47 protein-coding genes and 3 pseudogenes are annotated in these 50,938 nt (G+C 61.8%); 13 read left to right on the top strand and 37 right to left on the bottom strand.

The features are described from left to right. Positions 1–119: 119 nt before the first annotated feature. From AC07ZH_RS18675 to lepA, 12 genes are all read right to left on the bottom strand, one after another. Positions 120–581 (bottom strand): hypothetical protein, encoded by a 462-nt coding sequence (locus AC07ZH_RS18675; protein WP_495200846.1) that lies wholly within the window; start codon positions 579–581, stop codon positions 120–122. Between the two features lie 109 nt (positions 582–690). Continuing rightward, positions 691–1,548 carry a PhzF family phenazine biosynthesis protein gene (locus AC07ZH_RS18670; RefSeq protein ID WP_495200845.1) on the bottom strand — a complete coding sequence of 286 codons (858 nt, stop codon included), beginning with the start codon at positions 1,546–1,548 and terminating at the stop codon, positions 691–693. Positions 1,549–1,879: 331 nt separating this feature from the next. Next, positions 1,880–2,929: a 6-phosphofructokinase gene (locus AC07ZH_RS18665; RefSeq protein WP_495200844.1), complete on the bottom strand. Its 1,050-nt coding sequence runs from the start codon at positions 2,927–2,929 to the stop codon at positions 1,880–1,882. A 179-nt stretch (positions 2,930–3,108) separates the two neighbouring features. Beyond that, a complete protein-coding gene (gene nagZ, locus AC07ZH_RS18660; RefSeq protein ID WP_495200843.1) occupies positions 3,109–4,209 on the bottom strand; it encodes a beta-N-acetylhexosaminidase in 1,101 nt (366 codons plus the stop codon). Between the two features lie 77 nt (positions 4,210–4,286). Beyond that, the gene (gene acpS, locus AC07ZH_RS18655; protein WP_495200842.1) at positions 4,287–4,679 is read right to left on the bottom strand and encodes a holo-ACP synthase; all 393 of its coding nucleotides are present in this window, start codon (positions 4,677–4,679) and stop codon (positions 4,287–4,289) included. A 57-nt stretch (positions 4,680–4,736) separates the two neighbouring features. Next, the gene (locus tag AC07ZH_RS18650) at positions 4,737–5,516 is read right to left on the bottom strand and encodes a pyridoxine 5'-phosphate synthase (protein WP_495200841.1); all 780 of its coding nucleotides are present in this window, start codon (positions 5,514–5,516) and stop codon (positions 4,737–4,739) included. 33 nt (positions 5,517–5,549) lie between these two features. Continuing rightward, entirely contained in the window at positions 5,550–6,311 is a 762-nt protein-coding gene (recO, locus tag AC07ZH_RS18645) for a DNA repair protein RecO (RefSeq protein WP_495200840.1), read from the bottom strand. A 308-nt stretch (positions 6,312–6,619) separates the two neighbouring features. Further along, positions 6,620–7,666, bottom strand: a complete 1,047-nt coding sequence (gene era, locus AC07ZH_RS18640) for a GTPase Era (protein ID WP_495200839.1) — start codon at positions 7,664–7,666, stop codon at positions 6,620–6,622. Further along, positions 7,663–8,346: a ribonuclease III gene (gene rnc, locus AC07ZH_RS18635; protein ID WP_119108339.1), complete on the bottom strand. Its 684-nt coding sequence runs from the start codon at positions 8,344–8,346 to the stop codon at positions 7,663–7,665. Before rnc ends, era begins: the two co-directional genes overlap by 4 nt. After that, positions 8,347–8,712 carry a DUF4845 domain-containing protein gene (locus tag AC07ZH_RS18630; RefSeq protein ID WP_495200838.1) on the bottom strand — a complete coding sequence of 122 codons (366 nt, stop codon included), beginning with the start codon at positions 8,710–8,712 and terminating at the stop codon, positions 8,347–8,349. Positions 8,713–8,758: 46 nt separating this feature from the next. Beyond that, positions 8,759–9,733, bottom strand: a complete 975-nt coding sequence (lepB, locus tag AC07ZH_RS18625) for a signal peptidase I (RefSeq protein WP_119108341.1) — start codon at positions 9,731–9,733, stop codon at positions 8,759–8,761. Next, positions 9,733–11,541, bottom strand: coding sequence for a translation elongation factor 4 (gene lepA / locus AC07ZH_RS18620; RefSeq protein ID WP_119108342.1), 1,809 nt, complete (start codon positions 11,539–11,541; stop codon positions 9,733–9,735). The genes lepB and lepA overlap by 1 nt, the downstream gene beginning before the upstream one ends. Positions 11,542–11,937: 396 nt before the next feature. On the opposite strand from lepA, the gene tnpA (AC07ZH_RS18615) reads away from it, so the two are divergent. The 3 genes from tnpA (AC07ZH_RS18615) to tnpC (AC07ZH_RS18605) are packed head-to-tail and all read left to right on the top strand — an operon-like array spanning position 11,938 to position 14,373. Further along, positions 11,938–12,402, top strand: coding sequence for an IS66-like element accessory protein TnpA (gene tnpA / locus AC07ZH_RS18615; RefSeq protein ID WP_017514071.1), 465 nt, complete (start codon positions 11,938–11,940; stop codon positions 12,400–12,402). Further along, positions 12,402–12,752: an IS66 family insertion sequence element accessory protein TnpB gene (gene tnpB, locus AC07ZH_RS18610; RefSeq protein ID WP_017514072.1), complete on the top strand. Its 351-nt coding sequence runs from the start codon at positions 12,402–12,404 to the stop codon at positions 12,750–12,752. The genes tnpA (AC07ZH_RS18615) and tnpB (AC07ZH_RS18610) overlap by 1 nt, the downstream gene beginning before the upstream one ends. A gap of 31 nt (positions 12,753–12,783) precedes the next feature. Continuing rightward, a complete protein-coding gene (tnpC, locus tag AC07ZH_RS18605) occupies positions 12,784–14,373 on the top strand; it encodes an IS66 family transposase (protein ID WP_261542110.1) in 1,590 nt (529 codons plus the stop codon). A 280-nt stretch (positions 14,374–14,653) separates the two neighbouring features. Here tnpC (AC07ZH_RS18605) and AC07ZH_RS18600 read toward each other — a convergent pair whose 3' ends face one another. From AC07ZH_RS18600 to phnC, 7 genes and pseudogenes are all read right to left on the bottom strand, one after another. After that, positions 14,654–15,112, bottom strand: a complete 459-nt coding sequence (locus tag AC07ZH_RS18600; protein WP_261542109.1) for a methylenetetrahydrofolate reductase — start codon at positions 15,110–15,112, stop codon at positions 14,654–14,656. Positions 15,113–15,197: 85 nt separating this feature from the next. Continuing rightward, a pseudogene (locus AC07ZH_RS18595) lies at positions 15,198–16,126 on the bottom strand (IS3 family transposase); the annotation flags it as partial. A gap of 43 nt (positions 16,127–16,169) precedes the next feature. After that, positions 16,170–16,586 (bottom strand): annotated as a pseudogene (locus tag AC07ZH_RS18590) (IS3 family transposase); the annotation flags it as partial. Positions 16,587–17,163: 577 nt separating this feature from the next. Continuing rightward, complete coding sequence (locus tag AC07ZH_RS18585) at positions 17,164–18,147, bottom strand: NAD(P)-dependent oxidoreductase (protein ID WP_011517523.1); 984 nt, start codon at positions 18,145–18,147, stop codon at positions 17,164–17,166. An 8-nt stretch (positions 18,148–18,155) separates the two neighbouring features. Continuing rightward, complete coding sequence (gene phnE, locus AC07ZH_RS18580) at positions 18,156–18,956, bottom strand: phosphonate ABC transporter, permease protein PhnE (RefSeq protein WP_003056093.1); 801 nt, start codon at positions 18,954–18,956, stop codon at positions 18,156–18,158. Next, a complete protein-coding gene (phnD, locus tag AC07ZH_RS18575) occupies positions 18,953–19,831 on the bottom strand; it encodes a phosphate/phosphite/phosphonate ABC transporter substrate-binding protein (RefSeq protein ID WP_003056094.1) in 879 nt (292 codons plus the stop codon). Before phnD ends, phnE begins: the two co-directional genes overlap by 4 nt. Further along, positions 19,825–20,664 (bottom strand): phosphonate ABC transporter ATP-binding protein, encoded by an 840-nt coding sequence (gene phnC, locus AC07ZH_RS18570; RefSeq protein ID WP_003056095.1) that lies wholly within the window; start codon positions 20,662–20,664, stop codon positions 19,825–19,827. Before phnC ends, phnD begins: the two co-directional genes overlap by 7 nt. A gap of 171 nt (positions 20,665–20,835) precedes the next feature. On the opposite strand from phnC, the gene AC07ZH_RS18565 reads away from it, so the two are divergent. The 5 genes from AC07ZH_RS18565 to AC07ZH_RS18545 all read left to right on the top strand — a co-directional run bounded on the left by AC07ZH_RS18565 (position 20,836) and on the right by AC07ZH_RS18545 (position 25,512). Beyond that, entirely contained in the window at positions 20,836–21,576 is a 741-nt protein-coding gene (locus AC07ZH_RS18565; protein ID WP_261542106.1) for a LysR substrate-binding domain-containing protein, read from the top strand. 992 nt (positions 21,577–22,568) lie between these two features. Then, the gene (gene tnpA, locus AC07ZH_RS18560) at positions 22,569–22,961 is read left to right on the top strand and encodes an IS66-like element accessory protein TnpA (RefSeq protein WP_020228948.1); all 393 of its coding nucleotides are present in this window, start codon (positions 22,569–22,571) and stop codon (positions 22,959–22,961) included. Next, a complete protein-coding gene (gene tnpB, locus AC07ZH_RS18555) occupies positions 22,958–23,290 on the top strand; it encodes an IS66 family insertion sequence element accessory protein TnpB (protein WP_020228947.1) in 333 nt (110 codons plus the stop codon). The genes tnpA (AC07ZH_RS18560) and tnpB (AC07ZH_RS18555) overlap by 4 nt, the downstream gene beginning before the upstream one ends. Before the next feature lie 83 nt (positions 23,291–23,373). Then, on the top strand, positions 23,374–24,897 hold the full coding sequence (gene tnpC / locus AC07ZH_RS18550) for an IS66 family transposase (RefSeq protein WP_413773168.1): 1,524 nt from the start codon (positions 23,374–23,376) through the stop codon (positions 24,895–24,897). Positions 24,898–24,921: 24 nt separating this feature from the next. Beyond that, positions 24,922–25,512 (top strand): plasmid pRiA4b ORF-3 family protein, encoded by a 591-nt coding sequence (locus AC07ZH_RS18545; RefSeq protein WP_020228945.1) that lies wholly within the window; start codon positions 24,922–24,924, stop codon positions 25,510–25,512. 35 nt (positions 25,513–25,547) lie between these two features. On the opposite strand, the pseudogene AC07ZH_RS18540 reads toward AC07ZH_RS18545, so the two are convergent. Then, positions 25,548–28,424 (bottom strand): annotated as a pseudogene (locus tag AC07ZH_RS18540) (Tn3 family transposase); the annotation flags it as partial. Positions 28,425–28,426: 2 nt separating this feature from the next. Further along, entirely contained in the window at positions 28,427–28,984 is a 558-nt protein-coding gene (locus AC07ZH_RS18535; RefSeq protein ID WP_001162010.1) for a recombinase family protein, read from the bottom strand. Between the two features lie 574 nt (positions 28,985–29,558). Between AC07ZH_RS18535 and AC07ZH_RS18530 the strand changes: the two genes are divergently transcribed. The 3 genes from AC07ZH_RS18530 (at position 29,559) to AC07ZH_RS18520 (ending at position 33,892) form a co-directional block, all read left to right on the top strand. Further along, entirely contained in the window at positions 29,559–30,287 is a 729-nt protein-coding gene (locus AC07ZH_RS18530; RefSeq protein WP_261542123.1) for a PA4824 family protein, read from the top strand. Positions 30,288–30,399: 112 nt separating this feature from the next. Beyond that, positions 30,400–33,165 carry a magnesium-translocating P-type ATPase gene (mgtA, locus tag AC07ZH_RS18525; RefSeq protein ID WP_261542124.1) on the top strand — a complete coding sequence of 922 codons (2,766 nt, stop codon included), beginning with the start codon at positions 30,400–30,402 and terminating at the stop codon, positions 33,163–33,165. A 10-nt stretch (positions 33,166–33,175) separates the two neighbouring features. Continuing rightward, positions 33,176–33,892 (top strand): MgtC/SapB family protein, encoded by a 717-nt coding sequence (locus tag AC07ZH_RS18520; protein WP_261542125.1) that lies wholly within the window; start codon positions 33,176–33,178, stop codon positions 33,890–33,892. A 7-nt stretch (positions 33,893–33,899) separates the two neighbouring features. Here the strand turns inward: AC07ZH_RS18520 and AC07ZH_RS18515 are convergent, their stop codons facing one another. From AC07ZH_RS18515 to AC07ZH_RS18470, 10 genes are all read right to left on the bottom strand, one after another. After that, the gene (locus AC07ZH_RS18515) at positions 33,900–34,517 is read right to left on the bottom strand and encodes a recombinase family protein (RefSeq protein ID WP_261542126.1); all 618 of its coding nucleotides are present in this window, start codon (positions 34,515–34,517) and stop codon (positions 33,900–33,902) included. 60 nt (positions 34,518–34,577) lie between these two features. After that, positions 34,578–35,795, bottom strand: coding sequence for a TniQ family protein (locus AC07ZH_RS18510; protein WP_000801210.1), 1,218 nt, complete (start codon positions 35,793–35,795; stop codon positions 34,578–34,580). Then, positions 35,792–36,700, bottom strand: coding sequence for a TniB family NTP-binding protein (locus AC07ZH_RS18505; RefSeq protein ID WP_261542127.1), 909 nt, complete (start codon positions 36,698–36,700; stop codon positions 35,792–35,794). The genes AC07ZH_RS18510 and AC07ZH_RS18505 overlap by 4 nt, the downstream gene beginning before the upstream one ends. 2 nt (positions 36,701–36,702) lie before the next feature. Continuing rightward, complete coding sequence (locus tag AC07ZH_RS18500) at positions 36,703–38,382, bottom strand: transposase family protein (RefSeq protein WP_261542128.1); 1,680 nt, start codon at positions 38,380–38,382, stop codon at positions 36,703–36,705. A 144-nt stretch (positions 38,383–38,526) separates the two neighbouring features. Beyond that, entirely contained in the window at positions 38,527–40,014 is a 1,488-nt protein-coding gene (locus AC07ZH_RS18495) for an efflux transporter outer membrane subunit (RefSeq protein ID WP_003056103.1), read from the bottom strand. After that, entirely contained in the window at positions 40,001–40,474 is a 474-nt protein-coding gene (locus tag AC07ZH_RS18490) for a cytochrome c (RefSeq protein ID WP_003056106.1), read from the bottom strand. Before AC07ZH_RS18490 ends, AC07ZH_RS18495 begins: the two co-directional genes overlap by 14 nt. A gap of 28 nt (positions 40,475–40,502) precedes the next feature. Further along, entirely contained in the window at positions 40,503–41,213 is a 711-nt protein-coding gene (locus AC07ZH_RS18485; RefSeq protein ID WP_003056107.1) for an ABC transporter ATP-binding protein, read from the bottom strand. Between the two features lies 1 nt (position 41,214). Next, the gene (locus AC07ZH_RS18480) at positions 41,215–42,420 is read right to left on the bottom strand and encodes an ABC transporter permease (RefSeq protein ID WP_003056108.1); all 1,206 of its coding nucleotides are present in this window, start codon (positions 42,418–42,420) and stop codon (positions 41,215–41,217) included. Then, positions 42,417–43,568 carry an efflux RND transporter periplasmic adaptor subunit gene (locus tag AC07ZH_RS18475; RefSeq protein ID WP_261542129.1) on the bottom strand — a complete coding sequence of 384 codons (1,152 nt, stop codon included), beginning with the start codon at positions 43,566–43,568 and terminating at the stop codon, positions 42,417–42,419. The genes AC07ZH_RS18480 and AC07ZH_RS18475 overlap by 4 nt, the downstream gene beginning before the upstream one ends. Then, positions 43,565–44,173, bottom strand: a complete 609-nt coding sequence (locus AC07ZH_RS18470) for a TetR/AcrR family transcriptional regulator (protein WP_003056110.1) — start codon at positions 44,171–44,173, stop codon at positions 43,565–43,567. The genes AC07ZH_RS18475 and AC07ZH_RS18470 overlap by 4 nt, the downstream gene beginning before the upstream one ends. A gap of 160 nt (positions 44,174–44,333) precedes the next feature. On the opposite strand from AC07ZH_RS18470, the gene AC07ZH_RS18465 reads away from it, so the two are divergent. After that, a complete protein-coding gene (locus tag AC07ZH_RS18465; protein WP_076841736.1) occupies positions 44,334–44,825 on the top strand; it encodes an SCO family protein in 492 nt (163 codons plus the stop codon). 26 nt (positions 44,826–44,851) lie between these two features. Beyond that, positions 44,852–45,331, top strand: a complete 480-nt coding sequence (locus AC07ZH_RS18460; protein ID WP_003056114.1) for a copper chaperone PCu(A)C — start codon at positions 44,852–44,854, stop codon at positions 45,329–45,331. Positions 45,332–45,447: 116 nt separating this feature from the next. On the opposite strand, the gene AC07ZH_RS18455 is transcribed toward AC07ZH_RS18460, so the two are convergent. Genes AC07ZH_RS18455 through trbJ form a run of 6 tightly spaced genes read right to left on the bottom strand, consistent with a single transcriptional unit; the run spans position 45,448 to position 50,832 of the window. Continuing rightward, the gene (locus AC07ZH_RS18455; protein WP_003056116.1) at positions 45,448–45,723 is read right to left on the bottom strand and encodes a DUF2274 domain-containing protein; all 276 of its coding nucleotides are present in this window, start codon (positions 45,721–45,723) and stop codon (positions 45,448–45,450) included. Beyond that, entirely contained in the window at positions 45,720–46,988 is a 1,269-nt protein-coding gene (locus AC07ZH_RS18450; protein WP_003056119.1) for a TraB/TrbI/VirB10 family type IV secretion system protein, read from the bottom strand. Before AC07ZH_RS18450 ends, AC07ZH_RS18455 begins: the two co-directional genes overlap by 4 nt. Before the next feature lie 2 nt (positions 46,989–46,990). Beyond that, positions 46,991–47,992 (bottom strand): P-type conjugative transfer protein TrbG, encoded by a 1,002-nt coding sequence (gene trbG / locus AC07ZH_RS18445; protein WP_003056120.1) that lies wholly within the window; start codon positions 47,990–47,992, stop codon positions 46,991–46,993. Next, positions 47,989–48,693 carry a conjugal transfer protein TrbF gene (trbF, locus tag AC07ZH_RS18440; protein WP_003056121.1) on the bottom strand — a complete coding sequence of 235 codons (705 nt, stop codon included), beginning with the start codon at positions 48,691–48,693 and terminating at the stop codon, positions 47,989–47,991. Before trbF ends, trbG begins: the two co-directional genes overlap by 4 nt. An 18-nt stretch (positions 48,694–48,711) precedes the next feature. Further along, positions 48,712–50,064, bottom strand: a complete 1,353-nt coding sequence (gene trbL / locus AC07ZH_RS18435) for a P-type conjugative transfer protein TrbL (RefSeq protein WP_261542130.1) — start codon at positions 50,062–50,064, stop codon at positions 48,712–48,714. 12 nt (positions 50,065–50,076) lie between these two features. Beyond that, entirely contained in the window at positions 50,077–50,832 is a 756-nt protein-coding gene (gene trbJ / locus AC07ZH_RS18430) for a P-type conjugative transfer protein TrbJ (protein WP_012436237.1), read from the bottom strand. Between the last annotated feature and the right edge of the window lie 106 nt (positions 50,833–50,938).

Here is a 50,938-nt window from a genome sequence, read left to right as displayed (position 1 = left end):
ACGCTTGCGCGTGCGCTTGGTTGTCAGGTTCAGGCCAAGGTCCGCTTGCTTCATGCCTCAGATTTTCTCAGCTCATCTGCTCGCCGAGCACATCGGAAGCCGATTTATGCAGACTTTCCTTAGCGATTATTTTTCCCGAACCAGCTGTTGTACTTGTGAACGAGTTCAATGAAGTACTCGCGAGAGTCTCGGCCATCTATTAAGAAATGTGTTTGGCCTACTTTGTCGCCTGCACGGGCTAGGCCAACCTTGATGCCTTGATCTTTTGAGGTTTTGAATTTCCCTTGGGTAACGTGGTGCTTGCCGCGATTGCACAGCTCTTGCACGACCTTGAATGACGGAAGGTCGTAGATTTCTTCGAAAAACTTCTCGGCGTTCGAAAGAGGAGTTCCTGCGTTTTTCTTTTTGACGATCTCGGCGTAACCTGATTCTGAAATCCACTCTCTCAAATGAGTGAAGTCAAACACTAGAAAGAAGAAGTCTTTCTCGGTTGGCTCTTGAACGTACTTATCGTATGTATCAAGAACGATTTCGTAAAGATCAACCGGATTGTTTAAGTCGAAGAGATCAAGCGCTGACATGATTGCGAACACCTGAGTTAAGCCGTGAGGCGCAGTGGGCGACACGGCGTGGTAGCGTGAGCGTACCACGTCGGGGCGACCACGAAGCCGAATCGGCTTGAACGAATTGTTAGACCTCTATCAGAACTTGTTTGGTGCTCTTCCCTTTTCCGCCAGCCATCAATGAGACAATTGTCTCTTTCTCTAGCTTGAGATCCACACGAATTACGCTCGGCGAGGAGGGCGTCATTAGATTGCCTTGCTCGATATAGATCGGGTTATCTCTTACACCGAGTTTTTCGCGCAGATAGCAGGCAAGTGGTCCCGCAGCCATTCCAGTCGCAGACTCTTCTTCGATTCCATAGCGCGGCGCAAACATCCGGGTTGTTGCGTGGCGTTTCGCCGCTTCGGGCTTGGTTGTATAAATATAGTAACCAATTAGATCGTACTGTTCGCTAATAGTCGTGATGCTTTCGAGATTCGGCTCTAGACTTCTTAAAGTTTTATTATCTTTCACACGAGCTAATAAAAAAGAGTTGCCGGTATTTACGATGCAGATATCACTCAATTCCTCCACTGAGGAGTTGAGCGACTCGGCTATTTTTTCTTCGTTGTCTACAGAATTATATGAGGGGGCCTTCTGCTCCATGTAAGACATATCGCCATCGACAATTATTTCTCTTAGCCCATCGATGGTTTCTTTAGACATTTTCCCATCACTTATAAGCCCAAGCTCTCGCAACCTACTGAAAGTTGCAATCGTTGCGTGACCGCAGTGTGCAATCTGCCTTTCAGGAGTGAAGAATTCAAGTTTGATAGTTGCAATATCGGAGTTGGAAACAAATGCGGTTTCAGATAACCCGATTTTCTGCGCTACTGCTAATTTTTGCTCTGTTGTAAGAGAGTTTGCATCAAGGACCACTCCAGCCGCGTTTCCACCTACGTCACCATCTATAAATGCGTTTACAACTTCTACGGGAATTTTCACTGAGACTTCTATTAATTTGGAAAGAGGTCTAACTAGAATTAGACGACAGTGATGCTACGTGGAACGATCCGATAACGCAACGCATCTCCCAGTCCTCCCAGGTAAACCCCAATGGGTTGCCATTTAGGCAAACCTAAGATTTTGCGGATGTCGACCAATCCCGCAAATCTGCCAACTGCCGCCGACGATGCCCCGGCGCCGCGCCGGCCCATGCTGTTGGAGCGTTTGCGCATTCACCTGCGCACCCAGCACTACAGCATTCGCACCGAGCAGGCCTATGCCGATTCGGCGCGGAGCCGGGCTGGTGCAGCCCCATCCCGCCCTGCCACCCTCACCCCAAACACACCCCAATATCCCGCGCAATAGCGATCAGCTCGTGGTCCAGCGGCACCTTGCGCTGGGTGTTCGCCACCTCGGCGATCGGCACGCTGCCGATCTGGCCGCCCTGCAGCGTGGCCATGCGGCCGAACTGGCCTTCGGTCACCAGCCGCGCCGCATGGTGGCCAAAGCGGGTGGCGAGCACGCGGTCGAACGGGGTCGGGTCGCCGCCGCGCTGGACGTGGCCGAGCACGGTGGCGCGCACCTCACTCGCCAGGTGCGGCTGGAGCTGCTCGCGCAGCACATGGCCCACGCCGCCGAGCCGCACTGGGTCGGGGCTGTGGGCGATGCGCTCGCGCACGGTGAGCGCGCCGCCGCGCTCCTTGGAGCCTTCGCCGATGCAGATGATGGTGTAGCGCTGGCGCTGCTCGCGCTCGCGGCAGCGCTCGATGATGGCCTGCAGGTCGTAGTCGATCTCGGGCAGCAGGATGACGTCGGCCGCGCCGGCGATGCCGCTCTCGAGCGCCAGCCAGCCGGCGTGGCGGCCCATGGTTTCGACGATCATCACGCGGTGGTGGCTGTAGGCGGTGCTCTCGATGCGGCGCAGCGCCTCCGTCACCGTGGCCACGGCGGTGTCAAAGCCGAAGCTGCGCTCGCACAGGGCGATGTCGTTGTCAATGGTCTTGGGCACGCCCACGCAGGCCAGGCCCACTTGCGCCAGGCCGTACGCCTGGCTCATGGTGCCGTCGCCGCCAATGGCCACCACCACGTCCAGCCCCAGCGCGCGCACGTTGCGGCCCACCTGCTCCAGGGTGGCGGCGTCCTTCAAGGGGTTAGCGCTGTTGCTGGTGCCCAGCAGGGTGCCGCCGACGTGCAGGATGCCCGACACCTGATCCCAGCCGAGCGCTCGCGTGCGCGGCGCCGCGCCCATCAGGCCCTCGAAGCCGTCCGCGATGCCCAGCACCTCGCACTGCCCGTGGTGGATGAGCGACTTGGTGACGGCGCGGATCACCGCGTTCAGGCCGGGGCAGTCGCCCCCGCCGGTGAGCACACCTACGCGCATGTTCATTCTCCCTTCAGTTGCCCCTGGCGCCGCGTGCCACCCCCAACCCATGAAACAGGCGCGGCCCATGCGAGGGCAGCCGCGCAAGGGCCGCCCCGCCGCGCTGGCTGCGTCCCCCCTCCCACGCGAAGCGTGAGAGAGGGGGGAAGGCGCGAAGCGACTCAGGGGGGTGTTCCATTTCAGGGCAGCAGGTCCAGCGCCCGCATGTAGGCGGGCTGCAGCATCAGTTCGTCCCACGGCTGGGGCAGGGTTTCGGGCAGCAGCGCCAGGCGGCGCGCCTCGCTGTCCACACTGGGCTGCCAGCGGCTCTGGGCCTGGGCTTTCTCCAGGCCATCCAGCAGTTCGTCCACCGCCCGGCCCTCGCCCAGGCTCTGGTTGCACAGCAGCACCAGGTCGCAGCCAGCCTGCAGCGCGGCCACCGCGGCGTCGGTGTAGCTGACCACCTGGCCGTCCAGGCGGCGCGCGCCTTCCATGCTGAGGTCGTCGCTGAAGATGGCGCCGTCAAAACGCAGTTGGCGGCGCAGGATGTCCTGCAGCCAGCGCTGCGAGAAGCCCGCCGGCCGGCTGTCCACCTTGGGGTAGACGATGTGCGCCGGCATCACGCCGGTGAGCGTGCTGCTGAGCCAGGCGTACGGCGCCGCGTCGTCCTGCAGGATCGCCTTGAGGCTGCGCTTGTCCACCGGCACGTCGGTGTGCGAATCGGCCCGCGCGAAGCCGTGCCCCGGAAAATGCTTGCCACAGTTGGCCATGCCCGCCTGCAGCAGGCCGTGCATCAGGCTCTTGGCCAACAGCGCCACCACGCGCGGGTCGCGGTGGAAGGCGCGGTCGCCAATGACACCGCTGCGCGAAGCGCCGGGCTCATCCGCATGGTCGAGGTCGAGCACGGGCGTGAAGGAAAAGTCCACGCCGCAGGCGCGCAGCTCGCTGGCGAGCACATAGCCCGCCGCCGTGGCCGCGTTGGTGGCGGCGAGCGCGCCGCTGCCCGGCCCCGCCTTGCCGTCTTGTATCCACAGCTCGCCAAAGGCGCGCATGGGCGGCAGCTGGGTGAAGCCGTCGCTGCGAAAGCGCTGCACCCGCCCGCCTTCGTGGTCCACGCTGATCAGCAGGTCGCCGCGCACCGCCTTGACGGCGGCGGTGAGGTCGAGCAGTTGGGCACGGCTTTCCCAGTTGCGGGCGAACAGGATGATCCCGCCGACCAGCGGATGCGCCAGGCGGCGGCGGTCGCGGGCGGTGAGCGCCGTGCCAGCCACGTCGATGAGGAGGGGAGCGTGTTCGGTCATGGGAGTGGAAATAAGAAAGTGCTATGGGTGTGATAGCTTCAAACGCTTGCCAGATAAGCGCTGGAGCACAATATTTCTCAGTTTTTCTCGACCACGCAGAAGCTGGCCGCGTAGTCGCTCTCGTCGGTGACGCTGATGTGCGCCGTAAGGCCGCGCGCCTCGAACCAATCTTTCAGCGCGCCGTGCAGCACGATCACCGGCTGGCCGCTGGCGAGCTTGGCGACTTCGCAGGCGCGCCAGGTCATGGGCATGCGCATCCCCAGGCCGATGGCTTTGCTGAACGCCTCTTTGGCGGAAAAGCGCGTCGCCAGGTAGCGCAGGCCGCGCTCGGGCCAGCGGCCCGTGCGCATGCGCCAGGTGGCCAGCTCGCCTTCCGCCAACAGCTTTTCAGCAAAGCGCTCGCCATGGCGTTCCACGCTGGCGGCAATGCGGCGCACGTCGCAGATGTCGGTGCCTATGCCGTAGATCATTTTTTCTGGTCTTTTTGGCCTCTAGCGCTTATCTGGCAAGCGTTAGCAGCTATCAAATCAGGAATTTTCAGGCCCGGCCTGGCCCGCTTCGATGCAGGCCAGGTAGGCCTGCACCGTGGCGCGGTAGCCCAGCTCCAGCGCGTCGGCAATGAGGGCGTGGCCAATGGAAACCTCTTGCACGCCCGGCACGCCGCGCACGAAGGCGGCCAGGTTGTCCCGGTTCAGGTCGTGCCCGGCGTTGACCGCGAGCCCCGCATCCAGCGCGGCCTGCGCAGCGGCGCGGTAGCGCTCCAGTTCGGCGCCCTGCTGCGGCGTGCCCCAGGCGGCCGCATAGGGTTCGGTGTAGAGCTCGACGCGGTCGGCGCCCACGGCCCGGGCCTGCGCCATCTGCTCGGGCACCGGGTCCATGAACAGGCTCACGCGCACACCCAGCGCCCGGCATTCGGCAATCAGCGGCGCGAGCTTCTGCGCATCCTGCGGAAAACTCCAGCCGTGGTCGCTGGTGAACTGGTCTTCACTGTCGGGCACGAAGGTGGCTTGCTGCGGGCGCACCTGGCGGATGAATTCCATCAGGTTGTGCGAGGGGTTGCCTTCAATGTTGTATTCGCGCCCCGGCCACTGCCGGAGCAAAGCCGCCAGGGCATGCACGTCGTGCGCGCGGATGTGGCGCTCGTCGGGCCGGGGGTGCACCGTAATGCCCTGGGCGCCGGCCTCCAGGCAGATCTGCGCGGCGCGCAGCACGTCGGGAATGCCCAGGTGGCGGGTGTTGCGCAGCAGCGCCACCTTGTTGACGTTGACCGAGAGCGCGGTGCGGTGGGGGGAAGCAGAAGAGGTCATAGAGCGGGTGGACCAAAAGAACGCGGCACAGGATCAGAGCGCCTGCACGTCCATCATGAACTGGCGGGTGCGCAGGCGCGGGCTGCCGCAATGGTATTGCAGCAGCGCACGCAATTGGGGCTTGAGCTCAAAGGCCACCGGCGCGCAGGCACGGAGCAGGGCCGTCAGCGCCGCGCCTTCCTGCAGCGCCTGCGCCAGCAGCAGCCACTGCGCGCCGGGCAGGCTGGCGCGCTCGTCGGACCCCGCCGTGCGCAGCCCCCCTTCGGCCACCAGCGTGTAGCGCGCCGCGGGGTCAAGCGCATGCTGCGTCAGCGTCTGCAGGTCCAGCGCCGGCAGCAGGCCCACTTCGCGCAGCAGCACCAGCTCGAACAGGCGCAGCACAGGCTCCAGCGCCTCGCCGTGCTCGCTGGCCAGCACCTGCACCACGGCAGCGTAGTGGTCAAACAGCAGCGCATGCGGGTCGCCCCGCGCCAAAAGGCGCAGCAGCAGCTCGTTCATGTACAGGCCCGAGAGCAGCGCGTCGCCCGTGGGCATGATGTGGCCACCGACCCATTCCGCTCCCTTGAGGGTGTGGATCTCGGCATCGCCGCCGGCGCTTTGCGTCCAGCCGAGGTGCAGGGGCTGGAGCGGCAGCAGCACGGGGCGAAAGTTGGAACTGGGCTTCTTGGCCCCCTTGGCCACCAGCGCGGTGCGCCCATGGTTGCGGGTGAACACTTCCAGGATCAGGCTGGACTCGCTCCAGTCGTAGCGGTGCAGGACGAAAGCGGGCTCGTTGGAAAAGCGGCGCGGAGGCATTGCGCTATTGTTTCAGTAGCTAACAGCGCTTGCTACATAAGCGCTATAGGCCAATTTCATTCAAACCCGGAACAGGCCTGCGGCGCCTGCACCAGCGCGACGCAGTGCCAGCGGCCACCGTGGAACCGGCTTTGCCGGGCCACCGGTGGCGTCCCCCTCCCGCAGGAGAGGGCGACAAGCGAAGGCACGGTATCCCACATCGCCTCCCACCAGCGGCCACCGTGGAACTGGCTTTGCCAGGCCACGGGTGGCGTCCCCCCTCCCGAAGGAGAGGGGGGAAGGCGCAAAGCGCCGCAGGGGGGTGATCGCTATTCATACCCGAAGGAGCGCACGCGCGCTTCGTCGTCCGCCCAGCCACTGCGCACTTTGACCCAGATCTCAATGAACACCTTGGCGTCCATGAGTTTCTCCAGCTCCTGCCGCGTCTCGGTGCCGATGCGCTTCAAACGCTCGCCCTTGTCGCCGATCACCATGGCCTTGTGGCTGTCGCGCTCGACGACGATGGTGGCGGCAATGCGCACCAGGCGCTTGTGCTGCTTGCTTTTCTCTTCGCTGAACTGGTCAATGACGACGGTGGAGGTGTAGGGCAGCTCGTCACCGGTGAAGCGGAACAGCTTTTCGCGCACCGTTTCGCTGGCGAGGAATCTTTCGCTGCGGTCGGTCAGCTCGTCCTCACCGTACCACCAGGCCTGCTCGGGCAAATACTTTGCGCAAATACCGTACAGCCGCTCGACATCGCTCTTGTTCTTGGCCGACATGGGCACGAATTCGGCGAACGGGTGGCGTTCTTGCATGCTCTTGAGCCAGGGCGCAATCTCGGCGCGGCGGTGGATGTTGTCGAGCTTGTTGGCAATCAGCAAGGTCGGAATGCCGGGTTTGAACAGCGAGAGCACCTTGGCATCCGCCAGGGTAAAACTGCCGGCCTCGACGACGAACAGGATCAGGTCCACGTCGCCAATGGCGCCCATCACGGTTTTGTTGAGCGATTTGTTCAACGCCGTGGCGTGGCGCGTCTGAAAGCCCGGGGTGTCGACGAAGATGAACTGCGTCTGCTCCCGCGTGTGAATGCCGGTGATGCGGTGGCGCGTGGTCTGCGCCTTGCGCGACGTGATGCTGATCTTCTGCCCCACCAGGGCGTTGAGCAGCGTGGATTTGCCGACGTTGGGCTTGCCGACAATGGCAATCACGCCGCAGCGCTGGCCTGTTGCACTCGCTTCACCCGGTTTATCCGGTTCGCCCACATCGCCCACCGCTGCCGCGGGCCGGCTCGCCGCCAGCATGGATTCAAGGCTTTTTTGGCCTTCAGCGCTTATCCCACCAGCGGGAGCAGCTTCTTTATTTGTAGCATCGGTCATGATTTTTTCGCCTGGAGTTGGGCCAACACGGCAGCGGCCGCAGATTGTTCGGCCGCGCGGCGGGAAGCCCCACTGCCGCGCGCAGCCAGCGCGAGTTCGCCAATGCTGCATTCGACTTCAAAAGACTGCCGGTGCGCCGCGCCGGTGGTGTCCACCACCCGGTAGCTGGGCAGTTTCATGCGCCGGCCCTGCAGCCATTCCTGCAAGGCCGTTTTGGCATCCCGGGCGACGGCCTGCATGCGCGGGCTGATGTCGACGCCTTCGAACAAACGGTGCACCAGGCGGGCGGCAACCTCAAAGCCAGCATCAAGGTACACCGCACCGATCACGGCCTCCAGCGCATCGGCGAGCATGGAGGGGCGGGTTTTGCCACCCGAACGGGCCTCGCCCTCCCCCACGCGCAGCACGGCCGGCAGGTCCAGCGCCAGCGCTATGGCGTGCAGGGTGTCCTGCTTGACCAGGTTGGCACGCACGCGCGAGAGATCGCCCTCGGCAAGATCGGCCAGGCGTTCGTACAAGAGACTGGAAACAGCCAGGCTGAGCACCGAGTCGCCAAGAAATTCGAGCCGCTCGTTGTGGTCGGCGCTGGCACTGCGGTGCGTCAGGGCGCGCGTCAGCAGCGCCGGCTTGGAGAACTGGTGTTGCAGGCGCTGCTGCAGCGAGAGAAGAGCTGGGTCCACCTATTCGGACTGCATATCAAAGCGGAAAACCAGGTAGGCCGGCCCTGCCAGCGCAATCTCGCGCGAATACTTGGCACGCACCACCACCTTGTCGCCGCGCTTGCTGACGTCGAGGTCCTTGCCGCTGATGGTAGAAATATCGTCAATCGCGGCAGAACGGTCAAAGCCCCCGCGGATCTCCGGCACGGTACTGCCTTCTCTTGCGGCCTTGGTAATCGCCTTCTGGATGGCGTGCGCCTCCAGAATAACCGGTATGGATTGGCCCCCGATGGCAAAGGCCGCTACCGCCAAGATGCCAATGAGAATGACGCCGATGAAGGACAGGCCGCGCTGACGCGAAGGACTGGCTGTGCGATGCGATTTCATAGAGTCACTCTCCCTGTCTTGTTTGCAATTCTGTACGATGGCTTGCCTATTGGAACCCACCGATGCGCTTCCAGTTGCCAAAATTCATCCACACGAAAAACGCCTTGCCGACAATATTGGCATCCGGGACAAAGCCCCAGTAGCGCGAATCGAGCGAATTGTCGCGGTTGTCGCCCATCATGAAATAGTGGCCCTGGGGCACCTTGCAGACCACACCTTCCACACTGTAGCGGCAGTTGTCCCGGTAGGCAAAATTGCTTGCGCCCTGGACGAAAGCCGGCACGTCGTCGTTGTTCAGCAGCTTGTGGGTGTGGCTTCCCAATTGCTCTTGAAATTGCTTGGAGTAGCGCGTGGCTTCTTCGTCAAAGAAATCGGGCACGGCCTCGGTCGGCACCACCTTGCCGTTGATGGTCAGGCGCTTGTTGAGGTAAGCCACCTCATCGCCCGGCAGCCCCACCACGCGCTTGATGTAGTCCAGGTTGGGCTGCGGCGGGTAGCGAAACACCATCACGTCGCCGCGCTGGGGCGCATGGCCTTCGGTCACCTTGGTGTTGAGCACCGGAAGGCGAATGCCATAGGCGAATTTGTTCACCAGAATGAGGTCGCCTACCAGCAAGGTCGGGATCATGGAGCCAGACGGAATTTTGAAGGGCTCAAACAGGAAAGAGCGCAGCAGGAACACAGCGGCGATCACCGGAAACAGCCCCGCCGTCCAGTCCAGCCACCAGGGCTGGGCCAGCACTTTCGTCCGCGCCTCCCCGACGTCGATGTCGTTGCGGGCGATGCCCTGGCGATCGAGCTCGGCCCGCCGTGCCTCGGCCGCCTGCTCGATGGCAAGCGCCGCCTTGCGCCGGCGCGGCAGAAAATACAGGCGCTCGGCCAGCCAGTAGGCACCCGTCACCACCGTGGCCAGGAACAACAGCAGAGCGAAATTGCCCTCGATGGCGCCAAAGTACCAGGCACCGATATACCCCGCGAACGCAGCGAGCAACAGCGACGTGAAAATCTGAACCAACTGCATCAATCTTCCACCTGCAAAATGGCAAGAAAAGCTTCTTGCGGCACTTCCACCGAACCAATCTGTTTCATGCGCTTCTTGCCCGCCTTCTGCTTTTCCAGCAGCTTGCGTTTGCGCGAAATGTCACCGCCGTAGCATTTGGCCAGCACGTTCTTGCGCAGCGCCTTGATGGTCTCGCGGGCAATGATGTTGGCGCCGATGGCCGCCTGGATGGCCACGTCGAACATCTGGCGGCTGATGATCTCGCGCATTTTGGCCACCACGGCGCGGCCCCGGTACTGGCTCTGGCTGCGGTGCACGATGATGGAGAGCGCATCGACCTTCTCGCCGTTGAGCAGGATGTCCACCTTCACCACATCAGCCGCGCGGTATTCCTTGAACTCGTAGTCCATGGAGGCATAGCCCCGGCTCACCGACTTGAGCTTGTCGAAGAAGTCGAGCACGATCTCGCCCAGCGGCATCTCGTAGGTCAGCATCACCTGGCGGCCGTGGTAGGCCATATTGATCTGCACGCCGCGCTTCTGGTTGGCCAGCGTCATCACCGGGCCGACATAGTCCTGGGGCATGTACAGGTGCACGGTGACGATGGGCTCGCGGATTTCCTGCAGCTTGCCCTGGTCGGGCATCTTGGCAGGGTTCTCCACCATCACCACTTCGCCGCCCGGCATGACCACCTCGTAGACCACGCTGGGCGCGGTGGTGATCAGATCCTGGTCAAATTCGCGCTCCAGGCGCTCCTGCACGATCTCCATGTGCAGCAGCCCCAGGAAGCCACAGCGAAAGCCAAACCCGAGCGCCTGCGACACCTCGGGTTCATAGTGCAGCGAGGCGTCATTGAGCTTGAGCTTCTCCAGCGCATCGCGCAACTGGTCGTATTCGCTCGCTTCGGTGGGGTAGAGCCCGGCAAACACCTGCGGCTGGATTTCCTTGAAACCTGGCAGCGCCTTCGTTGCCGGCCCGGCATTGTTGGGCAGTTTTTTCTCAAGCGTGATGGTGTCGCCCACCTTGGCCGCCTGCAACTCCTTGATGCCGGCAATGATGTAGCCCACCTGCCCAGCCTCAAGGCGGTCGCGCGGCTCGTTGGCTGGCGTGAAAACCCCCAGATTGTCGGCGTTGTAGACCGTGCCGGTGGCCATCATCTTGAAACGCTCGCCCTTGATGAGGCGGCCATCGACCACGCGCACCAGCATGACCACACCCACGTAGCTGTCAAACCAGCTGTCAATGATCATGGCGCGCAGCGGCCCCTCGGGCTCACCCCGTGGGGCCGGAATCTTGGCCACGATGGCCTCCAGGATTTCATCGATGCCCATGCCGGTCTTGGCCGAACAGGGAATGGCATGCTCGGCGTCGATGCCGATCACGTCCTCGATCTCCGCCTTGGCGTTCTCGGGGTCGGACTGCGGCAAGTCCATCTTGTTGAGGACTGGCAGCACTTCCACGCCCAGATCCAGCGCGGTATAGCAGTTGGCCACCGTCTGTGCCTCCACGCCCTGCGAGGCATCGACCACCAGCAGCGCACCTTCGCAGGCCGAGAGCGAACGGCTCACCTCATAGGAAAAATCGACGTGGCCGGGCGTGTCGATCAAATTCAGGTTGTAAATCTGGCCATCCTGCGCCTTGTATTGCAGCGCGGCCGTCTGCGCCTTGATGGTGATGCCACGCTCTTTTTCGATATCCATCGAATCGAGCACTTGGGCCTCCATCTGACGGTCAGCCAAGCCACCACAGCGCTGGATCAAGCGGTCTGCCAGGGTGGATTTACCGTGGTCAATGTGCGCAATGATGGAAAAATTACGAATGTGCTTCATCAACGGGAGGTTCGGAAAGGCGCGAGTGGCGCGGCACGCATGAAAAATGTCCGCTGTCAAGTCTTTGATGTAGACGGACAGTTCCGTAAAAGGTCTTATGGAATAACAGGTTAGTCCATATTTTGGTCGCTACGCATCCTTGCTGATTTGCGAGCTAGGTGCCACATAGGCGCTTTGCAGTGGCAAACGTAAGGATGTCTCAGCGAGCAAAGTCGCATCATCAAAGTTTCGGTCTATCACCATCTTCCTACAGAAGGCAGTTCGAGAAGGGCGTTTATCGTGTTTGCCCCCCCCAATCTGCCAATCGATAGCTCGTAAGCGCTCAATTGACGACGTCTGGTATTGAAGGCTGAACGTTGGCAGGCTTGCGTCCGCAAAGACTTTGCGGACGCAAACATGATCCAAGACGAGATTGACCTATTTCCGCTGCAGGCGGTGCGAGTCCGCTCCAATGGGAAGCGCGACTACGAGCCAGCGGCCAAGCGGCGTCTGATTGAGTTCTGCCTTCAATCGGGAGCATCGGTTTCGGGCACGGCTCTCAAGGCTGGCATCAACGCTAATCAGTTGCGCAAATGGATTCGGGAGTACCGAGATTCAGCGCAGGCGCGAGGTGCATTGCCGGCATTCGTGCCGGTTGTCCAGGAGGTTCTGGATTCGCGGCCGATCGAGACACCTGCAAAGGTCGTGGTGCCTCGCCGCGAAGCGGCCTCAGCGACTGCCGATTCGCCACCGCAGCGAGCGCTACCGCTGGCACTCTTGAGCGCGAAGCTACCCAACGGGGTATCACTCGAGCTCGAATGCGACGAGCGACACGTGGCGCTCGTAAGGGCAATGATCGAAGCCCTGAATGGAGGCCATTGATGTTCCGCCTCGACGCTGGGCTGCGGGTGTACCTGCATCGCGACGCTGTGGACTTCCGTAAGAACATCAACGGCCTGGCACTGCTGGTCGAGCAGGCGCTCGGGCTGGATCCGTTTGCATCTGCTGTATTTGTGTTCCGCAACCAGCGGGCCGATCGCATCAAGATTCTCGGCTGGGATCGCAACGGCTTCTGGCTACTGTTGAAGCGATTGGAGGCGGACCGGTTTGCTTGGCCACGCGAGGCGTCGGTGGCCACGCTGACGGTCGAACAGTTGCACTGGCTGCTCGAGGGAATCGACATCGAGGCGATGCGCCGGCACCCGCACCGAGAATACCATCGCGCTGCGTGAACGCTGCTTGGCGGCAGCGGTCTAACCCGCCATGCCATCCACGCCCGTCACCGTTACCGCCGCCGAGCTGCAACTGTTGCGAGACGCCGAGCGCGAGCTCAAGGCAATACTCGCGGAACGCGAGGCAATCAAGGGCGAGCTGCGTGTGATGACGGTCCAGCGAGACCTGCTCTTGGAACAGCTCAAGGCGTTCCAGCGTAAGCTGTTCGCCGCCAAGAGCGAGGCGCGAGGCTCGGAGCAGAAGGACTTGTTCCTCAATGAGGCCGAAGCCATGGCGGCAGCGGCCGCGCAGCCGGCGCAGGAAGAAGAAGGTACGCCCGAGACCGAAGTGGCCGGGCACACACGCAAGAAGCGTGGCCGTAAGCCGCTCGACCCGGCGCTGCCCCGTGTCGAGGTTCGTCACGAACTACCCGAATCGGAACGCGTCTGCCCCCTCGATGGCCAGACTCTGGTCGAGATTGCCGTTGAGGTCAGCGAACAGCTCGACATCGTGCCGCAACAGGTCCGCGTGATCCAGCACCAGCGGGTCAAGTACGCCTGCCCATGCTGCGACTGCGGCATCAAGACGACGCCGGCACCGGCACGCATTATTCCCAAGGGACTCCTTACCGAATCGGCGCTGGCCTGGTGCATCACCTCGAAGTATCAGGATGGCCTGCCGCTGTACCGCCAGGCAGCGCTGCTGCATCGCTTCGGCGGGGACCTCTCTCGCGGCACCCTGGCCGCAAGCATAGTGCGAGTAGGCCAAGCGGTGCAGCCAATCATCAACCTGCTGCGTGACCATCTGCTGGAAGCAGACGTCGTGTACGGTGATGAGACAACGGTACAGGTGCTCAAGGAGTCCGGCAGGCCTGCCCAGAGAAAGAGCTTCCTATGGGCGCAGATGAATGGCACGGGCCCGCCGGTACGGTTGTTTGCCTATAGCCCCACACGCGAGACAAAGCAGGCTACGGCTCTCTATGCCGGCATCAAGCCTGGGTCGGTGTTGATGACCGACGGCTATGCACCATACGACGACGTCGCAAACACCTATCAGTTGGTGCACCTCGGATGCTGGGCGCACGCGCGGCGCTACCTGGTCGAGGCGGAGCAAGCCTTGCCCAAGGACAAGCGCGCCGACCACACGGTCACCGGATTCCTGCAGCGCATCGGCAAGCTGTTTGCCATCGAACGCCACACGCTCGAGATGAGGCCGGAACAACGGCAGCAAGTTCGCGCCGAACAAAGCCAGCCGCTGCTGGCCGAGATCGAAACGATGCTGCTGCAACACCTGCATACCGTACTGCCGCAAAGCCTGTTCGGCAAGGCGCTGCACTACCTGCATGGGCAGTGGCCAAAGCTCGTGCGCTACATCGAGAACGGAACTTGGCCGATCTCGAACAATCCCTGCGAGAACGCGATTAGGCCATTCGTGATCGGACGGAGAAACTTCCTCTTCTGCGACACCGTGGCCGGTGCCAACGCCAGCGCAAGTCTTTACTCACTGGTGGAAACCTGCAAGGCCAACGACGTCGATCCGTATCAGTATCTCGTTGCCTTGTTCAAGGCGTTGCCACACGCACAGACCGCCGACGACTACGAGGCTCTGCTGCCCTGGACGCTCAAGTCCTCAGACGCCTAGCGGATACCGCCGGCGGCCGCAAGGGACGCCCTCAAAAGACCGCTTACGATAGCTCGCACCGTCGAAGCCGATGATGCGGGCGATCCATTTCGATGTGGCACTTGCGCCTGCGTCCGGTGATGTTGGCCGCGTGTGTCCTGTGCCAATGGGATCGCGCCCATGGGGCGCTTGCGCAACGCGAAGGCTGAGGCGGGCGGTAGGATGCTCTCGAAGCGTTCGCCCCAACGAGGTCTGCTTCTATGGGGCATGCCAGTGCAAGCGACTGCTGGAGGCGCAGTAATCACATGGGAGCCGTGTCGATGGGTTGTTCAGGCTCGGCACGCGAGCAGTACTGCTCTACCCACTTCACGGACTGAGCGATGCCTCCGAATGGAAAGAAATGCAGGCTCACCTTTCCATGTGCTTCGGTCAGGCGGGTGGTCAGACTATCCACAAAGAGATCCGGGCCTGCTATGCCGAACAGCTTGCTGATCGAGATGCCGTACTTGGACAACATCGACGCGCATGCGCTAACGCCACACAAGGCGGCATAGCGCGCCAGCACCGCCACGCCTGCAGGGCCCGGCACGCCCACGCGTCGTACGGGATGTTCGACGCCACGCCCGCGCAGGGCTTCCAGCCAGGCCAGCACGATGTCGGCATCGAAGGCAAATTGCGTGACGATCAAGGGCGCCATGCCGCGCCCTTCGATGCAGCGACACTTGTGTTCGAGCACTTTCCAACGATCAGATGTGCTCATGACCGGATGGCCCTCGGGATGGCCACCCACGCCGACCATCTGAATGCCCGAGCGCTCGAACACGCCTGATTCGATCAGTGACCTTGCCCCTGTCGCTGTGGAATATCAAACCAAGTGGCGGGCGTCGGCGCCACTTCGCCATGGCCAGTGCGTCCTTGACCAGGCCCGTCTGCATATGCGGCTGCAGGCTCCAGCCCACCACCTGACGGCTGAACAGGTCAATGACCGCAGCCAGGTACAGCCAGCCCTCGCCGGTCTGGATGTAGGTGATGTCACCACACCAGAGTTGATTGGGCTCCTGCGGATTGAATCGCCGCTGCACCAGGTCGGGCGCCACCGGCAGGCTGTGCTTGCTGTCGGTCGTCACCACAAACTTGCGTTTGGTCTTGGCACGAATTCCGTGCTGCTGCATGAGCTTTCGCACCCGGTCTTTGCCCACCCGGATTCCACGGGCCAACAATTCTTTGTGCATCCGCGGCCAGCCATATTCCCCCTTGACCTCGGCATGGATGGCACGGATGTGTGCCAGCAGGGCTTCGTCGCTGAGACGGTGTGCCGGCCCACCTTGACCAGACTCACGCCGGTGCAGCCAGTTGAAGTAACCGCTGGCACCGACCTCCAGCACCTCGCATGACACGCTCACCGGGTACTGCCGTCTCATTTGGTGTATCCAGGCGTACCTCGCAGCGTGTCCTGCGCGAAGTACGCCGCGGCTTTTTTTGCGATGTCACGCTCCATACGAAGACGTGCCACCTCGGCGCGCAGACGAGCTATCTCCATCTGCTCGGGGGTGACCTTCACAGCCTTGCCAGTGACGTCCCCACCGTCGAGCTTGCCCTTGGCGGCCAGCCTCACCCAGTTGCTCAGGCTGGCCTTGGGGATACCCAGAACCTTGGCCACAACCGCAATGGCCTGTCCTGCCTTCACTTGGCGAACCGCCTCCAGTTTGAATTCCTGCGTGTACTGCGCACGCACCTGCTTTGCTGCTGTCATTCCTTGACTCCTTGTCGACATTTTCAACAAGGGCTAAGAACTCCACTTTTCAGGGGCAACCTCACTGCTGTGCACTTGATCGACGGGCACACAGCTGCACCACGCCCTCACACATCAAGGCATCAGGCTTTGTAGCCGGCCAAGATCTGCCTACTCTCGATTTGCAGGTGTCAGGGCAGTCTTGCCGAACCCACGCAGTCAACGTTCCTCGACCCGGATAACCCAAAGCCCTCATCGTTGCAGCAATACAGCGATCATGGGCGAGGTAATGAGCAATAGCCACCTGCCTTTGCTGCAGCGAATATTTTGGTGCTCTTGGAGCTTGGCTTGCTGGCAAATCCTGATGCTTCAGGTAGTGCTGATACCAGCCTTTCAATGCGTTCTTGGTTGGGTACCCCAACTGGCGAATCGTGGCTCTGACACGCAAGCCAAGCTTGATGTAAAGCGCAACTGCACGAATCCTGTCTGCGTATGAGTACATGAACTACCTCCCCTGGTAGTCCAAGTTTTTGTCCGCATCCCCGGCGGGTCAGTTCTGCGTGGAAATCAACAGCCTAGATTCATTGAGATGCATCAAAGCAGTCTATCGGCGACAACGCACCTCGTCGTCTGCGTGAACTCTAAGGCAGACCCTAAAGGGGCGAGGGAGACACTTTCGGCGGTGCATCTCAACACTCTGCGCAGTGCGGTTGTATTAGACCTAGGGTTCAGCCGTGCAGTCCAAGAACTCGCAAAGCAGCGTCACCTCTACTACGAGCCGAATGTAATGACCTCAGCTGAAACGTCCTGGGTTGAAACCACTATCAGAGGCCAAGAACGATCAGTGTTGTAGCCTGACCCCTCGAAGTATCTGGTGTTTGCCATGCGCCCATTTGGGCTTACCCCATGAGCTGCGCCGTGCAGAGAACATCATCGCTAAACCACTTCGATGATGACTCAAGTCATTTCCCCTTGGCGAGCAGGATGGCATCACACGGGCAGGTTGCACCCAGCCATAGGACATAGGCTCTGAAGCCGCGCCCATTTCAGCTGGCGTGCAAACCGCCGAGCAACCATACCTATGCTGCCGCGCTGGCCTCGACAGCAACATCACTCAAACTCTCGCCCCTGAGTGAGCGGACTAGGTTCTCAGCAGCCCGCATTTCAATTTCGAACCGTACGCGTCTCACAGCCGAGCCGATGTGGGGAGTGAGTACTGTTCTGGCGTTGTTGGTCAATCCCGGATGAATTTCGCGAGGTCTGTCTGGAAGTAGCCAATCTTCCATCTCATAGACGTCAGCGGCGTACGCGCCAAGTTGCTCATTCGCCAAGGCATCGACAACCGCCCTTTCGTCGACCACAGACCCCCTACCCACGTTTACAAGGATCTGGCCCTTTTTCGATAGTTGAAGCATCCTGGAGTCAACCAGGTGGCGCGTATCGCTAACAAGAGGCACTGCCAGGAACACATAGTCCGATGTGCTGACAGCCTCATCAAGCGTGACCAGTTCGACCTGATCTAGACGCACACTTGGGTCTACACCAAGCAGCCGCGCGCAGCCAAAGCCCGCGAGTCGCGCCAATATGGCCTGCCCAACTTTTCCGAGACCGATCACGCTGGCCACCGACCCATGAAGCCCGGTTCCGTATAGAGCTGGCCTCCACCCAGAGTAGCCTGCTCTTGTAGCGGCGTCACCCTGAAGCACGTTCCTGCCAGCAGCAATAGCCAATCCGATGGCCAGCTCGGCTGTGGGCTCTGTGAGGAGGTCAGGAACAAAGGTGACGCTCACCCCGGCTTGTGCGCAAGCCCTCAGGTCGAAGTTGTCGTACCCCTTGAGTGCACAGGAGATGGTCTTGAGCCTGGGAGCGTTCAGCAGCGACTCTTTGGTCACACTGTCTGTCATGAAGGCCATCATGGCATCAGCATCCACGAGGTACTCCCTGAGCTGGCTGGGGCTCCAGGGGTCAGGCCCTGGATTCATGATGACCTCACCCTCAGCCTGGAGCTTCCTTAGAACCTCTTCATGAACTGGCTGCGTTACGACGATTTTCCGATGATTCATTTTTCGATTTACTTGAGACGCTTTCGCAGCATCGATCCAATGCTGTCAACCACGAGGACACAGGCAAGAATCGACAGAAGGATGGCTGAGACCTCGTCATACTTGACAAGGCGAAGTGCTGCCATCAGCTCGAAGCCGATGCCACCTGCACCGACAATGCCAAGTACTGCGGAGGCCCTGAAGTGGTACTCCCAGCGATAGATGGTTATGTCTGCCAACTGTGGAAGGACTTGGGGGATAACGGCATGCGAGATGACCTGAAAGCGGCTTGCGCCTACCGCAGCAGCTGCTTCAAGTGGCTTCGGATCCACGTGCTCAATGGCTTCCGCGTAAAACTTTGCGACCATTCCCGTGGAATGCAACGCTAGTGCGAGCACCCCAGGTAGAGCACCAAACCCTACGGCTGCCACGAACAGAATGCCAAGAATGATTTCTGGCACGGACCGGAATGCCGCCAGGATGACTCTGGCCACTCTTCCCACCAAAGGATTGGGGGTGGTGTTTGGAGCCGCCAGGAGCGCCAGCGGAAGTGAAAGCACGATAGTCAGTGCTGTGCCGGCAATCGACATCGCCAAGGTGTCCCTCAGCGGGATGACCCAGTGCTCCCAGCGGTCGAAGTTGGGAGGGACCATCTCAGATGAGAGCTGCTTGACAGCCGGGGCGCCTTCGATGAACCGCTGTGCATCGAAGAACCCCGTGACGTACAGGGCTACAAGGCAAACCAGAAGGACGAACGCTGTATTGCGCAGTCCAATGAACTGCTCCCGCTTGTCGCGACTGATGATGTTCTCGAATGCAGCCGAGGTCATTGCATACGGCCCAAATCAAGCTTCAGGATGGTTGCGGTATCCCTAAGGACGTCATATGCAGCGTCATCAGTGGCGGCAAACGCCTGGACACGAAACGCCTTGAGCACCTCAGCATCCTTCATGTCCAGAAAGGCAGAGCGGATGGCAGCTTTGAGCTCAGGCTTGAGGTCCCCCTGCATGACGACCGGATAGTTTGGAATGGGAGCAGAAAGGTCAAGCTGAACAATCTTCGTGGCATCAATGCTTCCTCGAGCGATGAGGTTGTCCAGAATCGGCTTGGACAGAGCCCCGGCTGGAATCTGACCCGACTGCACCGCACGTGCGACCGCGTCATGTGCCCCAAGGTGAACTGGCCGATAGTCCTTCTCACCATCAAGCTTGTACTTCTTGAGCAGGTGTGCACGTGGTGCAAGGTGGCTTGATGTGGACGCCTGGTCGCCAAATCCGAAGGGCTTGCCGCGCACGTCTTCAAGCGTTTTCACCGGCCCTCCGGCCGTTGCGATGAGGACCGACTGGTATGTGGGCGACCCACGTTCAACGCCCACCGCAAAGGGCTCAATCCCGGACGCCTTAGATTTGGCCAAAACGTACGAAAACGGTCCAAAGTACGCTACCTCAATCCGACCGAACCGCATTGCCTCGATCATCGAGGAGTAATCGGTAGTCACCACAATCTCAACATCCTTCTTGAGCTGCTGTTCAAGATAGCGCTTAAGAGGCTGCGCGTTCTGGATGATGCTGGCAGCGTTCTCATCTGGAAGAAGGGCGACACGAAGCTTTGATGGATCCTTTCCCTGCGCATGAGCCCACAGAGGAAGGAGTGCAGCAAAAGAAGCTGCGCTGACAACAAGAGAGAAGTTACGGCGATTCAGCATGGCAAGAGCTCCTTGGTTTGACTGGATTGAAGAGTTCGGGGGCTATCAGTGGACGCACTCGTGTTGGAAGCGTTGGACTGCTTTGCATAGAGGTTCCGCGCAACATCAGGACTCAGCTGCTCTGCCCTACCCTCGAATACAACAGCTCCCTGGCGGAGCCCAATGATTCGGTCTGCAAACGAGCGCGCGAGCTCCACCTGGTGAAGACTCACGATTGCGGTGAGGTGGTCCTTTTTGCAGATCTCATGCAACAAGGTGAGCACGCTATGTGCGGTTGCCGGGTCCAGGCTGGCAACAGGCTCATCGGCCAGCAGGATTCGTGGCTTCTGTATTAGCGCCCTAGCTATGCCTACGCGCTGCTGCTGCCCCCCAGACAAGGCATCAGCCCGGGAGAGCGCCTTTTCGAGCAGCCCGACACGCTCAATCACTGTGAGCGCCTCCAGCTTGTCCTTCTTGCTCCACGGCCATAGCGAAGCGAATGCACCCCTGTCACCGAGCTTTCCCATCAGAACATTCCTGAGGACCGACTGACGTCCAATCAGATGATGCTGCTGGAAAACCATCCCACAGCGCTTGCGGTGCTCTCTCAGCGTCTTTGCGTTGACTACCCCACCTGCCAGGCCAGGTATCGATACCTCGCCTTTTGTGGGCAGCACCAGTCCATTGATGCTTCGTAACAAGGTGGACTTCCCTGCGCCCGAGGCGCCCAGAAGCACCAAAAACTCTCCCTGCTTCACATCCAGACTCGTCGGGTGCAAGGCCACGGTCGAGTCAACGTAGCGGACGGAAACTCCCTTGAGACTCAGAACGTCTCGGTCCTTCTCCAACTTCATGTTGTTACCTTTGCAAGTTTCTGCCTGCGAGCAGCGCGAGAGCGCTTATGACGCACATTTGCCGCAGAAAGAAGTTCGATACGGCTAGGCATGCGTGCAGTTTGTTCGTGGAACGTGTCATCAATATGAAACTTGCACCCCGAAAAATAGGGGTATCTATAGATAACACCTATGTCTGGACTCACGCTACTTGCGGCTTTGAAAGCCTTTGATGCGACGGCAAGGGCCGGAAGCATGACTGCTGCTGCGAAGCTGCTTGATCTACAGCAGCCCACCATCTCAGCGCATATTCAGCGCCTGGAGAATGAGTACGGCGTGGAGCTTTTTCTTCGTCAAGGCCGCCGGCTTGAGCTGACTACCTTTGGCAGGACTCTGCTGGACTACACGCGGCGGGCATTCAGCGGCGAGGAAGATGCGCACGCCCTTTTGGCAGCAGCCAAAAACCGATTCGTCGGGCGTCTTGTGATTCACGCGATCGGCCCGTACAACGTAGTCCCTGTTCTGAAGGCCTTCGGGAGCCGCCATCCCCAGGTCGAGGTCTCTGTCCGTGTAGGCGACTCCCGCTCAATCACGGAAAAGCTCCTCGACTACCAGGGTGATGTCGGCGTGGTCCTCAATCACGCCGAGCACCCCGAACTCCATTGCATGCCATACAGGTCACAGCGCCTGGTGGTCTTTGCGAACCGAGAGCACGCCCTAGCCCGGTGCGGTGAGATAGTGCTCAAGGACCTTCAGAGCCAGCGCTTCGTCATACGTGAGGAAGGTTCAACGACAAGAAGAGTCTTCGAGAGCGAGCTAATTGCCCGCAATATCAACATCCAGGTTGCGCTGGAGATGGGAAGCCGGGAGGCTGTCCGCGAGGCAGTCGCACAAGGAATAGGACTAGGCGTCGTTGCCGAGACAGCCTATTGATCCGGCACGGTTTATTGCAGAGTCCCGATGCCGTTCAACTTGAGCCCGTCGAGGGGCTTCGACACCTCAGCCCGAGCAAGGTTTACGAATAAAGCCTGCCGGATCAATATGTTCCAGATCCGCGTCTTGTGAAGCTGAAGATTCTGGATACAGCAATGGCCACCCACGTCGACTTCATCTGTCGTCGCGAACGACAGAACGCTCCGCTGATAGCAACGATTTTCGACTTGGCAAAAGAGGTGAGAAGAGGCCTGGCCTAAAGATTCACGAACTTGGCGACAGGGCCCGAGTGGATCATTCATGCCAAGCCTATCGTTAGCAGCCATGCTGTCAGTCAAACAGGCCTAGATGGCTGCGCCTGTGGGAAGTGACTCCGTTGGATCCACTCTTACTCTTCGTCGTAGCCAATACCGTTGGACCATCGACAAGCTCCCTGTACAGCTTGTATCTTGGAGCGACGTACGGAGTTAGGGGAGCGCTTGGCTACACGCTCGGCACCAGTCTTGGCTTCTCCATCGTCGTCACTACCAGCTCCGTGCTAGTCGCGGTTGCCTATGAGATTCCTGCTGGCGGGCAATTTGGCCTAAAGCTGTTCGCGTCTGGCTATACCGCGTGGATTGCAAGCAAGTGCTTGCGTACTGCCTGGACGTCCAGCCGTGATTCCACCAAGGCTCTTGCCTTCACCAAGCTTGGGGCCTATGACGGTGCCATTCAGCAACTCGCAAACCCACGAGGGTGGGCCCTCGCCACTGTCTCAGTGGTCGGGTTCTCCGACGCCCAAGTCCCACCGTTGATGGAGGGGTCGTCTCAGAAAACGGAAAATAAAGCACGCTAAGCCGGTGGCAGCGGTCGCAATGGCCTGAACTTCCCCGCACCGACCTTGGCACTGCTGCGCCATAGGTAATCGCCGGTCAGGTTGATATGCTCCCACCCCGTATGCGTCCGGCAAACCCATCTTGAGATAGCCTGTTCGAGCAGGCATCGTGTGCACGATGGAGATCATGCACACCATGGCGAACGAGGCGATCGCCCCAAACCCCAAGCGGCGCTTCTACAGTCCAGAACTCAAGGTCCAGGTCGTGGCGCAATGCCGGGCGGATGGCGCGTCGATTGCGGCTGTGGCCCTGGCCCACGGCATCAACGCCAACATCGTTCATCGCTGGCTACGCGAGCACCCGGCGGCGGCGCCCAAACCCATCAATCCGTTCATCCCGCTGAACCTTCCCTCGCCTGAGGTTGCGGACGCCGCACCTGTTCGCGTGGCGGGGAGTCCCTCGGCGGACATTCGCGTCGAGATCCGGCGCGGCACAGGCGTTATCACGGTGAGCTGGCCTGTCGAGGCGTCGTCGTCCTGCGCGGACTGGCTGCGGGATTGGCTTCGGTGATCCGGATCGACGCAGCCTGGCTGGCCACCACCCCGCTGGACATGCGCGCCGGCACGGATACGGCACTCGCCCGAGTCATCGCCGTCTTCGGCGCCGCCCATCCCCACCATGCCTACCTGTTCGCCAACAAACGCGCCAACCGCATCAAGATCCTGGTGCACGACGGCATCGGTATCTGGCTGGCCGCACGCCGACTGCACCAGGGCAAGTTCATCTGGCCCCTGGCCGGTGGCTCCAACCATGCGCTGCAGCGCCAGCAGCTCGATGCGCTGGTCATGGGCCTGCCCTGGCAGCGCCTGGCCGACGGCGGCGTCATCACCGTGGTCTGACTCTCCGGCAGCGATGGGTACTTGCCAATTGGTGCATGCGCCAATGGTGCACGCGTTTCGGTGCGGGCATCATGACGGCCATGGTGGTGGAGCCGCAATCTCTGGAAGGGCTGAGCGCCGATCAACTGCGCGAGATGGCTGCCCGCCTGATCACGCAGCTGCGCCATCAGGGCGCCTTGCTGGAGAAGCTCACCCACGAGAATGCGCTGCTCAAGCGCATGAAGTTCGCCGCACAGTCTGAGCGCTTCAACCCCGAGCAGAAGAGCCTGTTCGAAGACGAGATCGAGGCCGACCTGGCGGCCGTGGCCACCGAGATCGACGCCCTGCAGCAGGAGCCAGCGGCGGCGAACCTGCAGGAGAAGAAGCAGCCCAAGCGGCTTGCGCTCCCGGCGCACCTGCCGCGCCGCGACATTCACCACGAACCCGAGTCCACCACCTGCCGTACCCCGGGTTGCGGCTGCCAGCTCAAACGCATAGGTGAGGACGTGGCCGAGAAGCTGGACTACGTGCCGGGCGTGTTCAGCGTGGAGCGTCACATCCGCGGCAAGTGGGCCTGCTCCCAGTGCGAAACTATCACCCAGGCGCCGGTGGATGCTCACGTCATCGACAAAGGCATCCCCACCGCCGGCCTGCTGGCCCAGGTGCTGGTGGGCAAGTACGCCGATCACCTGCCGCTGTACCGCCAGGAAGCGATCTTCGGGCGTGCCGGGCTGGCCATCCCGCGCTCGACCCTGGCGCAGTGGGTGGGCACATGCGGGGTGCGGCTACAGCCGCTGGTGGATGCGCTCAAGGCTGAGATCCTGCAACGCTGCGTGCTTCACGCGGATGAGACGCCGGTGGCGATGCTCAAACCGGGGGAGGGTAAAACGCACCGCGCCTACCTGTGGGCCTACGCTCCAGGGGCGTTCGAGAACATGAAAGCCGTGGTCTACGACTTCTGTGAGTCGCGTGCCGGCGAGCACGCCCGGGCATTCCTGGGGGAATGGAGAGGCAGCCTGACCTGTGACGACTTCAGCGGCTACAAGGCGTTGATCGCCAGCGGGGTGACGGAGGTAGGTTGCCTGGCGCATGCGCGCCGCAAATTCTTCGACCTGCACGCGGCCAACAAGAGTCAGATCGCCGAGTTCGCGCTGCAGCAGTTCGCCCGGGTTTACGACATCGAGCGCGAGGTCAGGGAGCTCGATGCCACGCTGCGCCGGGACATTCGGCGCAGGCAGACCCAGCCGGTGCTCGACGCCTTGCACGAATGGATGCAGCTGCAGCGCCAGAAGGTGCCGGATGGATCGGCCACCGCCAAGGCACTGGACTACAGCCTGCGGCGCTGGGAGGCGTTGACCCGGTTCGTCGATGATGGCCAACTGCCCGTGGACAACAACTGGATGGAGAACCAGATCCGACCGATCGCCATTGGCAGGAACAACTGGCTGTTTGCCGGCAGCCTGCGTGCGGGCCAGCGGGCGGCGGCGGTGATGAGCCTGATCCAGTCGGCGCGCATGAACGGGCACGATCCGTATGCCTATCTCAGGGACGTCCTCACACGGCTGCCCACGCATAGGGCCAGCCGTATCGAGGAGCTCTTGCCGCATTGCTGGCAACCCGCGACCTGACGCCAGGGCTGGTAGCCTTGGGGAATGAGCACGCTCAAGAAACCTCGGCGCTCCTCCACCCCGCAGCGCGTCTATCAACTGCACGTTGAACTGGAATACCTGGAGCCGGCCATCTGGCGGCGGCTGTGGGTGCCCGACACATTGACGCTGGACAAGCTCGACCGTGTCATCCAGACGGCCATGGGCTGGAAGAACGCGCACCTGCACGCCTTCACCGTGGGCCAGGTGCGCTACGCCGCTTCTGATCCGGACTGGTCCTCCCGCATCGAGACCCGAGATGAGCGTCTGTGTGACCTGGCGGCGGTGCTGGCGGACGGCACCGGCGAGTTCATCTACACCTACGACTTCGGTGACGACTGGCGCCACCGCATCCGGGTGGAGGCCACCTTGGAGCCTGGCGAGAAGAATCGCAGGCCGTTGTGTGTGGCGGGCGCCAATGCCTGCCCACCCGAGGACGTGGGTGGCCCACCTGGCTACAGCGACTTCCTGCAGGCCATCACGGACCCAGTGCATCCGCAGCACCTGGACATGTGGAAATGGAATGGTGGCCCCTTCGATCCAGCGGGCTTCGACCTCAATGGCGTCAATGCCGCCATGCGCAAGCTGCGCCTGTAGTCATCCGGTCAAGATGGGTTGGCCGGACGCTTACCCCACCCCAGCGGGGACAGATATTGCAGCAACGTGTCGTCCAGCGCCTTGCCGTGGGCACGCAAAGCACTGGTGGCACGCTCCAGATAGACCGTGTTCCACAACACGATGGCCGCCGTCACCAGATTGAGGCCGCTGGCCCGGTAGCGCTGCTGCTCAAAACTGCGGTCGCGGATTTCACCCAATCGGTAGAAGAAGACCGCCCTGGCCAGCGCGTTGCGCGCCTCGCCCTTATTCAGCCCCGCATGGACGCGGCGGCGCAGCTCCACGCTTTGCAGCCAATCCAGAATGAACAGCGTGCGCTCGATGCGCCCCAGCTCGCGCAGGGCGACGGCCAAGCCGTTTTGGCGCGGATAGCTGCCGAGCTTGCGCAGCATCAGCGAGGCCGTCACCGTGCCCTGCTTGATCGAAGTGGCCAGCCGTAGGATTTCATCCCAATGAGCGCGAATAGCCTTGATGTTCAGCCTGTCGCTGCTAATCATCGGCTTGAGTGCATCGTAGGCAGTATCGCCCTTGGGAATGAACAGCTTGGTGTCGCCCAGGTCGCGGATGCGCGGCGCGAACCGGAATCCCAGAAAGTGCATCAGGCCGAACACATGATCGGTGAAGCCCGCCGTGTCGGTGTAGTGTTCCTCGATACGCAAGTCAGACTCGTGGTACAGCAGGCCATCGAGCACATAGGTCGAGTCGCGCAAGCCGACGTTGACCACCTTGGCGCTGAAGGGCGCGTATTGGTCGGAGATATGGGTATAGAACGTCCGCCCAGGGCTACTTCCATACTTCGGATTGATATGCCCGGTGCTCTCTGCCTTGCTGCCGGTTCGGAAGTTCTGGCCGTCCGACGATGACGTGGTGCCGTCGCCCCAGTTTCCGGCGAAGGGTTGTCGAAACTGTGCGTTCACCAGCTCGGCCAGCGCCGTCGAATAGGTTTCGTCGCGAACGTGCCAGGCTTGCAGCCAAGACAGCTTGGCGTAGGTGGTGCCAGGGCAGGACTCGGCCATCTTGGTGAGCCCAAGATTGATACCATCAGCCAGAATCGTCGTCATCAGCAAGGTTTTGTCCTTGGCCGTGTCGCCGGTCTTCAGGTGTGTGAAGTGGCGCGTGAAGCCCGTCCATTCATCGACCTCCATCAGCAACTCGGTGATCTTGAGGTGCGGCAGCAACATCGCCGACTGGTCAATCAAGGCTTGCGCGGCGTCTGGCACCGCTGCGTCCAGCGGCGTGATCTTCAGGCCCGATGCAGTGGTGATGATGGCATCCGGTAAGTCGTTGGTCGCCGCCATGCGGTTGACTGTGGCGAGTTGCGCCTCCAATAATTCCAGTCGGTCATGCAGATATTGGTCGCAGTCGGTGGCCACGGCCAGTGGCAATTCGCTGGCCAGCTTCAGGGTGGCGAACTTCTCGATCGGCACCAGGTATTCGTCGAAGTCCTTGAACTGGCGCGAACCCTGCACCCAAACATCACCAGAGCGCAGTGCGTTCTTCAGCTCCGACAGGGCGCATAACTCGTAGTAACGCCGGTCAATACCCTCGTCGGTCAGAACCAGCTTTGCCCAGCGCGGCTTGATGAATGCGGTTGGCGCATCGGCGGGCACCTTGCGCGCGCTGTCGCTGTTCATGCCGCGCAGCACGTCGATGGCATCGAGCACACCCTTGGCGGTGGGCGCGGCGCGCAGTTTGAGCACGTCCAGGAACTGCGGCGCATAGCGGCGCAGCGTGGCGTAACTCTCGCCGATATGGTGCAGGAAATCAAAATCGGCAGGCCGCGCCAGCGTTTGCGCCTCGGTGACGTTGGCGGCGAAGGTGTCCCACGGCATGACCGCTTCGATGGCGGCGAACGGATCGCCGCCGCTTTGTTTGGCTTCAATCAGCGCCTGACCGATGCGCCCATACATCCGCACCTTGTCGTTGATCGCCTTGCCGGAAGCCTGGAACTGCTGTTGATGCTTGTTCTTGGCCGCATTGAACAGCTTGCCGATGATGCGGTCGTGAAGGTCGATGATTTCATCAGTGACGGTGGCCATGCCCTCGATGGCCAGTGCTACCAAGGTGGCGTAACGCCGCTGCGACTCGAACTTGGCCAGGTCGGCGGGCGTCATCTGGCCGCCCTCGCGGGCGATCTTGAGCAAGCGGTTTTGGTGTACCTGCCGTTCGATGCCAGCAGGTAGGTCAAGCGCCTGCCAGGCTTTGAGGCGTTCGATGTGTTCAAGCATGTGGCGCGAGTTCGGCTTGGCGGGCGATTGGCGCAGCCATGCCAGCCACGTCAATTTGCTGCCGTCCTTGCGCTTGAGAAGTTCGTCCAGGCGCTGACGGTGGAGCGATAACAAAGAATCGGTCAACGCCGCGTAAATGCGCCGGTTGGCACGGGTGATGGCCTCGGCGCTCGCGCGCTCGATGGCATTCATGGCGGGCAGGATGATGCTCTGGCGCCGCAGGTTTTCGACAAGGGCGCTGGCCAGCACAATGCCTTTATCGGTCTGCAAGGCCAGCTCGGTCAATGTATGCACGGCTTGCCGGTAGTGACTCATGGTGAAGGGCTTGAACCCGAACACCGTTTGCAGCTCGACCAAGTGCTCCCGCCGTGTCTGCTCGCGCTGGCCGTAATCGTTCCAGCTTTCCACCGGCACCTTGAGTTGTGCGGCCACCATGCGCAGCAGGGGCGGAAATGGAGGTTCATCGACGCCCAAGAAGATGCCAGGGAATCGCAAGTAGCAAAGCTGCACGGCGAAGCCCAATCGATTCGCGGCGCCGCGACGCTGACGGATCACCGACAGGTCGGTTTCGTTGAACGTGTAGTGCCGTATCAGTTCGTCTTTGGCATCTGGCAGTGCCAGCAGACTTTCGCGCTCGGTGGCGGACAGGATTGAGCGGCGTGGCATGGTCAGTCTTCCCGCAGGTACTGGTACAAGGTTTCGCGGCTGATGCCGAAGTCACGGGCCACCAAGGTTTTTTGGTCGCCTGCCGCAACTCGCCGTTTCAACTCGGCAATTTGTTCGCTGTTCAGCGATTTCTTTCGTCCCCGGTAGGCACCGCGCTGCTTGGCCAGCACGATTCCCTCGCGCTGACGTTCGCGGATCAGGGCGCGCTCGAACTCAGCAAAGGCTCCCATGACCGACAGCATCAGATTGGCCATCGGTGAGTCCTCGCCGGTGAACGTCAGCCCTTCTTTGACGAACTCCATGCGCACGCCCCGTTGTGTCAGCCCTTGGACGATGCGGCGCAGGTCATCAAGGTTGCGTGCCAACCTGTCCATGCTATGCACCACCACGGTGTCGCCCTCGCGGACGAAGGCCAGCAGCCTTTCAAGTTCGGGACGTTGTGTGTCCTTGCCTGAAGCCTTATCGGTGAATACCTTGCCGACTTCTATTTGTTCCAGTTGTCGATCAGGATTCTGGTCGAAGCTGCTGACGCGGACGTAGCCGATACGTTGACCTTGCAAGATGCCTCCAAAGGTAAAAATGTCAGGATGAAATCTATTACCCTTGACTGAATGTGTCAATAAATATAAATTCACACTCTACTCTGACGTTGTTTGTGCTCAACATCTGACATCAGGTTAGGGCATAGCCTTTGTCATTTTCAGAAGGCGACTGCACACTTTTCAGCAGTGCTATGCACTACAAAAACAGTCGGCCCTATCTCGGCATGATTGTTCAGTCGATGCCGAACGGTTACAATGGCAAGCTTCATTAACTGCGGAGTTCCCAAGTGGGCACTTGTTCGAGTGACAGTAGTCAGCCGGTTCCAATGACCGGCACCCCCTCGGCAAGATAACGCGCAGGCTCCCCTGCCCCTATCTCGCCGAACGCGAGAGGTGGCAACCACGTCGCAGCATCCGCTGCACGTCCCCCTCCCAGACAACTGATCGGCTGATCGCCTATGGCGATCAGTTGCGAACATCGCTTGCCTAAGTCGGCAAGCGGGTTTGTCGTGTGCATCCCTATGCGATGCCACACGATGAACCGTGCGCGCGACAGGACTTCGCCTCGACCCGAGAGGAGAACGCTGTGCGCATGACCCGTTTTCGACATCCCGGCCGCTTCGGCGCGGCCTACCCGCCACTCCGGCCCGCACTGCTGAGCGCAGCGCTACTGACCGCCCATACCGCCCACGCGGCGCGCCCCATGATTACCGACGATGCCCGCATCGTCGATGCCAAAGCGTGCCAACTTGAGAGCTGGATCAAGAAGAATCCAGACGGCACCGAAATCTGGTCGCTGCCAGCCTGCAATTTCACCGGCAATCTGGAGCTAACCTTGGGCGGTGCCGCCACCCGAGAAGCAGGTCGTGCCCAAACCACAGATGTCGTTATGCAGGGCAAGACCCTGTTCAAAGCCATGGATACCAATGGCTGGGGCATTGGCTTGGCCGCAGGCACGGTTCGCCATCCTGTGGCAAACACCCGCGATTGGTACGCCTACGTGCCGACCAGCTTTTCATTCCGTGACGATGCCGTGGTCGTGCACACCAATTTGGGCTGGCTGCGCGAGGGAGAAACGCGACGCAACCGCTTGACCTGGGGCCTGGGCACCGAAGCCCGGCTTGCCGAACGCACCTGGCTGATCGCAGAGACGTTCGGGCAGAGCCAAGGCAAGCCCTTTCATCAACTTGGCCTACGTCACTGGCTGGTTCCAGATCGCGTCCAACTGGATGCGACCTATGGCAACCGCAACGGTGGCGAGAGCAGCGAGCGATGGCTTTCCATCGGTTTGCGCCTGCTCTCGGTGCCGTTCCTGCCGTGACGCCATGGCTGTCACAGGACCTTAGCAAACTATGCCCGACCCTGAATATTGGCCGCCTGCCTGAGCACACTTTCACCAGTGTGAAGCGGGCAGGCCGCCCCGGAGAACAAGAATGAACTTCACACTGCTGAAAGAGCTGTTCGCAGGCTTCCTGCGTACCCGCCACCTTGCCCGGCACTTCCGCCGCCTTGCGCTGCTGGACACCATCGCCCAAACCGGCGTCAGCCGCGAGGTGCCGCCAGCGCTCACCCAGACCTTGGTAAACGCCGCCACGGCCGAGACTGATGCCCTGCTGCGGCAACTGGACAGCCACGCCGATGGCTTGTCCGAGTCGCAAGCCGAGGCTGTTCGTGCCCGCGTCGGCCTGAATGAGGTCGAACATGAGAAGCCGCTGCCGTGGTGGACACACTTGTGGCACTGCTACAAGAACCCGTTCAACCTGCTGCTGACACTGCTGGCCATCATTTCCTACCTCACTGATGATATGAAGGCCACCGTGGTGATTGGCACCATGGTCGTGCTCTCGACCCTGTTGCGCTTTTGGCAGGAAGCCAAGTCCAACAAGGCCGCCGACGCGCTCAAGGCCATGGTCAGCAACACGGCCACGGTCATCCGCCGCGATCTGTCCGAGGACGCCGCGCCGATCTTCGAGCAGTACTACGGCGCACATCTGCATGTGAAAGACGCCAAGCGTATCGAGCTGCCGATCAAGCTGCTGGTACCCGGTGATCTGATTGTGCTCTCAGCGGGCGACATGATCCCGGCGGACTGCCGCGTCATCACCGCCAAGGATCTGTTCGTGGCACAAGCCGCCATGACTGGCGAATCCATGCCAGTAGAGAAGTTCGCTGTCCAACGCGACGCGAAAGCGATCAATCCGCTGGAACTGGACAACATCCTGTTCATGGGCACCAACGTGGTGTCCGGCTCGGCCACGGCCGTGGTACTCGGCACCGGCAACGGCACCTACTTCGGTGCGCTGGCCAGCCGTGTCACTGCCACCGACCGCGCGCCCACCGCGTTCCAGTCCGGCGTCAACAAGGTGAGCTGGTTGCTGATCCGCTTCATGTTCGTGATGGCGCCGCTGGTCCTGTTCATCAATGGCTTCACCAAGGGCGACTGGATGGAGGCGCTGCTGTTTGCGCTTTCCATCGCTGTGGGCTTGACGCCCGAGATGCTGCCGATGATCGTGACCTCGACGCTGGCCAAGGGGGCTGTGTTCCTGTCGCGCAAGAAGGTCATCGTCAAGCGGCTGGATGCCATCCAGAACTTCGGAGCGATGGATGTACTGTGCACCGACAAAACCGGCACGCTGACCCAGGACAAGATTTTTCTGGCCCGTCACGTCGATGTCTGGGGTGAAGAGTCCGACGAGGTGCTGGAAGCCGCCTACCTCAACAGCTACTACCAGACCGGCCTGAAGAACCTGCTGGATGTCGCCGTGCTGGAGCACGCCGAGGTCCACCGCGAGCTGGAACCGGCCAAAAACTACCGCAAGGTCGATGAGATTCCGTTTGACTTCAACCGCCGCCGCATGTCGGTGGTGGTCAGTGAGCGAGAGGATCACCACGAGTTGATTACCAAGGGCGCAGTCGAGGAAATCCTCGCTGTCTGCTCGCGGGTGCGTCATGGTGACGCCATCGAGCCGCTGACGCCAGAACTACTGGCCCGCATTCGAGCAGTGACCGCCGAGTTGAACGAAGAGGGCCTGCGCGTGGTTGCCGTGGCGGCCAAAGAAGTCCCGCCGAGCAAAGAAACCTATGGTGTGGCCGACGAGTCGGAGCTGACCTTGATCGGCTATGTGGCCTTTCTCGATCCGCCGAAGGAATCCACCGCCCCAGCCATCAAGGCACTGGCCGAGCATGGGGTGGCCGTCAAAGTGCTGACTGGCGACAACGAGCTTGTCACGGCCAAGATTTGCCGCGAGGTCGGGCTGGAGCAGCAAGGCGTGCTGCTGGGCAGCGACATCGAGCGCATGAGCGACAAGGTACTGGCCGAGGCCGTCGAGTCACACAACGTCTTTGCCAAGCTGACGCCCTCCCACAAGGAGCGCATCGTGCGGCTCCTGAAAGCCAATGGTCATGTCGTCGGCTTCATGGGTGACGGCATCAACGACGCACCGGCATTGCGCACCGCCGACATCGGCATTTCGGTCGATACGGCAGTGGACATCGCCAAGGAAGCAGCCGACATCATCCTGCTGGAAAAGAGCCTGATGGTCTTGGAGGAAGGCGTGCTGGAAGGCCGCCGCACCTTCGCCAACATGCTCAAGTACATCAAGATGACGGCCAGCTCCAACTTCGGCAATGTGTTCTCGGTGCTGGTGGCGTCGGCCTTCATCCCCTTCCTGCCGATGTTGCCGATGCACCTGTTGGTGCAGAACCTGCTGTACGGCATTTCGCAGATCGCCATTCCGTTCGACAACGTGGATGAAGAGCTGCTGAAGAAACCGCAACGCTGGCAACCGGGCGACGTGGGGCGCTTCATGGTGTTCTTCGGGCCGATCAGCTCGATCTTTGACATCACCACCTACGCCATGATGTGGTTCGTGTTCAGTGCCAACACGCCCGAGGAGCAGACCCTGTTCCAGTCCGGCTGGTTCATCGTCGGCCTGCTGACGCAGACCCTGATCGTGCACATGATCCGCACGCCGAAGATTCCGTTCATCCAGAGTCGCGCCGCCACGCCGCTGCTGGTGATGACGGCGGTGATCATGGCCATCGGTATCTTTCTGCCGATGGGGCCGCTGGCGCACTACTTCAAGCTGCAAGCACTGCCGCCGCTGTATTTCGTGTTCCTGCCCCTGATCCTGCTGGCCTATATGGGACTGACCCAAGCCATGAAGGGTTTCTACTTCCGCCGCTACGGCTGGCAATAAGGAGTCGAGCATGGAGGCAATTCACAACATCAACCTGACCTCCCTGCTCGATACCCTGATCAGCCTCGCCGCCGCCTTTGTGCTTGGCGGGCTGATCGGCTTCGAGCGGCAGTACCGGCAACGCACGGCGGGGCTGCGCACCAACGTGCTGGTCGCAGTGGGCGCAGCCCTGTTCGTGGACATGGCCAATCGACTGCACGGCCACGATGGGGCCGTGCATGTCATGGCCTACGTGGTATCCGGTATCGGTTTCCTCGGCGCGGGCGTGATCATGCGCGAGGAGGGCAATGTACGCGGCCTGAATACGGCCGCTACGCTGTGGGGTTCGGCAGCGGTCGGCGCGGCAGCGGGTGCAGACCTGATCGTCGAGGCAGTGCTGGGGGCCTTGTTCGTACTGTCGGCCAACACCCTGCTGAGGCCCATCGTCAACACCATCAACCGCAAGCCGCTGGATGTGGAATCGGTCGAAGTCACCAATACGGTCTATGTGATCGCAGAACGCGCCCACCAGAAGATGGTCATGGCCCAGCTCGAAGAAGAGTTGGAACGCAGCAGCTATCCAACCCACGACCTCGATATTCACGCCTTCGGCGAAGAGGATGTCGAGATCGAGGCGACTTTGGCGGCGACATCCGTCGATGGCGATGAGTTGGATGCTTTGGTCAAACGGCTGGCTGCCCTACCGGCTGTCAGACAGGCATTCTGGAGTCCGAGTACCACGGAATGACTTGGCTCTATCCTGAACGACCCAGCAGTCTTTCGCCGTCAGGTCTCAATTCACCTTTTGGAGAGAGATGTCGGTACAGCGTCTGCCGGGTAATGCCGAGTTCTTGGCACAGGTCGCCGACCTTGGTTTCTGGCTGGCCCATTGCCGCCATTGCAAGCCGCAACTTGGCCGCCGTCATCTTGAAGGGGCGTCCGCCTTTGCGGCCCCGTGCCCGCGCCGAGGCCAGCCCTGCCACCGTGCGCTCGGCGATCAGCTCGCGCTCGAACTCGGCCAGTGCGGCGAAGATGCCAAAGACCAGCTTGCCGGCGGCGGTCGTGGTGTCGATGGCCGCGCCGTGGCCGGTCAGCACCTTGAGACCGACACCGCGCCCGGTGAGGTCATGCACGGTGTTGATAAGATGCCGCAGGTCGCGCCCGAGCCGGTCCAGTTTCCACACCACCAGCGTATCCCCCGGCCGCAGCGCCTTCAGACAGCTCGCCAGGCCGGGGCGATCTTCGCGCTTGCCAGATGCCTGATCCTCGTACAGATGCGCCGGATCGATGCCGGCCGCAATCAGCGCATCGCGCTGCAAGTCGGTGGCCTGCGAGCCGTCCGCCTTCGATACCCGCATGTAGCCGATCAGCATGCTTCACCTGTCACATATACGTTCGATTATGTGACAGTGTGCACCGGAAAGTTCTGGTCGTCAAAATTTGTCACTTAACCCGTCATTCTGTCTAAGACATGCAAAGGGTCCATCAGGCACGTAATGTGACAGGAATTCCGGGGGGATGCCTTCCTTTGCGAAGGTGGCGCGCAACTGTTCCAGGGAAGCGGGGTCGCGCCGACCATAGGAAGCCAACGCGAACAGCGAGCGTGCCGTCTCGGGGTCGTGCCGCGCTTCAATGATGGCCTCATCGATGGCCTGGACTGCCCGTTGCCAGTGATCGACGGGTTCGGGCTTCGGCGTTTTCGCCGACAGGCCACTGGTGAAACCGGTTTGGGGTTCGGACCAGAACAGCTTTGCATGCTCGCCCGGCGGGCTTATATCCCTCATCTCAATCAAGCTGATTGCCGTTGCCGCCGCCTCCAGCATCTGCAACCGTACTGCCGGGTTCAGGGTTTCATATGGTCGCCACAGACTTTGCCCAGCACGCAGCGGATGCCCGCAGCCTTCCCAGACTTGGCGGAGATACCCCGCGCAGGTTCCGCACGTCGAAAGCGGGGTGTTCAGCTCATCGAGCAGCGTGCGTAGTAGCCGAAACCACAATCCAGCGTGGATGCGTCGGCGCGGCAGCTCCACATGGCCGGTCGTCAGTGCCTGCCAGGTGCGCCGGTCCATCACCGCAATCGCGTCGCTGGCGGTGCGCGGCGCAGTGTCGGCGTTCTCCCAGCCGAGAAACCGCCCAGGCACGCCCCAATAGGATTCCAGCCAGCAGCCATGCAGCGGGCAGCTCAGCATCAGGGGCAGCTTCCATGCAAGCAGTACGGCTTGGTTTGCCGGGTCGTTCAGACAGAGCGGGCAGGCGCGATGTATCGGCTGGCTGGGCAGCCAGGCACGCCAGCTCGTGATGGATCGCGTCCTACGGCGGAGTTTCGGCAGCAGCACCGAGAGCTGGAACGCATAGGTTTCCAATGCGTCTGGAATCTGATCATCAAGGCTGTCCAGTAGCCAAGGCACCCAGCCGGCGAAACTCATGCAACGCAGCCGGTCCGGCTCGATGCCGCTCCGCTGGGAGAGCATCGCCAGCAGCGCCAGTGGTGGCGCGGTGTCCAGGTCATCAACCTGGCCGTGACCAAGATCGTGCTCCAGCAGCTCGGACACCTCCATGTGATAGCAAAGGGCCACGCGGTTGAGCCACGAAGACAAGGCTTCGCCTTCCCTGGGAGCCGGATGCAGTGGCCAGTGTGGCGCTGGCTTCACATCAGTTCCCGCTCGAATTGCCGCCGCCGCTCGCTGGGACCGGTGTAATCGGCCATGCTGAGCGTGCGATGGTTGATCGCTTCCTCACCGCTCTCCACGGCAGCGACGGCCGCCGCCATCAACAGGTGCGCCAGCTCGCCGATGGTGCCCTCGCTGCGCGTGAGCAGGTAGCGGGCCATATCCAGCGTGGCAATCGACGAGGGTCGCCGCAGCGGGAGCGAAGCCGCGAAGCTGGCCAGCAGTGAGCAGCAATCGTCGTTGGCCTCCCACACCGGCAGCATCATCGGCTCGAAGCGGTTTTCCAACTGGTCGTCCGAGCGGATCGCCAAGTAGGCATCGCGTGTGCCGACCCCGACCAGCGGGATGCGCAGCTCGTTGCCGAGGAAACGCAGCAGGTTGAGGAATTCCCGGCGGTTGACGCTGTTGCCGGCCAGGACGTTGTGCAATTCGTCGATCACCAGCATGCGCACGCCGACCTTGCGTAGCAGTGCCAGCGCCAATTGCTCCATTTCCGGCAGCCGTGGGCGCGGGCGCAATGGCGCGCCCATCGCGGCAAGTAGCGCGACGTAGAAGCGGATTACCGACGGTTCGGATGGCATCTGCACGACCAGTACCGGAATGTGCTCCTGGTCGGCGTCGGAGCTGGCCGGGTGGGTGCGGCGGAATTTCTCGACGATCATCGACTTGCCGTTGTTGGTTGGACCGACCAACAGCAGGTTGGGCATGCGTTGTTTGTTCGGCCAGGCGAACAGGGTTTCCAGCCGGTTCAGCGCCTCGACCGCACGCGGGTAGCCGATCCAGCGGTCGGCGCGGATGCGCTGGATGCGTTCGTCCGCCGGAAGACGGGCCAAGCCCTGGGCCACCGGCATCAGGTGGGACAAGTCGATGATGGGATATTCTTCCACGGCTACCACTCCTCAATCTGGTCGAACGGTTTGGCAGGTGGCTGGTTGTCTGCCTGCGGGTCAGCCATGCTCGTATCCGGCGGTGTGGACTTGACGAGCGTAACCGACTGCTTGAGGTGCTGGCGTCGATCCGCATCACGCCGCGCCTTGCGCGTGGCTTTCTGCGCGGTGGTCACGATCTCGCGCATCTGGCCGATCATGCGAAACAGCGCCGACTCATCCACCTGCTCGCGTCCGAGCTGACGCAGCTTCGCCAGCGCCTGGCGCTGCTCCCAGAGGGTGACAGCCGGGTGAGACAAGGTGCGGTACGGGACTTCCAGGTAGTGCTGCCCCTCCGGCTCCAGCACCCAGATACGGCTGATGTCGCGCGGGTCGCGCCGGATCAGGAAGGCCGGCAGGCGGTCACGCCGGGCGATCCACGGCTTGAGGGCATCGGCGTAGTAGTGGATGTGGTCGATGACGAAGCCGGTGCGAGTCAGCGTGCGGCGCATGACCGGCAGAAAATCGACCAGAAACGCGGTGGGCCGCGTGACCACGGGCGGCACGCCGATCCGCGTCACAGCCTCGGCCCAGCGCGCGGCCGGCGGCTGGAGCAGGCCGTTGTGCACCGAGGCGTGGTAGGTGCCCACGGCCAGCGTGAGCCAGCGCTCCAGCTCACGCAGTGTCAAGGCGGCCATCTTGTCGGCGTCGTACTCGCCACGCTGGCCGGGGTTAGCGAAGGTCGTACCCGGCAGCTCATCGTGGATCATCTGCATCGCGGTGCCGATGATCCTTTCCACGATACCGCCGTAGTGCGGCTGCCCCGGTGGCCGGTAGTCCAGGCGGATGCCATGCTGCTCGCAGCCCCGGCGCAGCGCCTCGCTCTTGAACTCGGCTGCGTTGTCCAGGTAGAGCAATCTGGGCTTGCCGCTCATCGGCCAGTTCATCTCGACATCCAGCCCTTCCAGCCAGGGACGCTTGTCGCAGGCGACATGCGCCAGGCACAGGCCGACCGAGACGGCGGACGGCGCTTCGAGCGTGACCACCATACCGAGCACGCAGCGGGTGAAAACGTCAATGGCCAGCGTGAGGTACGGGCGGCCAATCGGCTGCCGGTCGTGTGCATCCACCACGATCAGGTCGATGACCGTGTGGTCGATCTGCACCTGCTCCAGCGGTTCGGAGACGGCCTGCGGGATGCCGCCCACGCCTTGCAGCTCGCGGGAGGCATCCTGACCTTCCCGGCGGCGCACCGTTTTGAGCGGATCGAGGCTGTCGATACGCAAGGCCACGGTGTTGCGCGTCGGCACCCGTAGCTTCTGTGCCTTGCAGGCTTGCGCGACCTCCCGATGGAAGGCCGCGAGGCTGCGCTTCTGCTTGGTCAGGAAACGCTTTTGCAGCAGCTCACGGATGATGCGCTCGACCGGCTCCGGCAAGCGGCCCTTGCCTTTACCACCGCTTGACTGCCCAGGAGCGAAGTCAGTGACCAGCCCCGCGCCTTGCCGGGCGCGGCGGATCAGGGCATAGACCTGCCGCTGGGACAGGCCCAATGCCTGGGCTGCCGCGTCAGCCGCTGCATGCCCAACTGTCTCCGACTGCGCCAATGGCCCAATGATCTCAGCACGACGGCGCGCACGCTCCCAAGCCTGCTCTGGCAGAGTTGCCACGCCTTGCTCGGGAATCCGTGAGGTATCGGTCGCCATGCTCACCTCTCATTGGTGCATACGAGTATTGAGCATAGACGAGTTTCGTGCAGAGGAGTCCTGAAATTTTGCTGTCAGGAGTCGACTACACAACAGTCTTAAAACTGCGTTTTTCGGTGCAGTCGTCTTCTGAAAATGACAGCCTTAACTGACACCACCTCCCAGGGCCTGATATAAAGCAACACTATCGACTAGGCGTTGTGCCTGGGCCGCAACCATATTGATCCGGATTGACTGTGCCTGTTGCTGCGCGATGAGCAGTTGCAGGTAGCTGGCCGCGCCCAGCCGGTATTGCCGCTCGACCGACTGCAAGGAGGCCTGTGCAGCCATATCAGCGGCAGCGAGGGCAGTCAAAGTTTGTGCATCGCTTTCCACCGCGCGCAGGGTGTCGGCGACGTTACGCAAAGACTCCAATACGACGCTCTGGTAATTGGCTGCGGCGGCATCAAAAGCGGCGAGCGCCGCTCTTTTTTCAGCGGGTAGCCCTGGATTAAAAAGAGGCTGGGTGAGCTGCGCAACCAGGCCCCACACTGCCGAGCCACCACCGAACAGGGTACCGGTGGTCAGCGCTTGAGAGCCAAGGTTGGCGCTCAGGTTGATCTGTGGGTAGAGCTTGGCGACAGCCACACCATAGTCTGCATTGGCCGCATGCAACAGCGCCTCTGACGCCTGGATATCCGGTCGGCGGCGCACCAGTTCTGAGGGCACGACGAGCGGCATCTCGACGGGCAGAGTGAAATCGGCCAGAGTGAAGGCCGGGATGCCACCCGTGCCTGGGGCACGACCGGCTAGCACCGCCAGTAGATGTTCGGTTTGTTGCAGTTGTTTACGCAGCGCAGGCAGTTCTGCCCGCGTTTGCTCCGCCTGAGCTTGTAGGCTCAACGCTTCATCAGGTGAGGCCTGACCGATACGCACGCGTTCATGGGCTAGGCGCAGTTGCTCATCCTGCACGCGCAAAATGGCAGTAGTGGCTTCTAGTTGCGCGGCGAGGCGTGCTCGGGTAATGGCAGCGGTTGCCATGTTGCCGGCAAGGGCCAGGCGCGCAGCATTCAGTTCGAAGCGACGGTAGTCGGCGCGAGCAGCCAAGGCTTCGAGTGCGCGCCGGTTGCCGCCAGCCAGATCGAGGTTGTAATGCACGCCAACGCTGGCGTTGTAGAGGCTGAATTGACGTGCGTCTCCGCTCAACCCTTGGCTACTGGGACTCATTTGCTGGCGCTGAGATCCCAGTGCGACATCTACCTGTGGATATTGCGTCGAGCCCGCCTGTGCGGCAAGAAGCTCCTGCGCCTGTCGCAAATTGGCGCTGATGCTCGCCAGCGTCGGGCTGACATGGAAAGCTTCGTTGATCAGTCCGTCGAGTGTGGATGAACCCAAGCTTTGCCACCATTGCGTTTCGATCGGAAGCCCTTCGACTAGACGTTGTGTTTCGCCGAACTGCGTGGGAGCGGACGCGGTTCTATCAGCCACCGGTGTTGCAGTGTAGCGAGCCACATCGGGTGCGGTGGGACGCTGAAAATCAGGGCCGGCGGCGCAACCGGCCAGACCGGCGGTGACCAGACCAGCTACCAGGTAAGTTGCCGCAAGCCGTCTTTCGAGGCTGATGGGGCGCTGGCATGTTTTAGCGTGCTCCATAAAAATGCTCCACGAAAGGTTTACGGAAAGCTTGGTGGCAGCCCAAGCAGCTTTCCTGCACGTGGGCGAATGATTGGATCACCGCCTTGCCGTCGCTGCTCGCAGCAGCCAGCTTCATGGCCAGCGCCGCCTCGTGAGTCTGCGCGTCAAAGTTTCTGAACTTGGTCGCATCAGCGCCGAGGTAAGCAAGGATGCGCATTTTTTCAGTAAGCGGTGGCTCGGGGTGTGCAGCAACTTTTGGGGCGAGCTGAACGACCTGAACCCATTCCTCCTGCGAAATCGCACCGGTAATAGCCTGCATGTTGCGCCCGAGTTCCTGCATGATCTTGCGTAGCGCCAGTGGCTCAACCTGGGTAGCGTCACCAGCCCAAGCTGGCAACTGAAAACCCCATAAAAGCAGGCAGGCCGTAACGGTCAGGGTGATAGTTCCAAATGCGTGGCTGTGTTTGCGGTGGGTCATGAAATTCTCCTGTAATTCAATCGTTCTCTCATTCGAACTCCCGCCCTTCGCCAGCTTCCTCATGGGTCACACCGTCGCGGATGTGGTAGATGCGCTTGAAAGTGGGGATGATCTTTTCGTCATGGGTGACGACGATGATGGCGGTCTCGAACTTCCGAGCCATGTCATTGAGGATGCGGATTACAGCCATGGCGCGCTCACTGTCTAGTGGAGCTGTGGGCTCATCAGCCAGGATCACCGGAGGGCGATTGACCAAACCTCGCGCAATGGCGACCCGTTGCTGCTCGCCACCGGAGAGTTGCGAGGGCATGGCGCGAGCCCGGTGTTGCACATCGAGCGCGGTGAGCAGTTCCAGTGCCTTCGCGCGCGACTCCCCATTCGCGACGCCTGCGAGCATCGGCAGTAGCGCCACGTTGTCGGTGACATCGAGAAACGGAATCAGGTATGGTGCCTGGAAAACGAAACCGATCTTGTCGCGCCGCAAGGCGCGCAAGTCGCGGACTTTCCAGCCATCGTCGTAGATCACTTCATCGCCCAGCGTCATGCGACCGGCGGTCGGATCAATCACCGCGCCCAGACATTTGAGCAGCGTGCTCTTGCCGGACCCGGAAGGGCCAATCAGGCCCACCACCTCGCCGGGTGCCACCTGCATGTCCACGCCTTTCAAGGCATTGACCGCGGTATCGCCCTCGCCATAACGTTTTCTCAAACCTTCGATGCGAATGCCTTTGCCACTCATCTCAACCTCCAATGGCTTCGGCCGGGTCGACCTTGAGTGCCATGCGAATGGCGACGATGCTGGCTAGAACGCAGATCACGAGCACGGCGAAAAAACCGGCGATGGAGTCGAACGGCATCAGCAGTACGTACTTGGGAAACAGGGGCGCTGAGAAAGTGGCTGTGATCTTGCCGACCACGAAACCAATCACGCCCAGGGCGAGCGCCTGCTGCATGATCATCGCGGCGATGGTTCGGTTGCGTGTGCCGATGAGCTTCAACACCGCGATCTCGCGGATTTTGTCCATCGTCAGCGAATAGATGATGAAGGCAACGATGGCCGCGCTAACGATGGCCAGAATCACCAAGAACATGCCGATCTGCTTGGCCGACGTGGCGATCAACTTGCCGACGAGGATGTCTTCCATCTGTGCCCGTGTGTAGACCGTCAAACGTTTCCAGCGCCGGATGGATTCGGCAACCTCGTCCGGCGCATGACCAGGTTTCAGAGTGACCAGCACTGCATTGACGAACGCGTTGGTGCTCTGTGAAGCAATCACGGCATCCAGCAAACCAGTAACACCGGGTCGATTGAAGGCCGGGTTGGCTTCGGTGCGACGCCGGCTTTGCCAAATGGCGTCGTTGTCCTTGAGGAACTGAGCCTCTTGGGCATCCTTGAGCGGAATGAATACCATCGGGTCGCCGCTGGACGACACCATGCGCCGTGTCAGCCCCACGACGGTGTAATGATTTCGGCGAATGGCAAGACGATCTCCCAGTTTGAAGCCGGTGGCGATGTCGGCCACCGCCTCGTAGTGACCGCGCGTGATCTGGCGTCCAGCGACGAGATAAGGAGGCCATCCGGGTGTAGCCCCCAACGCACCGGGCGCGATGCCGACCACCATGGTGCGTACATCACTCTCGCCCTTGCGTACCTGCATGGTCAGGTAGGTCACGTTCGCTGCCTGTGAGACTCCCGGCATGGCGAGAATGGCGCGATACACGTCATCGTTGAGGCTGGACGACTCCGCATAAGGACCCAGAGTATCCTTTTGCACCACCCAAAGGTCAGCGCCACTGTTGTCGAGCAACGCCTTGCCGTCGTCCACCATGCCTCGGTACACCCCAGCCATGACCAGGGTGACGCCGATCAGCAGACCCAGACCGATGCCGGTGAAGACGAATTTTCCCCAGGCATGGAGAATGTCGCGGCCGGCCAGGCTGATCATCGTGACACTCCTGGGATATGGTCGACCACATGGATGCGGCTGCGCGCCGTCAGTGCCTTTTCGCTATAGGTCACAACCTGGTCCCCATTCTTGAGCCCTTCGCGCACCTGCACGTAACCATTGAGGTCGGAAGTGCCGAGCTTGACCGGGGAGAAATGCAGATCACCATCCACGATTTGCCAGACACCAACTTTGTCGCCCTCACGCTGGACGGCAGCGTTGGGGATCAGTGGAGCGGCCGGGAGCGCCGGCAAGTCAACCGTGACTTCGGCCAGTTCACCCACCGGTGGCAAAGGTTCTGGTTTGTTATCGAATGTCACCTTGGCAAGCGTTTCCTCGGTTACCGCGTCGGCCTTGGGTTCCACCCGCAGCACGCGACCTTTCAAGGTCTGGCCACCACGCGAACGCAGGACGATAAGAGTCGGCAACCCCCCAGCCAGCCCCGATGCGCTGATCTGGTCGAAGCGCGCATTGATCCACAAACTCTTGGGGTCGATCACTTCCACCACGGCCTGGCCCGCGACGATGGTCGTGCCGGGATCGGCATGGCGCACGGCGACTACACCGTCGACCGGCGCGATCAGGCGCAGATTGCTCCGCTGCGCGACGAGTCCTTCGCGGTCGGAGCGTGCCCGGACAATATCTTCCCGAGCGGCAGATAAGGCGGCATCGGCGATCTGCAGTTCCTGCCGCTTGGTGGTGACGATTTCCTCGCTGGTCGAGCGCACCGCAAACAATTGCTCGTAGCGGCGCGCCTGGGTTTGCGCGTAGGCTTGCCGGGCTTCTGCCTCGCGCAAAGCCGCTTCCGCACGCTTGAATGCCGACTCCTGTGAGCGCACCCGATCATCGAGGTCGACCGGCTCCATCTCGCCGAGCACCTGTCCGGCCTTGACCTGGTCGCCTACATGCACCTCCAGGCGTTTGACGCGCCCGGCAAACGTCGGCCCGATCTTGTAGGTGTAGCGCGCCTCCACCGTGCCGATGCCGAACAGCGCCGGTGTGATAGCCCGTGATTCCACGCTTGCCACCGTCACCGCGACCGGGGCGAGCGGCCCTGATCGCAGACCGACATAAATAAAAAGCACCAGCAAAGGAATGATGACGGCAAGCAGCGCCAGGGTGCGGCCTTGCAAGGGTAACTTTTTCATTGCGCACTCCTTATGCCACGCCGATAAATTGCAAAGACGCGCGGCGCATCGCGGTGCATACGTCCCACATCACCCGCCAACAGCGATTGCATGACCAAGCCCTGGATCGTGCCAATGAACAGCGTTGCCGCCGCCTCGTTGTCAAGCGAGGGAGACAACTCGCCGCTGGCCTTGCCTTTCTCGATGAGACGATGCAAACGTTCGCCGTAGCGCTGAATCAAGGTTTGCACCATGCGCTTGGCCGGTGTCGATTCGGCACGCTGAAGCTCACCAAACATCATTCTTGGCACGCCTGGGTGCTCAGCTACGAATTCGATATGACTCATGAACATCGCCTCCATGGCTGCCAAGGGCGACTCGATTCCTTGTGCGGATCGATCGATTCTGGCTAATAGGCGCTCTGCTACCCACTCCATGACCGCCTGCCAAATGGCTTCCTTGTTCGGGAAGTGCCGAAACAGCGCACCCTGGGTCAAGTTCATGTGTTTAGCGATAGCTGCAGTGGTTATCTCGCTTGGGTTTTGTGAACCGGCAAGCGCCACGACGGACTCGACAGTTACGGCACGACGTTCATCGGCCGGCAGATGCCTTGGATGGGTGTCCACGAGCACTCCTTGTAAGATAGTAATTGATTACTATCTTACCACAAGAGGCAACTCAAACAAGAGAAAACCCGACGTACTCGTCAATATCTAGCGTCTGCAATGGGCTTAACGTGCTTTATTTTCCGTTTTCTGAGACGTCCCCACGTACAAAGGTGTCGATCTGACCGGTGCAACCTATGCCACGGACATCCGGCTCTCCGACCCGGATGGCAATGAGCGCACGCTGGCGGACTTCCGAGGCAAGGCCATCCTGGTCTTCTTCGGCTTCACTCAGTGCCCAGATGTCTGCCCGACGGCCCTGGCGCGGGCGGCCGAGGTCAAGCGGCTTCTCGGCCCCGACGGCGAGCGCTTCCAGACACTGTTCGTCACGGTCGATCCCGAGCGCGACACGCCCGAGGTGCTCAAAGCCTACACGGCTGCATTCGACCCCAGCTTTATCGGTCTGTACGGCGACCTGGAACGCACCGCACAGATCGCCAAGGACTTCAAGGTCTACTACAAGAAAATGCCGACGGGATCGTCCTACACCATGGACCACACATCGCTCAGCTACGTCTACGACCCGCTAGGAAAGCTGCGCTTGGCCCTGCGCCATGAGCAACCCGCCCAAGACTATGCGGACGACATCCGCAAGCTCTTGAACCCTGCCTGACCCTCTATCCCCTCAAGGAGAACACCATGAAACTCGTCATCCGCACAGCCATCGTCGCCGCCTCGCTGCTCGCGGCCACCGCCCAGGCGCAAGTCACCGTCAAAGATGCCTGGGTGCGCGCCACCGTACCGCAACAGAAAGCCACCGGCGCCTTCATGCAGTTGAAGGCAACCAAGAATAGCAAGCTGGTCTCGGCCAGCTCGCCGCTTACGCCCGCCGTCGAGGTCCACGAGATGGCCATGCAGGACAACGTGATGAAGATGCGCCAGGTGCCGGCCGTCGAGCTGCCCGCAGGCAAGACCGTGGAACTCAAGCCCGGCGGCTACCACGTGATGCTGATGGACCTGAAGCAGCAGGTGAAGGAAGGCGACACGGTGCCTCTGACCCTCGTCATCGAGGGCCCGGACGGCAAGCGCGAATCGGTCGAAGTGAAGGCTCCCGTGCGTGCGCTCAACGCCAGCGCCCAGCCGGCTGGCCACGATGCCCAGGGCGGCCACAAGCACTGAAGCACTTGGCGGGTGGGTGAATGGCGCACCTGTAGCACACCCCACCGCTTGCAGCCCTCGAAATTCGAAGCCGCGATGCCAACTCCCGCAACCTAGGTCACGCATAGCCAAAAAGCTCACGGCGTACGGCAACCGGAGATGGTTACTCCACCAGCGTTTTGCAATGCGTGTTTACTAGCGCTGTTTCTCTGAAACCCACGGTCTCCTTGCATGAAGGCCTCTAGCATGTGCGGGATCAGCGTCGTGGCATCGACCGCTTCGCCGTACACCTGCGCGTGCAGCGCGGCGTAACGGTCGAGGTCGGCTTTCAGGCTGACCGGGCACGCAAAGGCCAGCTTGACGCTCTCGACCTTGGGCAGCGGCCCAAGCCGCAACTTCCTGGTGGTGTTCATTTCGCAATTCCACGGTTGAAGAACATAGGCTGGTACGGCCGCAGCACAAAATCGCGGTTGACGATGATCCGCACCGGCAGGCCCGGCCGCTCGGTCAGCGTCGGCTGGATGTTCATGTTGCGCCGGGTCATCTCTTGGCCGACCTGGTTGATGCTGTCCTGCGCGCTATCGCGCCCAGCGATCACGATGCGGTTGCCATCCTGCCGGTTTTCCGGTGCGGCCAACTCGGCACCCACGCCCAGCAGGGTCGTCAGCGCCGCACCCGCGAAGACGCGATCCCAATGCCAATCGACGCCATCCTCCAGGCCGGAATAGCCGGCAGGGTCAGTGCCCGCCAGGTTGTCTAGCTTCAGCGAGGACGTGTCCGGCAGGATGACGCGGTTCCACACCACCTGTACGCGGCTCTGCCCGTAGCTCACCTGGCTGTTGTACTTGCCCAGGATGCGCGATCCCTGTGGGATCAGCAGGAACTTGCCAGTGGCCGTGTCATAGACCGGCTCCGTCACCGTGGCTATCACGTCGCCCGGCAGATCGGACTTGATGCCCGTCACCAGCGCGCCCGCGATCACCGTTCCCGCCATGACCTGATACGGCGAGGCCGGCATCTGGAGATTGCCGGAATTGCGGGTTTCCGTAGAACCGCCTTTCAGGAAAGCCTCTTTCTGGTCTTGCCGGTTCTGCACGGCTGTCGGGTCGGATGGCTGGGCCGCCGTCGAGGCCGGGCCAGCGGCCAGCGGGTCGAAGCCCGCCAAGGCGCTGCCGGGCGCAGCCGCAGCGGCTTGCGCCGTGACCGGCGCGGTGGCCTTGCCTTGGTTGCCCGAGCGGAAAAACACCGACGAGTTCGCCGCCGCATCGGCCTCCTTGCGCCACGCATCCGCCGGATCATGTCCCGGCGGTGCGTAGGCCGGCGTCACCGGCTGCTGCGACTTCACGATGGCTGGGCCGAGATCACCCGGCAGCGGCGGCCCCAGCTCGGGCACCTTCGGCGGCAGCTTCGAGTAGTCGGCCGGCAGACCATCCAGCCCCTCGGACTTCGAGACGCGATCGACGTTGTAAAGCTCGGTCTGCTCGCCCGTGCCGCGCCGGTGCGGCTGCAATGACCAGATCGTGGCCCCGAGCACGGCGACCGACAGGACGCCGACGAGGATGGCCAGCGTGCGCCGGTTCAGGCGCGTGACTGGGCGCGGCTGGGCGCGCAGCGCCACCGCCTCGGGCGCGACCTTGCCCGCCTGCGCCGCAAGATCAGGGGAATCGTCCTGGCTCATGGTCAGTTCCTCCGTGTGCCGTCCGTGCGCTCAATCCGCACCACGTCGCCTTTGTCCCCGCCCAGGCGCAGTTCGGCCGCGCCGAACAGGCGATCAACGATGTAGTACGGCGCACGGAATCGGTAGTTCACCAGTTGCCCGTCGCCTTGCGCGCCGATCACGAACAGCGGCGGCAGCTCGCCCTGGGCGATGCCGGGCGGGAACTGGATGTAGACCTTCTCGCCGTCATCGAAAGCACGCAGCGGCTTCCACGGCGGATTGCTGCCGCTGATGGCATAGCGGAAACGGATCTTCTCCAGCGACAGGCCGCTATCGACCGGGGCGGCGGCGCTGGCCGCCTGCGCCTGGCGCTGCAAGGCCAGCATCTTGTCCTTCGGGTACTCCCAGGACACCGACGCCATCCACGTCTTTTCGGTCGAAGTCAGCTCCAGCAGATACGTCCGGCGGCTGGTGGTGATGACCAGATTGGTCTTCAAGCCCGAGCGGATCGGCTTGACCATCACGTTGACGCGCAGAGCCTCACCGCTGCCGCTCGACGTGTCCCCGACGATCCAGCGCACCGTGTCGCCGGCCGCGACCGTCACCAGTTCCTCGCCGGGCTGCAGCGAAACCACCGTCACGCGGCCCACGGCCGCATAGAGCTGGTAAAGCGCGCCATCGGTAAAGGGCCAGACCTGGATCGCGTTGACGTAGCCTTCGCGCGTGGGCGCGACACGGGCCTCGGCATTGGCGCGCGAGACGCGCACTTTCTCATCCGCGGGTTCCGGCGCGGGCTTGGCCTCCTCGGTCTCTGGCAGTGGTTTCAACTGCGACGGCAGCGCGAGCGGCTGCGGCACCGTGACCACCTCCACCGGTTTTGGTGGCTCCGGCAGCGGCTGGGCCTGCACCGGCTCATCGAGCGAAATGGTCGGTGGCGGCTTGCCCTGAGTAGCGCAGCCAGAGAACAGCACGGTCGAAGCCAGAAGCATCACCGGCAAGGCGGATTTACGGAAAAGATCATTCATGGTTTTGCTCCTTCGTTAGCTTCCAGTTCGCGGCTCCACGACAGCCCGTTGACGTAGATGCCCAGGGGGTTCTTGCGCAGACGCTGCTCGGTGCGCGGGGTTTGCAGCACCGTGGAAATCACCGCGTTCCAGCGTTCGGTGCGATCCAGCGCGCCATTGACGAAGCGCGTTTCCGTCCAGCGCACGTTGAAAGACGTGTCGCTGGCGCGGGTCACGCTGGTGATCTGCACCGTCACCGACTCCTTGCCGATGCGCGCGAACGGGTCATTCGTGCGGGCGTACTCGTTGAGCACGACCGCGCCTTTGTCGGTCGTGTAGTCGTAGGCATCGAGCCAGTTCTGCCGCACCACGATGGGGTCGATGGACAGCGAGCGCACCAGGCCGATGAAGCGGCCCAGGTGGTAGGCGATCTGCGCATCGCTGGGCTTGTAGGGCGTGGCGGCCTCGCCGACAGCGCGCACCTGGCCCGCGTTGTCCACCTCAATGACGTAGGGCGTGACGATGGACTGCGCCGAGCGCCAGACTAGGCCGCCCGCCATCAGCACGGCCAGCGTGAGGCAGCCAAAGGCCATGAAACGCCAGTTTCTGGCCTGCACGCGGGCCGAGCCGATGCGCTCGTCCCAAACCTGGGCGGCGGATTGATACGGAGTAGCAGGCTGTGGCGTATCGGCGTAGCGCACCTGCGGTCGTTTGAATCGCATGGGAGTTCTCCTTGAAGATCAGGAATCGGAATCGCGCAGGCTCGGGCCTTGGCTGGAGCTGCCGCCATCGCCGCCGCGCAGCGTGTGGGCGGCGGTCGTCGCGGCATGGGTGAGCTGCTGCCTGCGATGCAGGCGCTTGGCCCAGGCGGGTTGCGCGGTGGATGGGGTTGGCTCGTTTGCAGCCTGTGCGGCACCGCCCCCTGACGCCGATCCGGCGTCATCGGGCCGGAAGGCGGCGGCGACACGCTCCTTCATCGAGCGCGCGCCCTCAGCCACCTTCTGCCCGGTCGCCTGCGCGCCGGTCTTGGCGACATTGCCGACACCAGCGGCAGCGCCCTTGAGGCCGCCGCCGGCGGATGCAGAACCCGCCTGAAACGCCGACCGCGCGCTGCTGGCGGCCCCAGTGGCGGCACGCGCTCCGCTACCGGCCAGCTTGGCGGCTGCGGGCGCCATGCGCGCCCCGGCGGCGACTGCGCCGCCGACGCCCGTAGCCGCAGCGCCCACGGCAACAGCAGCGCCGGCCGCGCCCAGCGCCGCACCGGCCATCGCACCTGCGCCGAGCTGCGGGCCGCCGGACACCAGCCCGGTTGCAATGCCCGGCCCGAAGATGCCCAAGGCCAGCAGCGTCAGCGAGGCCAGCATCACGACCACGGAGTGGTCGATGGATGGTTCGGCGGGCTGTACCTGAAACTCGGCGAACAGGCCCGAGCCGATGCCCACGATCACCGCCAGCACCAGCACCTTGATGCCGGACGACACCACGTTGCCCAGCACCTTCTCGGCGAGAAATGCGGTCTTGTTCCAGAGCGCGAACGGCACCAGCACGAAGCCGGCAAGCGTGGTCAGCTTGAACTCGATCAGCGTGATGAAAAGCTGGATCGCCAGCACGAAGAAGCACAGCAGGACGATCAGCCAAGCGAGGAACATCACGACGATGGGCGTGATGTTCACGAAGACTTCGGGGAAGCCCGCCATGTCGCCGATCTGTTTCAGGATCGGCGCACCGGCGTCGATGCCGACCTTCGCCAGCCGTCCCGGCTGCAGGAAGTTGCCCATGCTCAAGGTCGAGCCGCTGGCCGTCAGGCCCAGCCCGGCGAAGGAACGGAACAGGATGCCCGCCAGGGTGTTGAAGTTGCCGATGATGTAGGCGAAAGCACCCACGTATAGCACCTTGCGGATCAGCTTGGCGATCACGTCCTCGCCCTGGCCGGTGGCATGCCCCATCGCCCAGAACAGCCCGGCCAACGTCATGTCGATGACGATCAACGTTGCGGTCAGGAACGCCACCTCGCCCTGCACCAGGCCGAATCCCGAGTCGATGTAGCGCGAGAAAACGTCGAGGAAGCGGTCGATGACCGAAACGTCGTTCATGGCCCGGCTCCGTCAGCGGCTGTAGAAGTTCACGGGCTGCGGCGTGTACGGCGTGCCAGTGCCCACGAAGCGCCGATTCACCTCGCGGCCACGCTCCACTGCGGCGGCCTGCCGCGCCAGCTCCAGCGAGGCCGCGCGGTCCTGCGTGATCTGCAAGCGCTGGGTCTGAATGGACTGCTTGGCCTGCAGGGCCAGCAACTGGTTCATGGCCTGCATCGCCTGGAGAGCGCCCACGGCGGACTGGCTCTTGCCCACGAGGTCGGCCAGCACGCCCTCGTCATCGCTCAGGTTCTGCGAAGCCTGGGCCTGCATCTGCATGGTGGTCTGAAGGCCAGTGAGCGTGTTCTTCCAGCGCTCCTGCGCATCGCGGTACATCTGATTGCCGCTGACGGTGGCGGAGTACTGTTCGGGGTACAGACGCTGGAACATCTGGTCCATGTTCGCCACGTCGTAGGCCATGCCCTTGGCCTGGGCGATGAGCCGCTGGGTGGTCGCCAGGTTGGCGCGCAGCTGGCCCACCACGCTGGACGGCAGGCTGGCCAGGTTGCGCGCCTGGTTGATGAGCATCTGCGCTTCGTTTTGGAGCTGGCGGATCTGGTTGTTGATCTGCTCCAGCGTGCGAACGGCGGTGAGCGTGTTCTGCACCAAATTGGTCGGATCGAACACGATGTCGCCAACGCCGAACAGTGCATGCGCGGGCTGCGCAATGCCGAAGGCGAGCACGCAGGCGGTGGTCAGCGCGGCGAGATTGTGGGCATGGGGTTTCATGGCAGGTTCTCCTGGGAATGGCTGGGGATGGGGGCGGCACCCGGCGCGGGGCCGGGGAAATCGCGCAGCAGATCGGCCGCCCAATCGAGGCTGCGGTGGCGGAGGC

This window comes from Simplicispira sp. GW247-4R2A (assembly GCF_059424465.1).
The sequence above is the reverse complement of the archived record's forward strand: the minus strand, read 5'-3'. Positions and strand labels throughout refer to the sequence as shown.

Bases quoted from the DNA above. Each gene is read 5' to 3' on its own strand.
- AC07ZH_RS18675 (WP_495200846.1), bottom strand. From the start codon at position 581: ATGTCAGCGCTTGATCTCTTCGACTTAAACAATCCGGTTGATCTTTAC.
- AC07ZH_RS18665 (WP_495200844.1), bottom strand. From the start codon at position 2,929: ATGCGCGTAGGTGTGCTCACCGGCGGGGGCGACTGCCCCGGCCTGAAC.
- nagZ (WP_495200843.1), bottom strand. From the start codon at position 4,209: ATGACCGAACACGCTCCCCTCCTCATCGACGTGGCTGGCACGGCGCTC.
- acpS (WP_495200842.1), bottom strand. From the start codon at position 4,679: ATGATCTACGGCATAGGCACCGACATCTGCGACGTGCGCCGCATTGCC.
- AC07ZH_RS18650 (WP_495200841.1), bottom strand. From the start codon at position 5,516: ATGACCTCTTCTGCTTCCCCCCACCGCACCGCGCTCTCGGTCAACGTC.
- recO (WP_495200840.1), bottom strand. From the start codon at position 6,311: ATGCCTCCGCGCCGCTTTTCCAACGAGCCCGCTTTCGTCCTGCACCGC.
- era (WP_495200839.1), bottom strand. From the start codon at position 7,666: ATGACCGATGCTACAAATAAAGAAGCTGCTCCCGCTGGTGGGATAAGC.
- AC07ZH_RS18630 (WP_495200838.1), bottom strand. From the start codon at position 8,712: ATGAAATCGCATCGCACAGCCAGTCCTTCGCGTCAGCGCGGCCTGTCC.
- lepB (WP_119108341.1), bottom strand. From the start codon at position 9,733: ATGCAGTTGGTTCAGATTTTCACGTCGCTGTTGCTCGCTGCGTTCGCG.
- lepA (WP_119108342.1), bottom strand. From the start codon at position 11,541: ATGAAGCACATTCGTAATTTTTCCATCATTGCGCACATTGACCACGGT.
- tnpA (WP_017514071.1), top strand. From the start codon at position 11,938: ATGATCCAAGACGAGATTGACCTATTTCCGCTGCAGGCGGTGCGAGTC.
- tnpB (WP_017514072.1), top strand. From the start codon at position 12,402: ATGTTCCGCCTCGACGCTGGGCTGCGGGTGTACCTGCATCGCGACGCT.
- tnpC (WP_261542110.1), top strand. From the start codon at position 12,784: ATGCCATCCACGCCCGTCACCGTTACCGCCGCCGAGCTGCAACTGTTG.
- AC07ZH_RS18600 (WP_261542109.1), bottom strand. From the start codon at position 15,112: ATGAGCACATCTGATCGTTGGAAAGTGCTCGAACACAAGTGTCGCTGC.
- AC07ZH_RS18585 (WP_011517523.1), bottom strand. From the start codon at position 18,147: ATGAATCATCGGAAAATCGTCGTAACGCAGCCAGTTCATGAAGAGGTT.
- phnE (WP_003056093.1), bottom strand. From the start codon at position 18,956: ATGACCTCGGCTGCATTCGAGAACATCATCAGTCGCGACAAGCGGGAG.
- phnD (WP_003056094.1), bottom strand. From the start codon at position 19,831: ATGCTGAATCGCCGTAACTTCTCTCTTGTTGTCAGCGCAGCTTCTTTT.
- phnC (WP_003056095.1), bottom strand. From the start codon at position 20,664: ATGAAGTTGGAGAAGGACCGAGACGTTCTGAGTCTCAAGGGAGTTTCC.
- AC07ZH_RS18565 (WP_261542106.1), top strand. From the start codon at position 20,836: ATGTCTGGACTCACGCTACTTGCGGCTTTGAAAGCCTTTGATGCGACG.
- tnpA (WP_020228948.1), top strand. From the start codon at position 22,569: ATGGAGATCATGCACACCATGGCGAACGAGGCGATCGCCCCAAACCCC.
- AC07ZH_RS18545 (WP_020228945.1), top strand. From the start codon at position 24,922: ATGAGCACGCTCAAGAAACCTCGGCGCTCCTCCACCCCGCAGCGCGTC.
- AC07ZH_RS18530 (WP_261542123.1), top strand. From the start codon at position 29,559: ATGACCCGTTTTCGACATCCCGGCCGCTTCGGCGCGGCCTACCCGCCA.
- mgtA (WP_261542124.1), top strand. From the start codon at position 30,400: ATGAACTTCACACTGCTGAAAGAGCTGTTCGCAGGCTTCCTGCGTACC.
- AC07ZH_RS18520 (WP_261542125.1), top strand. From the start codon at position 33,176: ATGGAGGCAATTCACAACATCAACCTGACCTCCCTGCTCGATACCCTG.
- AC07ZH_RS18515 (WP_261542126.1), bottom strand. From the start codon at position 34,517: ATGCTGATCGGCTACATGCGGGTATCGAAGGCGGACGGCTCGCAGGCC.
- AC07ZH_RS18500 (WP_261542128.1), bottom strand. From the start codon at position 38,382: ATGGCGACCGATACCTCACGGATTCCCGAGCAAGGCGTGGCAACTCTG.
- AC07ZH_RS18495 (WP_003056103.1), bottom strand. From the start codon at position 40,014: ATGGAGCACGCTAAAACATGCCAGCGCCCCATCAGCCTCGAAAGACGG.
- AC07ZH_RS18490 (WP_003056106.1), bottom strand. From the start codon at position 40,474: ATGACCCACCGCAAACACAGCCACGCATTTGGAACTATCACCCTGACC.
- AC07ZH_RS18485 (WP_003056107.1), bottom strand. From the start codon at position 41,213: ATGAGTGGCAAAGGCATTCGCATCGAAGGTTTGAGAAAACGTTATGGC.
- AC07ZH_RS18480 (WP_003056108.1), bottom strand. From the start codon at position 42,420: ATGATCAGCCTGGCCGGCCGCGACATTCTCCATGCCTGGGGAAAATTC.
- AC07ZH_RS18475 (WP_261542129.1), bottom strand. From the start codon at position 43,568: ATGAAAAAGTTACCCTTGCAAGGCCGCACCCTGGCGCTGCTTGCCGTC.
- AC07ZH_RS18460 (WP_003056114.1), top strand. From the start codon at position 44,852: ATGAAACTCGTCATCCGCACAGCCATCGTCGCCGCCTCGCTGCTCGCG.
- AC07ZH_RS18455 (WP_003056116.1), bottom strand. From the start codon at position 45,723: ATGAACACCACCAGGAAGTTGCGGCTTGGGCCGCTGCCCAAGGTCGAG.
- AC07ZH_RS18450 (WP_003056119.1), bottom strand. From the start codon at position 46,988: ATGAGCCAGGACGATTCCCCTGATCTTGCGGCGCAGGCGGGCAAGGTC.
- trbG (WP_003056120.1), bottom strand. From the start codon at position 47,992: ATGAATGATCTTTTCCGTAAATCCGCCTTGCCGGTGATGCTTCTGGCT.
- trbF (WP_003056121.1), bottom strand. From the start codon at position 48,693: ATGCGATTCAAACGACCGCAGGTGCGCTACGCCGATACGCCACAGCCT.
- trbL (WP_261542130.1), bottom strand. From the start codon at position 50,064: ATGAACGACGTTTCGGTCATCGACCGCTTCCTCGACGTTTTCTCGCGC.
- trbJ (WP_012436237.1), bottom strand. From the start codon at position 50,832: ATGAAACCCCATGCCCACAATCTCGCCGCGCTGACCACCGCCTGCGTG.